This is a genomic window from Dyella sp. OK004 (genome assembly GCF_900114495.1).
In the GTDB taxonomy this organism is placed as follows: domain Bacteria; phylum Pseudomonadota; class Gammaproteobacteria; order Xanthomonadales; family Rhodanobacteraceae; genus Dyella_D.
In genome coordinates, this window is the sequence record NZ_FOZI01000006.1 from 54,514 (window position 1) to 110,260 (window position 55,747).

57 protein-coding genes and 1 riboswitch (2 of these 58 running past the window's edge) are annotated in these 55,747 nt (G+C 63.4%); of the genes, 18 read left to right on the top strand and 39 right to left on the bottom strand.

The window, feature by feature from the left end:
• The 13 genes from lpxB to rpsB all read right to left on the bottom strand — a co-directional run.
• Positions 1 to 573, bottom strand: the 5' end (the start) of a protein-coding gene (lpxB, locus tag BM338_RS20300; RefSeq protein WP_090454334.1) for a lipid-A-disaccharide synthase. It extends 639 nt beyond the left edge of the window; 573 of the gene's 1,212 nt are visible here — the first part of the coding sequence; the start codon lies at positions 571 to 573; its stop codon lies off the left edge, out of view.
• 58 nt (positions 574 to 631) lie between these two features.
• Positions 632 to 1,405: an acyl-ACP--UDP-N-acetylglucosamine O-acyltransferase gene (gene lpxA, locus BM338_RS20305; RefSeq protein WP_090454336.1), complete on the bottom strand. Its 774-nt coding sequence runs from the start codon at positions 1,403 to 1,405 to the stop codon at positions 632 to 634.
• Positions 1,402 to 1,875 (bottom strand): 3-hydroxyacyl-ACP dehydratase FabZ, encoded by a 474-nt coding sequence (fabZ, locus tag BM338_RS20310; protein ID WP_090454338.1) that lies wholly within the window; start codon positions 1,873 to 1,875, stop codon positions 1,402 to 1,404. The genes lpxA and fabZ overlap by 4 nt, the downstream gene beginning before the upstream one ends.
• Positions 1,868 to 2,896, bottom strand: coding sequence for a UDP-3-O-(3-hydroxymyristoyl)glucosamine N-acyltransferase (gene lpxD / locus BM338_RS20315; protein WP_090454340.1), 1,029 nt, complete (start codon positions 2,894 to 2,896; stop codon positions 1,868 to 1,870). The genes fabZ and lpxD overlap by 8 nt, the downstream gene beginning before the upstream one ends.
• A 122-nt stretch (positions 2,897 to 3,018) precedes the next feature.
• On the bottom strand, positions 3,019 to 5,466 hold the full coding sequence (bamA, locus tag BM338_RS20320; RefSeq protein WP_090454342.1) for an outer membrane protein assembly factor BamA: 2,448 nt from the start codon (positions 5,464 to 5,466) through the stop codon (positions 3,019 to 3,021).
• 219 nt (positions 5,467 to 5,685) lie between these two features.
• Positions 5,686 to 7,032 (bottom strand): RIP metalloprotease RseP, encoded by a 1,347-nt coding sequence (gene rseP / locus BM338_RS20325; RefSeq protein WP_090454344.1) that lies wholly within the window; start codon positions 7,030 to 7,032, stop codon positions 5,686 to 5,688.
• A gap of 13 nt (positions 7,033 to 7,045) precedes the next feature.
• Entirely contained in the window at positions 7,046 to 8,230 is a 1,185-nt protein-coding gene (locus BM338_RS20330; RefSeq protein ID WP_177229426.1) for a 1-deoxy-D-xylulose-5-phosphate reductoisomerase, read from the bottom strand.
• On the bottom strand, positions 8,227 to 9,045 hold the full coding sequence (locus BM338_RS20335) for a phosphatidate cytidylyltransferase (protein WP_090454347.1): 819 nt from the start codon (positions 9,043 to 9,045) through the stop codon (positions 8,227 to 8,229). The genes BM338_RS20330 and BM338_RS20335 overlap by 4 nt, the downstream gene beginning before the upstream one ends.
• A 13-nt stretch (positions 9,046 to 9,058) precedes the next feature.
• The gene (gene uppS / locus BM338_RS20340; protein ID WP_090454349.1) at positions 9,059 to 9,805 is read right to left on the bottom strand and encodes a polyprenyl diphosphate synthase; all 747 of its coding nucleotides are present in this window, start codon (positions 9,803 to 9,805) and stop codon (positions 9,059 to 9,061) included.
• 20 nt (positions 9,806 to 9,825) lie between these two features.
• Entirely contained in the window at positions 9,826 to 10,383 is a 558-nt protein-coding gene (gene frr, locus BM338_RS20345) for a ribosome recycling factor (RefSeq protein ID WP_090454351.1), read from the bottom strand.
• A gap of 110 nt (positions 10,384 to 10,493) precedes the next feature.
• Complete coding sequence (gene pyrH / locus BM338_RS20350) at positions 10,494 to 11,216, bottom strand: UMP kinase (RefSeq protein ID WP_090454353.1); 723 nt, start codon at positions 11,214 to 11,216, stop codon at positions 10,494 to 10,496.
• 249 nt (positions 11,217 to 11,465) lie between these two features.
• Positions 11,466 to 12,344 carry a translation elongation factor Ts gene (gene tsf, locus BM338_RS20355; protein ID WP_090454355.1) on the bottom strand — a complete coding sequence of 293 codons (879 nt, stop codon included), beginning with the start codon at positions 12,342 to 12,344 and terminating at the stop codon, positions 11,466 to 11,468.
• A 58-nt stretch (positions 12,345 to 12,402) separates the two neighbouring features.
• Positions 12,403 to 13,284 carry a 30S ribosomal protein S2 gene (gene rpsB, locus BM338_RS20360; RefSeq protein WP_090454359.1) on the bottom strand — a complete coding sequence of 294 codons (882 nt, stop codon included), beginning with the start codon at positions 13,282 to 13,284 and terminating at the stop codon, positions 12,403 to 12,405.
• A gap of 368 nt (positions 13,285 to 13,652) precedes the next feature.
• On the opposite strand from rpsB, the gene map reads away from it, so the two are divergent.
• From map to dapE, 6 genes are all read left to right on the top strand, one after another.
• Complete coding sequence (gene map, locus BM338_RS20365) at positions 13,653 to 14,417, top strand: type I methionyl aminopeptidase (RefSeq protein WP_090454361.1); 765 nt, start codon at positions 13,653 to 13,655, stop codon at positions 14,415 to 14,417.
• A 78-nt stretch (positions 14,418 to 14,495) separates the two neighbouring features.
• Positions 14,496 to 17,144, top strand: coding sequence for a [protein-PII] uridylyltransferase (gene glnD / locus BM338_RS20370; RefSeq protein WP_090454363.1), 2,649 nt, complete (start codon positions 14,496 to 14,498; stop codon positions 17,142 to 17,144).
• 134 nt (positions 17,145 to 17,278) lie between these two features.
• The gene (dapD, locus tag BM338_RS20375; protein WP_090454365.1) at positions 17,279 to 18,106 is read left to right on the top strand and encodes a 2,3,4,5-tetrahydropyridine-2,6-dicarboxylate N-succinyltransferase; all 828 of its coding nucleotides are present in this window, start codon (positions 17,279 to 17,281) and stop codon (positions 18,104 to 18,106) included.
• Positions 18,103 to 18,459 carry a Spx/MgsR family RNA polymerase-binding regulatory protein gene (locus tag BM338_RS20380; RefSeq protein WP_090454367.1) on the top strand — a complete coding sequence of 119 codons (357 nt, stop codon included), beginning with the start codon at positions 18,103 to 18,105 and terminating at the stop codon, positions 18,457 to 18,459. Before dapD ends, BM338_RS20380 begins: the two co-directional genes overlap by 4 nt.
• Positions 18,401 to 18,955 (top strand): DUF2165 family protein, encoded by a 555-nt coding sequence (locus BM338_RS20385; protein ID WP_255367399.1) that lies wholly within the window; start codon positions 18,401 to 18,403, stop codon positions 18,953 to 18,955. The genes BM338_RS20380 and BM338_RS20385 overlap by 59 nt, the downstream gene beginning before the upstream one ends.
• Positions 18,956 to 19,047: 92 nt before the next feature.
• Positions 19,048 to 20,181 (top strand): succinyl-diaminopimelate desuccinylase, encoded by a 1,134-nt coding sequence (gene dapE, locus BM338_RS20390; RefSeq protein ID WP_090454372.1) that lies wholly within the window; start codon positions 19,048 to 19,050, stop codon positions 20,179 to 20,181.
• Positions 20,182 to 20,230: 49 nt separating this feature from the next.
• Here dapE and BM338_RS20395 read toward each other — a convergent pair whose 3' ends face one another.
• From BM338_RS20395 to BM338_RS20405, 3 genes are all read right to left on the bottom strand, one after another.
• A complete protein-coding gene (locus tag BM338_RS20395) occupies positions 20,231 to 20,752 on the bottom strand; it encodes a DUF4019 domain-containing protein (RefSeq protein ID WP_090454374.1) in 522 nt (173 codons plus the stop codon).
• A gap of 202 nt (positions 20,753 to 20,954) precedes the next feature.
• On the bottom strand, positions 20,955 to 23,378 hold the full coding sequence (locus BM338_RS20400; protein ID WP_090454376.1) for a penicillin acylase family protein: 2,424 nt from the start codon (positions 23,376 to 23,378) through the stop codon (positions 20,955 to 20,957).
• Between the two features lie 174 nt (positions 23,379 to 23,552).
• A complete protein-coding gene (locus tag BM338_RS20405; protein ID WP_177229427.1) occupies positions 23,553 to 24,371 on the bottom strand; it encodes a phosphodiester glycosidase family protein in 819 nt (272 codons plus the stop codon).
• 100 nt (positions 24,372 to 24,471) lie between these two features.
• On the opposite strand from BM338_RS20405, the gene BM338_RS20410 reads away from it, so the two are divergent.
• Entirely contained in the window at positions 24,472 to 24,960 is a 489-nt protein-coding gene (locus BM338_RS20410; protein WP_090454542.1) for an NUDIX hydrolase, read from the top strand.
• Positions 24,957 to 25,367, top strand: coding sequence for an NUDIX hydrolase (locus tag BM338_RS20415; RefSeq protein WP_090454378.1), 411 nt, complete (start codon positions 24,957 to 24,959; stop codon positions 25,365 to 25,367). The genes BM338_RS20410 and BM338_RS20415 overlap by 4 nt, the downstream gene beginning before the upstream one ends.
• Positions 25,368 to 25,420: 53 nt before the next feature.
• Here BM338_RS20415 and BM338_RS20420 read toward each other — a convergent pair whose 3' ends face one another.
• On the bottom strand, positions 25,421 to 26,635 hold the full coding sequence (locus BM338_RS20420; RefSeq protein WP_090454381.1) for a beta-ketoacyl-[acyl-carrier-protein] synthase family protein: 1,215 nt from the start codon (positions 26,633 to 26,635) through the stop codon (positions 25,421 to 25,423).
• Positions 26,636 to 26,640: 5 nt separating this feature from the next.
• Positions 26,641 to 26,895, bottom strand: coding sequence for an acyl carrier protein (locus tag BM338_RS20425; RefSeq protein WP_090454383.1), 255 nt, complete (start codon positions 26,893 to 26,895; stop codon positions 26,641 to 26,643).
• A 330-nt stretch (positions 26,896 to 27,225) separates the two neighbouring features.
• Here BM338_RS20425 and BM338_RS20430 point away from each other — a divergent pair, with 330 nt between their 5' ends.
• Both BM338_RS20430 and BM338_RS20435 read left to right on the top strand, forming a co-directional pair.
• Positions 27,226 to 28,290 (top strand): GNAT family N-acetyltransferase, encoded by a 1,065-nt coding sequence (locus tag BM338_RS20430; RefSeq protein ID WP_090454545.1) that lies wholly within the window; start codon positions 27,226 to 27,228, stop codon positions 28,288 to 28,290.
• Entirely contained in the window at positions 28,277 to 29,152 is an 876-nt protein-coding gene (locus tag BM338_RS20435; RefSeq protein ID WP_090454385.1) for a hypothetical protein, read from the top strand. Before BM338_RS20430 ends, BM338_RS20435 begins: the two co-directional genes overlap by 14 nt.
• Positions 29,153 to 29,240: 88 nt before the next feature.
• Here the strand turns inward: BM338_RS20435 and BM338_RS20440 are convergent, their stop codons facing one another.
• The 14 genes from BM338_RS20440 to crcB all read right to left on the bottom strand — a co-directional run bounded on the left by BM338_RS20440 (position 29,241) and on the right by crcB (position 41,516).
• On the bottom strand, positions 29,241 to 30,446 hold the full coding sequence (locus BM338_RS20440) for a DegT/DnrJ/EryC1/StrS family aminotransferase (protein WP_090454387.1): 1,206 nt from the start codon (positions 30,444 to 30,446) through the stop codon (positions 29,241 to 29,243).
• Positions 30,447 to 30,450: 4 nt separating this feature from the next.
• A complete protein-coding gene (locus tag BM338_RS20445; RefSeq protein WP_090454389.1) occupies positions 30,451 to 30,882 on the bottom strand; it encodes a DMT family transporter in 432 nt (143 codons plus the stop codon).
• A 19-nt stretch (positions 30,883 to 30,901) separates the two neighbouring features.
• Positions 30,902 to 31,267 (bottom strand): EamA family transporter, encoded by a 366-nt coding sequence (locus BM338_RS20450; protein ID WP_090454391.1) that lies wholly within the window; start codon positions 31,265 to 31,267, stop codon positions 30,902 to 30,904.
• 9 nt (positions 31,268 to 31,276) lie between these two features.
• Positions 31,277 to 32,116 (bottom strand): alpha/beta hydrolase, encoded by an 840-nt coding sequence (locus tag BM338_RS20455; protein ID WP_090454394.1) that lies wholly within the window; start codon positions 32,114 to 32,116, stop codon positions 31,277 to 31,279.
• Between the two features lie 161 nt (positions 32,117 to 32,277).
• The gene (locus tag BM338_RS20460; protein WP_090454396.1) at positions 32,278 to 32,802 is read right to left on the bottom strand and encodes a hypothetical protein; all 525 of its coding nucleotides are present in this window, start codon (positions 32,800 to 32,802) and stop codon (positions 32,278 to 32,280) included.
• An 87-nt stretch (positions 32,803 to 32,889) separates the two neighbouring features.
• On the bottom strand, positions 32,890 to 33,666 hold the full coding sequence (locus BM338_RS20465; RefSeq protein WP_090454398.1) for a lipoate--protein ligase family protein: 777 nt from the start codon (positions 33,664 to 33,666) through the stop codon (positions 32,890 to 32,892).
• A complete protein-coding gene (locus BM338_RS20470; protein ID WP_090454400.1) occupies positions 33,663 to 33,953 on the bottom strand; it encodes a lipoate-protein ligase small subunit in 291 nt (96 codons plus the stop codon). Before BM338_RS20470 ends, BM338_RS20465 begins: the two co-directional genes overlap by 4 nt.
• Positions 33,954 to 34,101: 148 nt before the next feature.
• Complete coding sequence (parC, locus tag BM338_RS20475) at positions 34,102 to 36,342, bottom strand: DNA topoisomerase IV subunit A (protein ID WP_090454402.1); 2,241 nt, start codon at positions 36,340 to 36,342, stop codon at positions 34,102 to 34,104.
• 231 nt (positions 36,343 to 36,573) lie between these two features.
• Positions 36,574 to 37,371: a class I SAM-dependent methyltransferase gene (locus BM338_RS20480; RefSeq protein WP_177229428.1), complete on the bottom strand. Its 798-nt coding sequence runs from the start codon at positions 37,369 to 37,371 to the stop codon at positions 36,574 to 36,576.
• A 256-nt stretch (positions 37,372 to 37,627) separates the two neighbouring features.
• Entirely contained in the window at positions 37,628 to 38,497 is an 870-nt protein-coding gene (locus BM338_RS20485; RefSeq protein ID WP_090454406.1) for a TraB/GumN family protein, read from the bottom strand.
• Between the two features lie 24 nt (positions 38,498 to 38,521).
• Positions 38,522 to 39,565, bottom strand: coding sequence for a proline iminopeptidase-family hydrolase (locus BM338_RS20490; protein WP_177229429.1), 1,044 nt, complete (start codon positions 39,563 to 39,565; stop codon positions 38,522 to 38,524).
• A gap of 63 nt (positions 39,566 to 39,628) precedes the next feature.
• On the bottom strand, positions 39,629 to 40,747 hold the full coding sequence (gene cfa, locus BM338_RS20495; protein ID WP_090454408.1) for a cyclopropane fatty acyl phospholipid synthase: 1,119 nt from the start codon (positions 40,745 to 40,747) through the stop codon (positions 39,629 to 39,631).
• A 29-nt stretch (positions 40,748 to 40,776) separates the two neighbouring features.
• Positions 40,777 to 41,115, bottom strand: coding sequence for a DUF190 domain-containing protein (locus BM338_RS20500; RefSeq protein ID WP_090454410.1), 339 nt, complete (start codon positions 41,113 to 41,115; stop codon positions 40,777 to 40,779).
• A gap of 14 nt (positions 41,116 to 41,129) precedes the next feature.
• Complete coding sequence (crcB, locus tag BM338_RS20505; RefSeq protein WP_090454413.1) at positions 41,130 to 41,516, bottom strand: fluoride efflux transporter CrcB; 387 nt, start codon at positions 41,514 to 41,516, stop codon at positions 41,130 to 41,132.
• A gap of 71 nt (positions 41,517 to 41,587) precedes the next feature.
• Positions 41,588 to 41,668, bottom strand: a riboswitch (Fluoride riboswitch).
• Between the two features lie 98 nt (positions 41,669 to 41,766).
• Between crcB and BM338_RS20510 the strand changes: the two genes are divergently transcribed.
• The gene (locus BM338_RS20510; RefSeq protein ID WP_090454551.1) at positions 41,767 to 43,035 is read left to right on the top strand and encodes a multidrug effflux MFS transporter; all 1,269 of its coding nucleotides are present in this window, start codon (positions 41,767 to 41,769) and stop codon (positions 43,033 to 43,035) included.
• 22 nt (positions 43,036 to 43,057) lie between these two features.
• On the opposite strand, the gene BM338_RS20515 is transcribed toward BM338_RS20510, so the two are convergent.
• The 5 genes from BM338_RS20515 to BM338_RS20535 are packed head-to-tail and all read right to left on the bottom strand — an operon-like array spanning position 43,058 to position 46,181.
• Positions 43,058 to 43,561 carry a hypothetical protein gene (locus tag BM338_RS20515; protein WP_090454415.1) on the bottom strand — a complete coding sequence of 168 codons (504 nt, stop codon included), beginning with the start codon at positions 43,559 to 43,561 and terminating at the stop codon, positions 43,058 to 43,060.
• A gap of 42 nt (positions 43,562 to 43,603) precedes the next feature.
• Positions 43,604 to 43,888 carry a cell division topological specificity factor MinE gene (gene minE, locus BM338_RS20520; protein ID WP_090454417.1) on the bottom strand — a complete coding sequence of 95 codons (285 nt, stop codon included), beginning with the start codon at positions 43,886 to 43,888 and terminating at the stop codon, positions 43,604 to 43,606.
• A 5-nt stretch (positions 43,889 to 43,893) separates the two neighbouring features.
• Positions 43,894 to 44,709, bottom strand: coding sequence for a septum site-determining protein MinD (gene minD, locus BM338_RS20525; protein ID WP_090454419.1), 816 nt, complete (start codon positions 44,707 to 44,709; stop codon positions 43,894 to 43,896).
• Positions 44,710 to 44,763: 54 nt separating this feature from the next.
• Positions 44,764 to 45,564, bottom strand: a complete 801-nt coding sequence (minC, locus tag BM338_RS20530) for a septum site-determining protein MinC (protein ID WP_090454421.1) — start codon at positions 45,562 to 45,564, stop codon at positions 44,764 to 44,766.
• Complete coding sequence (locus tag BM338_RS20535; protein WP_090454424.1) at positions 45,561 to 46,181, bottom strand: GNAT family N-acetyltransferase; 621 nt, start codon at positions 46,179 to 46,181, stop codon at positions 45,561 to 45,563. Before BM338_RS20535 ends, minC begins: the two co-directional genes overlap by 4 nt.
• A 210-nt stretch (positions 46,182 to 46,391) precedes the next feature.
• On the opposite strand from BM338_RS20535, the gene BM338_RS20540 reads away from it, so the two are divergent.
• The 7 genes from BM338_RS20540 (at position 46,392) to BM338_RS20570 (ending at position 54,812) form a co-directional block, all read left to right on the top strand.
• On the top strand, positions 46,392 to 47,615 hold the full coding sequence (locus BM338_RS20540) for a sensor histidine kinase (protein ID WP_090454554.1): 1,224 nt from the start codon (positions 46,392 to 46,394) through the stop codon (positions 47,613 to 47,615).
• 127 nt (positions 47,616 to 47,742) lie between these two features.
• Positions 47,743 to 48,384, top strand: coding sequence for a response regulator (locus BM338_RS20545; protein WP_090454427.1), 642 nt, complete (start codon positions 47,743 to 47,745; stop codon positions 48,382 to 48,384).
• A 213-nt stretch (positions 48,385 to 48,597) separates the two neighbouring features.
• Positions 48,598 to 49,950 carry an SRPBCC family protein gene (locus BM338_RS20550; protein WP_090454429.1) on the top strand — a complete coding sequence of 451 codons (1,353 nt, stop codon included), beginning with the start codon at positions 48,598 to 48,600 and terminating at the stop codon, positions 49,948 to 49,950.
• A gap of 298 nt (positions 49,951 to 50,248) precedes the next feature.
• On the top strand, positions 50,249 to 51,181 hold the full coding sequence (locus tag BM338_RS20555) for an ABC transporter ATP-binding protein (protein ID WP_090454431.1): 933 nt from the start codon (positions 50,249 to 50,251) through the stop codon (positions 51,179 to 51,181).
• Positions 51,178 to 51,912, top strand: a complete 735-nt coding sequence (locus BM338_RS20560; protein ID WP_090454433.1) for an ABC transporter permease subunit — start codon at positions 51,178 to 51,180, stop codon at positions 51,910 to 51,912. The genes BM338_RS20555 and BM338_RS20560 overlap by 4 nt, the downstream gene beginning before the upstream one ends.
• Positions 51,913 to 51,915: 3 nt before the next feature.
• Positions 51,916 to 53,811, top strand: a complete 1,896-nt coding sequence (locus tag BM338_RS20565; RefSeq protein WP_090454435.1) for a GldG family protein — start codon at positions 51,916 to 51,918, stop codon at positions 53,809 to 53,811.
• Between the two features lie 98 nt (positions 53,812 to 53,909).
• On the top strand, positions 53,910 to 54,812 hold the full coding sequence (locus BM338_RS20570) for a cytochrome c oxidase assembly protein (protein WP_090454437.1): 903 nt from the start codon (positions 53,910 to 53,912) through the stop codon (positions 54,810 to 54,812).
• On the opposite strand, the gene BM338_RS20575 is transcribed toward BM338_RS20570, so the two are convergent.
• The gene (locus BM338_RS20575; RefSeq protein WP_090454439.1) at positions 54,809 to 55,306 is read right to left on the bottom strand and encodes a copper chaperone PCu(A)C; all 498 of its coding nucleotides are present in this window, start codon (positions 55,304 to 55,306) and stop codon (positions 54,809 to 54,811) included. The two genes, BM338_RS20570 and BM338_RS20575, sit on opposite strands and share 4 nt — an antisense overlap.
• A protein-coding gene (locus BM338_RS20580; RefSeq protein WP_090454441.1) for an SCO family protein crosses the window boundary here: on the bottom strand, positions 55,303 to 55,747 show its 3' portion. 170 nt of this gene lie beyond the right edge of the window; only the last 445 of its 615 coding nucleotides appear in the window; its start codon lies off the right edge, out of view; the stop codon is at positions 55,303 to 55,305. The genes BM338_RS20575 and BM338_RS20580 overlap by 4 nt, the downstream gene beginning before the upstream one ends.

Sequence of the window (55,747 nt, forward strand, 5' to 3'; positions counted from 1 at the left end):
CGGCAGCTGCAGAAAATCGCGGGCACCGACGCGGTCAGAGACCAGCGCGAAACGGTCGGCCAGCGGATGCCCGACGAAGCGCGCGTCCACGCCGTGCCGCGCGTAGATCTCCGGCTCCATCGGGAACAGGCACAGCACGCGGTCGGCGCTGCGGCCGATTTTCTCCGCCCGCTTCTCGCGCCACGCCCATACCGACGGGCTGACGTAGTGCACGGTGCGGATGCCCGCAGCACGCATGCGTTGCTCCACGCCGAGGTTGAAGTCGGGCGCATCGATGCCGACCACTATCGCCGGTTTGGCCGCGATGAGGCGTGCGACCAATGCCTTGCGCAGGCGCAGCAGGCGAGGCAGATGGCTGACTACTTCGGCGAAGCCGAATAGCGAAAGCTCGCGAATGTCGTACCAGGACTCGAAACCCTGCGCTTGCATGCGCGCGCCGCCGATGCCGATGAAGCGCGCCTGCGGATAGCGCTGACGCAATGCCGCGACGAGATCGGCGCCGAGCTGATCGCCGGAGTCTTCGCCGGCGAGGATGGCGATCAGTGGTGCGGGGGCGTGGAGTACATCGGACATCGCTTAACGGCCCAAGCCAGAGCGCATATGAGATTGGCTGGCATGCGCTGCGCGCATGTCAGCGCGCCAGCGCCCGTTCGCTGTGATCGAGGAAATCCAGCATGGAGCGCACGTCGTCGCTTTCTTCCGCCTGCGTAACGAGCTGTTCGCGCGCGTCGGACAGGGTGAGGCCGGCCATGTACAGCGTGCGGTAGGCACGCTTGATGGCGGCGATGCGCGGCGCTTCGAAGCCGCGACGCTTCAGGCCTTCGCTGTTGATGCCGCGCGGACGGCCACGCTGCTCGTTCGCCATCATCACAAACGGAGGCACGTCGGAGCCGACCAGGCAGCCCATGCCGATAAAGGCGTGGGCGCCAACTTTGCAGAACTGATGCACGCCGGAAAAGCCGGACATGATCACGAAATCGCCGATCTCTACATGCCCGGCCAGCGCCGAGTAGTTGGAGAACACGGTGTTGTTGCCGATCTGGCAATCGTGCGCCACATGCACGTAGGCGAGCAGCCAGTTGTCGTTGCCGATGCGGGTACTGCCACCGCCGTCACCGGTGCCGCGATTGATGGTGACAAATTCGCGGATCAGGTTGCGGTCGCCGATCACCAGCTCGGTGTGCTCGCCGGCAAACTTCTTGTCTTGCGGCGCGCCGCCGAGTGAGGCGAACTGGCAGATGCGGTTGTCACGGCCGATGCGGGTCGGACCTTCGATCACCACGTGGGGACCAATCACCGTGCCTTCGCCAATCTCCACCTCGGCGCCGATCACGCTATAGGCGCCGATGCTGACGTTGGCGCCAATTTTCGCGGTAGGGTCGATCTGCGCGGTGGGATGGATCATTTTTCGGACCTCGCCGCGCACATCAGCTCGCAGGAGGCGACCTCCTTGCCGTCTACCGTGGCACGCGCTTCGAATAGACCCATGCTGCGAAGCAAGCGCTTGAGGGTGACTTCCATACGCAGCTGGTCGCCCGGGGAGACGATGGCGCTGAAGCGGGCGTTGTCCACTTTGGCGAGGTAGAACAGCGGGCTGCCGGTGTTGCCTTTGAGACGGCTGCTGATCTGGGTGAGCAGGCCGGCGGTCTGCGCCATGGCTTCGACGATCAGTACGCCCGGCATCACCGGGTGACCGGGAAAGTGGCCCTGGAAGAACGGCTCATTGATAGTCACGTTCTTCAGTGCGACCACGCGCTTGTCCGGATCGAGCTCAATGACGCGGTCCACCAGCAGGAAGGGGTAGCGATGCGGCAGCAGATGCTGGATCTGCTCCACGTTCACAGGCAGGTGGAGGGGCACGGTCTGCTCACTCATTGTTACTGTCCTTCTCCAGCGCCGAGAGCCGGCGCACGTATTCATCCAGGTGCTTGAAACGGGCCGCATTGCGCCGCCACTGGCGGTTGTCCTGCAACGGTACCCCCGAGGAATATTCGCCAGGCTCGCGTATCGAGTGCGTGACCAAGCTCTTGGCTGTAATGGTAACCCGGTCGGCCAGTTCGAGATGGCCCAGCACGCCGGCGTTGCCGCCGATCATGCAATAGCGGCCTATTTTCGCGCTGCCGGCGACGGCGGCGCAGCCAGCCATGGCGGTATGTGCGCCCACATAGACGTTGTGGGCGATCTGGATCTGGTTATCCAGCCGCACGTCTTCTTCCAGCACGGTGTCATCCAGCGCACCGCGGTCGATGGTGGTATTGGCGCCGATCTCGCAGTCATCGCCGATGCGCACACCGCCGAGCTGCGGGAGCTTGATCCAGTGGTCGCGATCGAAAGCGAGGCCGAAGCCGTCGGAGCCGATGACCGCGCCGGGATGCACCAGCACGCGCTTGCCCAGCGTTACACGGGTCACCAGCGTGACGCGTGCCACCAGTCGCGACTGCGCACCGACAACACAGCCGGTACCGATGATGCAATGCGGACCGAGTACGGCACCGTCTTCGATGATGGCATCTTCTTCCACTACGCAGCAGGGACCGATGCTGGCCGTGGGCGACACCTGCGCGCTGGGCGCGACGACGGCGCTGACGTGGATACCGGGCGGGGCGGCAGGCAGTCGTTCAAACAGGGCGGCGATCTTTGCGTAGGCCACGTAGGGGTCGGTGGCGACCAGGGCGGCGGCAGGACAGTCGTCGATGTTCTCCTGACGCAGCACTACAACACCGGCCCTGCAATCGGCCAGTTGCGCGCTGTACTTGCTGTTGGAGAGGAAGCTCAGTTGACTCGGGCCGGCACCGGCCAGCGTGCCGACGCCATCGATGACGCGTGCGCCATCGCCCTTGAAGGTGAGGCCGAATCGGTCGGCCAGTTCGGCCACGGTGTATTGGATCGTGCTCATGCGGGCTCCGGGACGTTACGGGGCATTGTAGGGCGCAGGCCCCGGCCACGTCTGTGTTGCGTCAACGGACAAAAGAAAGCGCGGCCGGGCCGCGCTTTCTCGGGTGATGCCTTAGCGCAGGTTTAGAACTGGCTGCCGAAGGTGAACTGGATTCGCTCTTCGTAGTGGCGATCTTCTTCCTTGGTCCGGATCGGCACGGCAAAGTTGATGATCAGCGGACCGATGGGTGCCTGCCACTGCAGAGAGAGACCGGTGGACGCGCGCAGATCGCTGACCTTGAAGCTTGAATAGTCCTTGTAGACATTGCCTACGTCGACGAACCAGGACACGCGCGCGGTATTGACGTCCTTGAGGAACGGCAGCGGCAGGAACACCTGGGCCGTGCCCAGCACCTTGAACGCGCCACCGACCGGCTGGGCGTAACTGTAGACGCTGTTGTTGCACTGGCCCTTGCTGTCCGGCTGGATCGGCTTGCCGTTCGAGTCGGTGCCCACGCACAGGCGTGGACCCAGCGTGTTGTCCTGGAAGCCGCGCACGTCGCGCACGCCGCCAGCGTAGTAGTTCTCCCAGAACGGGAAGTCGACGCTTTGGCCCTTGGTGTAAGTGGTGCCGCCGTCGAAGTCGTACTTCTGACCGTAGGTCTTGCCGTAGCCGACCTGGCCATCCAGGTACAGCACGAAGCCGGCGCCGATCGGCCAGTAATGGTTGGCCTCACCGAACAGCTTGTAGTACTGCACGGTAGAGCCGGGCAGGGCGATGTCCGACGTCAGCGAGATCATGCCGCCACGGGTGGGTGCCCAGTAACCGTTGCGGGTGTCGTGGGTCCAGCCCAGCGTGCCGGTCCAGGAGTGGATCGTCTTGTGGCCGATCGCGTTCTGGTAGTCGATCAGCACCTGCGGCGACAGCGGCTGGGTGACGATCTGGCCGGTGCTCAGGTCCTGGGTCTGATAGGTCAGGTTGATCTTGTTGCTGCTCAGGCCCATGCCAACGCGCACGTTGTCGAAGTCGGTGATCGGCAGGCTGAGGAAGGTCGAGAACGACTTCGTGCTGCTTTCGTAGTTGACGAAGTTGTAGTTGGTGTCGCCGTAATTGCTCTTGGTATAACCGACGTTGTAACCGATACCCACGCCGTTGTCGGTGAGGTAGGGGTTGAAGTAGTTGGCGCTGATGCTGGTGGTGTAGTCGCTGCGCTGCGCCGCCACCGAGAAGCTGTCACCGGTGCCGAGGAAGTTGTTCTGCGACACCGAGGCTGACAGGATGATGCCCGAGTACTGCGAGTAGCCCACGCCGAACATCAGGCTGCCGGCGGACTGCTCTTCCACCTTCACCGTCAGGTCGACCTGATCCTCGGTGCCGGGTACCAGCTTCTTGTCGATGTCGACTTTCTTGAAGTAACCCAGCTGCTGCATGCGGATCTTCGAGCGATCGATGGCCGGCTGCGAGAACCAGCTGCCTTCCAGCTGGCGCATCTGGCGGCGCATCACATCGTCTTCAGTGCGGGTGTTGCCCTGGAACACCACACGGCGCACGTACACGCGCTTGCCCGGCTCGATGAAGAAGGTGAGGTCGACGGTGCGCTTGTCTTTGTCCAGCTTCGGTACCGGCGTGACCTTGGCGAAGGCGTAGCCGATGCTGGCCAGGATGCTCTTGATGGCATCGGAGCTGGCCTCGATCGCCTTGCGGTTGAAGGTCTGATCCTTCTTCTGGAACACCAGCTGGCGCAGCGTCTCTTCCGGCAGCACCAGCTCGCCGAGTAGGTGGATGTCGGAAACCGTGTAGATCTCGCCTTCCTTCACACTGGCAGCGATGTACATCGCGCGCTTGTCGGGAGCGATGGTGACCTGGGTGGAGTCCACACCGAAGTCGGCGTAGCCGCGGTCCATGTAGTACGACTGCAGCTTCTCCAAGTCACCGGAAAGCTTTTCGCGCGAGTACTGGTCGTCCTTGGAATACCAGGACATCCAGTTGGAGGTGTCGGACTCGAAGTCCTTGCGGATCTGCTTGTCGGTAAACGCCTTGTTGCCGACGATGTTGATCTCTTTGATCTTGGCGACCTTGCCTTCGCGGATCTCGATATCGATGGCCACGCGGTTGCGGTCAAGGTTGGTCACGTGCGGATCGACCGACACGTTGTACTTGCCGCGGTTGTAGTACTGACGGATCAGCTCCTGCTGCACGCGGTCGAGCGAGAGGCGGTCGAAGGTTTCGCCTTCGGACAGGCCGATCTCCTTCAGGCCCTTGCGCAGGTCGTCTTCCTTGATGTCCTTGTTGCCACGCAGGGCAAGCTTGGCGATCGACGGACGCTCGATCACCTTGATCACCATGATGTCGCCTTCGCGGTCGATCTCGACGTCGCTGAAGAACTTGGTCTGGTACAGCGCGCGGATGGCACGCTGGGCCGCATCATTGGTGAGGCGGTCGCCCTTGTTCACCGGAAGATAGTTGAGCACCGTACCCGCCGAGATGCGGCTGAGGCCGTCAATACGGATATCGGAAACGATGAAGGGCTCGAACGCGAGCGCTCTTGCGGAGAGTGAGGCGAGCAGGATCAATGCGGCGATACGCTTCATCGTCGATTCCGTTGTTTTATTCCGACAGGGCGGCCGTGGTGGCCACCCCAAGCAAAGAGTGAGGCTGGGAAATTCCCTGCCTCAAAGAAGTAACCGTACCCGCCAGGGGTGCAGCCGAAGACATTTCAACGCGCTGCACCGCGACCGGGGCGACAGCCTGTGTCACCACCGCATCACAGCGGATCCACCGTTCCCCGACGCTGGCGTTGGGCGCACACGTCACAAGGGCAGAGCGCGATGGATGTCGTTGTAGAACGCCAGACCCATCAGGGTGAACAGCAATGCCAGGCCGATGTATTGCCCGGCCATCATTGCGCGCTCACTCAACGGGCTGCCTTTGACCAACTCAATAAGGTAATACAGCAGGTGACCCCCGTCCAAGACGGGAATCGGCAGCAAGTTCAATACAGCCAGGCTGAGCGAGACCATGGCCAGGAAGTTGAGGAACCAGCCCAGTCCCATGTTTGCCGACGCGTTGGCGACCTGGGCGATGCCGATCACCCCGGACAGGTTCTTGGTTGAGGCCTGTCCGCTGAGCATCTTGCCGATCAGGTTGAACGTCTGGGCCGTGCCATTCCAGGTGGCCTGCAGCGAGGCGCCGATCGCCTTGAGCGGCCCGTACCGGAGCACCGCGGGCTCACGCTCGTAGGCGGCCACGCCGATAACCCAGTTGGTGGGCTGGCCTTCCAGGGATTCCATCCGCGCCGTGACCGTCAGCGGCAAGGTCTTGCCATCGCGGTTGACCACCATGCTCAGCGTGGGGGACTTGGCTGCTTCCTGGGGAATCAGTCGCTGGAAGTCGGGGTAATCCGCGACGTTCTGCCCGTTCACGCTAAGGATGCGGTCACCGCTCTTCATGCCGGCCGCTGCTGCTGGCTTGCCGGGCAAGACGGTCGCGGCAATCGCGGGCAGGGGAGCAAGTTTCAGGCCCAGCTTGTCCAGATACTGGCCGACGTCCTGGCCGGCAGGCAGCAGGTTGAGCGGAAGCACCACATTGCGCTCGGTGCCGTCGGTGCCGCGCACCTGCATGGCTAGCGGCTCGCGACCCAGCGTGGCATTGACCACGGCGTCCATCGAGTCGCTCCACGTGGTCATCGGCCTGCCGTCGATGCTGAGGATGCGGTCACCGGCGTGGATACCGGCTTCCGCCGCCAAGCTCTGCGGCGCGGCGGCGACGATCGGGGCCATGTCCGGACGGCCCACCACAAACATCAGCCAGAATGCGGCGATGGTGAAGATGAAATTGAAGCCGGGGCCGGCCGCGACGATGGCGATACGCTGCCATACCGGCTTGCCGGTGAATTCCTGACCGCGATCGGCCGGATCGACGTCGCCCTCGCGGGCATCCAGCATTTTTACGTAACCACCGAGCGGAATCGCAGCAATCTGGTACTCGGTGCCGTCGCGGCCCACACGCTTCCAGATCGCCTTGCCGAAGCCCACGGAGAAGCGCAGCACCTTCACACCACAGCGGCGGGCGACCCAGTAGTGGCCGAATTCGTGAAAGGTCACCAGCACGCCGAGCGTGACAAGTAACCAGAACACGGAGCCGAAGAAAGGATTCATCTGTAAGAGCTTATCAGCATGCGTTGCGTAGGATGCGCCGGGCGGCCTCGCGGGCTGTCCGGTCGCGTTCAGTCAGGGACTGGACATCGACCACGGCTTGCGGCGGCAGTTCCGTAAGTACGCTCTCGACGACGTCAGCGATCGACAGGAACGGCAGCGCGCCGGTCAGAAAGGCCTCCACCGCCACCTCGTTCGCCGCATTCAGGATCGCCGGGGCATCGCCACCCGCGCGCAGCGCCTGGAAGGCCAGCGCGAGGCAGCGGAAGGTGGACAGATCCGGCGCCTCGAAATGCAGCGCTGCGTGAGCGGCCAGGTCCAGCGGCGCGACGCCGGCATCGACGCGCTCCGGCCACGCCAGCGCATGGGCGATGGCGGTGCGCATGTCGGGGTTGCCGAGCTGGGCTAGCACCGAGCCATCGACGTATTCGACCAGCGAATGCACTAGGCTCTGTGGGTGCACCAGCACCTCGATCGTCTCGGCTGGGGCGTTGAACAAATGGTGCGCCTCGATGACCTCGAGACCCTTGTTCATCAGGGTGGCCGAGTCCACCGAAATTTTGCGGCCCATCACCCAGTTCGGGTGCTTGCAGGCCTGATCCGGGGTGATGGCTGACAGCTCGGCACGTGTGCGGCCACGAAACGGGCCGCCGGAGGCCGTAAGGATCAGCCGGCGCACACCGCTCTTGCCAAGATCCGGGCGACCGCCTGGCAGGCACTGGAAGATCGCGTTGTGCTCCGAGTCCACCGGAATCAGCTCGCCGCCGCCCTCCTGCAGTGCGGCCAGCAGCAACGGCCCGGCCATCACGATGGATTCCTTGTTGGCCAGCAGCAGTCGCTTGCCACTGCGCGCGGCGGCGAGGGTGGAATCCAGGCCGGCGGCGCCAACGATGGCGGCGACCACGGTGTCGCAAAGGTCTCCGGAGACAGCTGCGGTGATTGCGTCATGGCCGGCAGCCGCGTCGCAACGGACACCAGCGGCGGCCAGCTTCCGGCCCAGCTCGCCCTCCAGCGTCGAATCGCCGATCACGGCCAGGGCCGGGCGATGCTGCACGCACAGCGCCACGAGTGCATCGACCTGACGGTGCGCGGTAAGCACGCTAGCGCGGAAGCGCTCGGGATGCCTCGCAATCACGTTGAGCGTGTTGCCGCCGATGGAGCCGGTGGCACCGAGCACAGCGATGTGGCGGATCGAACTCATAGGCCGAGTAGCAGCTTGCCTGCGGCAAATACGGGCAGGGCGGCGAACACACTGTCGAGCCGGTCCATCAGGCCGCCGTGGCCGGGGAACAGATTGCCGGAATCCTTCACTGCGGCGTGGCGCTTCATCAGGCTTTCCAGCAGGTCGCCAATGATCGAGGCAACCACGGTAACGGCAGAAAGCAGGATCAGCCCCACCAACTGGCTGCCGTGAACATCAAGCAGCGAGCCGCCTACGCCGGCCACCAGTGCACCGCCGACGAAAGCGCCATAAACACCCGCCCAGGTCTTGCCCGGACTGATCGTAGGGGCGAGCTTGCGCTTGCCGAACAAGCGCCCGCTGAAATAAGCGCCGATGTCAGCTGCCCACACAATACCCAGCGCCAGGAACATCCACCAATGTCCGTGCGACTGTCCCTGGTGCAGGGTAATCGCGCCAACCCACGCCGGCACAATAACCAAGGCACCGGCCCCCAGCTTGAACAGCTGATTCTCACGTGTCGGTGCAGCACCAAAGGCGAAATGGCGCAGCCACTGGCAAACCGCGATCCACCATGCCACGCCGACACCCAGCAGTATCGGCCACAGCACGCTATCGCGGGTCCACCACAGCAGGGCGAACACCACCGCCGCCGCGACCAGCAGCGCCACGCGCACCGGGTAATTACTGATGCCGGACAGGCGCATCCATTCCCACAGTGCGGCCAGAAAGGCGATCGCCACGATCAGTGCGAACACAGTGGTCGGCGACCACAGGATCAGCAGGATCACAAGCGGCGCGAGCAGCAGTGCGGTGAGGGTGCGCTGGAGCAGCATGCGGGTCCTTGGGTTACGCCTTGACGTGGGCGACCTGGTCGCCGGTGCGTCCGAAGCGGCGCTCGCGGCGGGCGTATTCCTCGATCGCCTGCTGCAGGCAGCTCTGATCAAAGTCTGGCCACAGGGTGTCGGTAAAATAGAGTTCGGCGTAAGCAACCTGCCATAGCAGGAAATTGCTGATGCGCAACTCGCCGCCAGTGCGAATGAACAGATCCAGTGGCGGCAGCTCGGCCAGACTCATCCAGTGGCCAAGCAGTTTTTCGTCGATTTCGTCGGCGCGAAATTCGCCGCGCGCCACCGATTCCGCAGCCTTGCGCGTTGCCTGCACGATGTCCCAGCGGCCGCCGTAATTCACCGCCACGTTCAGATGTAGCTTGTCGTTGCCGGCGGTATGCGCCATGGCCTGGTTCATACGCTGGCGCAGCGGGCCATCAAAAGCGCTGAGGTCGCCGGCGAAGCGCATGCGCACACCATGGCCATGCAGCTCGTCGACCTCTTTATCCAGCGCGCGGATAAACAGCTCCATCAATGCGCCGACCTCGTCCTGTGGACGCTGCCAGTTCTCGCTGGAGAAGGCGAACACGGTCAATGCCTCTACGCCCTGGCGCAGGCAGCCTTCCACCACCTCGCGCAGGGCTTTGCGGCCGGCGTTGTGACCGAAACTGCGCGGGCGATGGCGTGCCTTGGCCCAGCGGCCGTTGCCATCCATCACGATGGCGATGTGGCGCGGAATCCGCGCAGCCGCCTCGGCGCCGGTCATAGGGCTAAGCGTGATGGCGCTCAGAGCGCCATCAGCTCCTCTTCCTTGGTCTTGACGACAGCGTCGACGTCCTTGACGAAACGATCGGTCAACTTCTGGATCTCGTCTTCGGTACGGCGCTCATCGTCCTCGGTGATCTGCTTGTCCTTGAGCAGGTCCTTGACCTTCTGCATCGCATCGCGGCGCACATTGCGGATGGCAATCTTGGCGTCCTCGCCTTCATGCGCCACGTGCTTGGCGAGTTCCTTGCGGCGCTCTTCGGTGAGCGGCGGCATGTTCAGGCGGATCACGGTGCCCGCCGTGGTCGGCGTGATGCCGATATCCGACGCCAGCAGGGCCTTCTCGACAGGGGCTACGAGGCTCTTGTCGAATGGCGTGATGATGATCGAGCGTGAGTCGCCCAGTGATACCGAGGCGACCTGATTGAGTGGCGTGTCCACCCCATAGGCGGGCACCTTGATGCCATCCACCAGTGCCGTGCTGGCGCGGCCGGTTCGTAGGCGGGTCAGGCTGTGCTTGAGCGAGTCGATGCTCTTTCCCATGCGGGTCTGGGCATCGGTCTTGATGTCGTTAAGCATGGGAAATCACCCTTGAGCGTGCTAGCCCGCAAGTATAGCAGGCGAGGGCCGGCGGTAAGCCCGCGGTACCGGCCCTTCAGAGACGACGCCGGCGGGCTCAGTGAGGCGGTTTATTGGTCTGAGACCAGGGTGCCGATCTGCTCGCCACGCATGATGCGCATGAGGTTGCCCGGCACCGTCATGTCGTAGATGCGTAGCGGCATGCCATGGTCCCGGCACAGGGCAATGGCGGCGGTGTCCATCACGGCCAGCTTGCGCTCGATCACCTTGTCATAGGTGAGGTGGTCGTAGCGGGTGGCATCGCTATGGCGAGCCGGATCGGCGGTATACACGCCGTCGACCTTGGTGGCCTTCATCAACAGGTCTGCGCCGACCTCCACGGCCCGCAACGCGGCGGCCGAGTCGGTGGTGAAGAACGGATTGCCGGTACCCGCGGCGAACAGCACGATTCGGCCTTTCTCGATATGGCGGATGGCGCGGCGGCGGATGTAGTCCTCGGCCACGTCGTGAATCTGGATGGCGCTCATCACCCGGGCGTAGCCGCCGCGACGCTCAATCGCGTCCTGCATGGCCAGTGCATTCATCACGGTAGCGAGCATGCCCATGTGATCGCCGGTGACGCGGTCCATGCCCGCGGCGGCGAGTCCGGCGCCGCGGAAGATATTGCCGCCGCCGATGACCAGGCCGATCTGTATGCCGGCCTTCTGAATCTCAATGATTTCGTCGGCCAGGCGGCCGATGACTTTGGGGTCGATGCCGTAGTCGGCTTCGCCCATCAGCGCTTCACCGGAGAGTTTGAGCAGGATACGGCGGTACTTAAGCTGGTCGCTCATGAGATCTCCGGATTGTGTGTGGCAAAACGCGCGTATTGTAGCGACAGCGCGAATCATGCGTAAGCTCAGACTGCTTGCCTGAGTTATCGCCAGACGCATCGTATTCATGCGCGACGTCATGGGCTGGGCCGTATATCAGTCCAAACCCGGTTTTTGCGTTCCGCATGAAAACATGCAGCGGAAAATATCGCGCAAAAGAAAAGCCGCGGTTGTCCGCGGCTTTTCTCGATGGCAGCAGTAGCACGAGGCTTAGAGCTGCATCGCCTTCTGCACTTCGGCCAGATAGTCTTCCTGCACCTTCTCGATGCCTTCGCCCACGGCCAGACGGACCACGGCGACAACATCGGCTCCTTCCTTTTTCAGCGCGTCGCCGACGGTGACGTTGGTGTCCAGCACATACGGCTGGCCGACCAGGGTCACTTCCGAGACGATCTTGTTGATCTTGCCGGAGATGATCTTGTCGAGGATGTCAGCAGGCTTGTTCTTTTCCTTCTCCGACATGGCGGCCAGCGCGATGTCCTTTTCCTTCGCTACGAAGTCGGCCGGGACGTCCTCAGCCTTGACGTAAGGCGGATTCATCGCAGCGACGTGCATGGCGATGCCCTTGGCCAGCTCTTCCGAGCCGCCCTTGAGCGCCACGATCACGCCGATCTTGCCGCCGTGCGAGTAAGTGGCCAGCGGGCCGTCGTTCTCGACGCGGGCCACACGGCGCACTTCGATCTTCTCGCCGATGGTCGCGGTCTTGGCCTTGGAGGCCTCCTCGATGCTGGTGTGGCCCGGGATGGCGGCAGCCTTCACGGCCTCGATCTCGGAGACACCGGCTTTCAGGATGGCTTCGGCGACGGCGTTGGTGAACTCGACAAATTCGCTGTTCTTGGCGGCGAAATCGGTCTCGCTGTTGACCTCGACCAGCACGGCTTTGCCGCCGGCCTGGGCGGTGGCCACACGGCCTTCGGCGGCTACGCGGTCGGCCTTCTTGTCAGCCTTGGCCAGGCCGGTCTTGCGCAGATGCTCGATGGCGGCTTCGATGTCGCCATTGGTCTCGGTGAGCGCCTTCTTGCAATCCATCATGCCGGCGCCCGAGCGCTCACGCAGCTCGCCAACCAGTTTTGCGGTAATAGCAGTCATCTGGGTTCCTCAAAATCTTTGAAACGCCCCGGCCGTTGCCGGCCGGGGCAGGGATGGCTTACTCGCTGTCCGGCTCGCCGTCCTGGCGGGCGCGGCCACCACGACCACCGTCACGGCGCGGAGCACCAGCACCCTTCTTGGCCGGGCCACGGTTGTCGCGGCGCGGCGGGGCGGCCTTGCGCTCGTCCTTGGCGACCGGGTTGCCTTCTTCGTCGAGTTCGACGAATTCGTTGGCATCACCCTGGGCGGCGGCGGGAGCGGCAGCCTTGCCTTCGAGGATCGAGTCGGCGGCAGCGCGGGCGTACAGCTGGATCGCGCGGATGGCGTCGTCGTTGCCCGGGATGGCGTAGTCCACCAGCTCCGGGTTGTAGTTGGTGTCGACAACCGCGATCACCGGAATGCCGAGCTTCTTGGCTTCCTGAACGGCGATGTCTTCGTGGCCGATGTCGATGATGAACAGCGCGTCGGGCAGACGGTTCATGTCCTTGATGCCGCCCAGCGAGTTCTCGAGCTTGTCGCGCTCACGACGGCGGGCCAGCACTTCGTGCTTGACCAGCTTGTCGAAGCTGCCGTCGGTCTCGGCGGCTTCCAGCTCCTTGAGGCGGGCCACGGACTGCTTGACGGTGCGGAAGTTGGTCAGCATGCCGCCGAGCCAGCGGGCGGTGACGAACGGCATGCCGGCGCGTGCGGCTTCCTCGGCCAGGGCCTCGCGGGCGGAGCGCTTGGTGCCGACGAACAGCACGGTGCCACGCTTCTGGGCCAGGCCCGACAGGAAATTCATCGCGTCGGTGAAGAGGGGGAGGGTCTTTTCCAGATTGATGATGTGGATCTTGCCGCGGGCGCCAAAGATGTACGGAGCCATCTTCGGATTCCAGTAGCGGGTCTGGTGACCGAAATGCACGCCAGCTTCGAGCATTTGGCGCATGGTGACTTGAGCCATGGTGTTACTCCTTCATTGGGCCTTGTGTAGGTGGCCCGGGGGGTTGGGACCTCCACGCATCCCCGGCTTCGACCGCGGGCGTTCCGTGCCCCCTTGGGGCGTAGTGGAAACGACTGCGGCACCCCGAAGGCGGTGTCGACGCGTGTGTGGCGTTGGTTTGTCCCTATTGGGTTGCCAATCAGGGACTTGGGTGATCATGCCGCAGCGCGGTTACAATCACTTTTCGCTTTGCGAAGGCCGTTGGGACTGTAAAAACAGTTACATGCGGTCAGCAAAACTCCGAAATTATAGCCGGCACCCCGGCTGAGCGGCAAGCAGCCGGCGGATCCGTTGAACCGCAGGGCTTGCGACGCCATTTGAGTGGAACTATGGCCGTTACCCTGAAATCACCCGCAGACATCGAAGGCATGCGCGTAGCCGGCAAGCTGGCTGCCGAAGTGCTGGCCATGCTCAAGGAGCATGTGAAGCCCGGCGTCACCACCGAGGACCTGGACCGCCTCGCCTACGAACACATCGTCAACGTGCAGAAGGCCACGCCGGCCAACGTCGGCTACAACGGCTTTCCCAAGACCTTGTGCACCTCGGTCAACCACGTGATCTGCCACGGCATTCCCAGCCCGGGCAAGGTGCTGAAGGAAGGCGACATCGTCAATCTCGACGTCACCGTCATCAAAGACGGCTGGCATGGCGACACCAGCCGCATGTACTTCGTCGGTACACCTTCGGTGCTGGCCAGGCGCCTGGTGGAGACCACCCACGAGGCGATGATGCTGGGCATCCAGGCCGTGCGCCCCGGTGCGACCCTGGGCGATATCGGCCACGCGATCCAGAAGCATGCCGAGGCGGCCGGTTTCTCGGTGGTACGCGAGTACTGCGGCCATGGCATCGGCAAGGTCTACCACGATGAACCGCAGATCCTGCATTACGGCAAGCCCAGTACCGGCCTGGAACTGAAGAAGGGCATGACCTTCACCGTCGAACCCATGGTCAATGCGGGCAAGCCGCAGACGCGTCAGTTGCCGGATGGCTGGACCGTTGTGACCAAAGACCATTCGCTGTCGGCTCAGTGGGAGCACACCATTGCGGTGACGGATGACGGCTTTGAAATCTTGACGCCCTGGCCGGATGCCTGAACCAAGGGAGTAGGCGCGTCGGGCGAAGGTGCGTGGCAGACTTGCGCTACGTCTTCACTCAGCCCTGACTGATTCGCCATGCCTCTCGCTATCGTGCTTCCGCCCTTGCCCCGCCTGCCTACGGCGGTGCCACGCTCGGGCGTGTCGACGGAGGCCCGCCGCGCGCTGCGGCAGTTGCTGGGCGATGTGGACCGCGCATTGGCCACGGCCTTTCGTGATGGAGCCGACGCCAGTGCGCTGGCGCGGCGTCGCGGCGATTCGGTCGCTCGCATCGTGGTGCATGTATGGACGGCCTGCCTGGGCGAAGTGAGCGGCGCCGCGTTGTTTGCGGTGGGCGGCTTCGGTCGCGGCCTGCTGTTTCCCTGTTCGGATGTGGATTTGCTGGCGCTGGTCGAGCAGGCCGAGCCAGCCCGTTTGCGCGCGCTGGAACAATGTTTCGCCACCTTGTGGGATATCGGCCTGAAAGTGGGGCACGCCGTCCGCGATCCAGCGCAATGCCGCGCGCTGGCCGAACACGACGCCAGTGTCTTCACCAGCCTGCTCGACGCACGGCGACTGGTCGGTGATGCGGCGCTTGAGGAAAGCCTCAAGGCGATTGTCGACGATCCTGCCCTGTGGCCGCCTGCCGCCTACCTCGCGGTGCGTCTGGCCGAGCGCGACGCGCGTCATGCGCGCTACAACGACACGGCGTACAACCTGGAGCCGAATCTGAAGGACGGCCCCGGCGGCCTGCGCACGCTCGATGCGTTGCGTTGGCTGGGACGTCGCCTGGCGCACGCAGACGACTTCGACGACATGGTCGACGAAGGTCTGCTCGATCCCGCCGAGCGCTCCACGCTGGAGGAGGCGGAAGCCACGCTGCGCCGTTATCGCTTTGCGCTGCATCTGGAAGCGGGGCGTGCCGAAGAGCGCCTTCTGTTTGACTACCAGCGCGCACTCGCTGCGCAGCTGGGCTTCGAGGACGAGCACGAAAAAAATCTCGGCGTCGAGCAATTCATGCAGGGCTACTACCGTGCGGCCAGCCAGGTCGAGCGCCTCGGCGTACAGATCGCCGAGCGCTTCGAGGAAATGCTGGAGCCGCCGGCCGAGCCGCAGCCGGTGGGTGAGGATTTCCTGCGTTACGGGTCGCGCATCGCCGTGCGCGATCCTGATCTGTTCGTGCGCCGCCCCGCAGCGCTGGTGGAGGTGTTCACCTTGCGCCTGGGTGAATCGGGCATCGTAGGTTTCACTGCCGAAACGATGCGGCGTATCCATCAGGCCACGGCGCACTTCGGTGTTTCGCTGGCGGATCATCCCGAAGTCATGGCTGCCTTCCTGAAGCTGCTGCGCATGGGCGCGCAGGCCGAGGAAGCGTTGTGGCGAATGAACCGGCACGGGTTGCTGGCTGCGATCCTGCCGGCTTTCGGCAAAGTGTTCGGGCGCATGCAGTACGACCTGTTCCACGTCTACACCGTGGACGAACACACGCTGCGCGTCTTGCGCAACGTGGCGCGCTTCGCCGACCCGGCGGCGCGTGGCGAATTCCCGATCGCCTGTGGCATCTGGCCCACCTTGGAAAAACCGGAATTGCTGCTGCTTGCGGCCTTGTTCCACGACATCGCCAAGGGCCGCGGTGGCGATCATTCCGTGCTCGGCGAGGAAGACGCGCGCGCGTTCTGCGCCAAGCTCGGGCTGCCGTTCGAAGACATTGAACTCGTCGCGTGGCTGGTGCGCTGGCATTTGCTGATGAGCGTAACCGCGCAGCGTCAGGACATTACCGACCCGGAAGTGGTGCAGCGTTTCGCCGAGGCGGTCGGCGACCGTGCGCGGCTGGATCTTCTTTACCTGCTGACCATCGCTGACATCATCGGTACCAGTCCCAGGTTGTGGAATGCCTGGAAGGATCGCCTGCTGGCGGACCTCTATACGGCTACCCGCTATGCGCTGGCCAGCGACGACGATCTGCCGCGCGATGCCGCGGACCGCGTGAAGGAATGCCGCGAAGCGGCGCTCGCGCTGCTGTTGACCGAGGGATTTCCCGAAACCGCCAGTCTGCGTGTATGGACGGATTTCCCCGAGCAAAGCTTCTTGCGTCATCGCCCCGAGCAGATTGCCTGGCAGACTGCGGCCATTTTGCGTTCGCACGGTGCTACACCGTTGATCGAAGTGCATCCGCTGTCAGTGCGCGGCACTACCGAGCTATTCGTTTACACGCCGGATCGCGACGGCCTGTTCGCCGCGGTAACGGCCATGCTCGATCGCCTGCATTTCTCGGTGATGGAAGCGCGCATTCTCAACAGCCGCAACGGCATGGCCCTGGATACGTTCCTGCTGCTGGAGGCCGACAGCCAGCAGCCTGCCAGCGCCGACCGCGCCGAAGAGCTCAGGCAGCGGCTGCATCGCGCACTGTCGCAACCCGGGCACACGCACCAGCCGTCCCGACGCAACATGTCGCGCCATCTTAAGCATTTTCAGGTGGTGCCCAAGATCGCCTTCAGCGCCGCGGGCGACCGTACGCGCCTCTCGCTGATCTGCAGCGATCGTCCGGGTCTGCTGGCGGCGGTGACCCAGGCCATGATGGAGGCCGAGGTACGTGTGCACGACGCGCGCATCGCAACGTTCGGCGAGCGCGTGGAAGATTTTTTTCTAATCAGCGACCGCCGCAATGCACCGTTGAGTCTGGCGCAGCAGGACCGCCTGCTGCACGCGTTGCTCGGGCGATTGGGGACGGCCAAACGCGCGGGGTAAGCGACGGGCGGCGAAGACGCCAGTTCGTGGGCTCATATCGTCATAGGGGCCTTGGCATTTGCTATCCGCCCCTCGTTCCTGGCGTCCAATCCCGTTAGCATGGCCGGGTTATTCGTCAGATATCCGAACCCACCATGCAAAGCATCGAATCCCTGATCAACGACGCCTTCGAGCGTCGCAACGACCTCACCCAGTCGGAAATCGACACCCATCTGCGTCCCGCCGTGGAGCAGGTGCTTGAACTGCTCGAATCCGGCGAGCGCCGCGTGGCCGAGCCGGATGGCAAGGGTGGCTGGACGGTGAATCAGTGGATCAAGAAAGCCGTGTTGCTGTACTTCCGCATCAACGGCAATCGCGTGGTCGATGGCGGTCCGGCGCTGGCTTTCGACAAAGTGCCGCTGCGCTTCGCGCACGGCAACGACTCAGAGTTGCAAGGCCTGGGCGCACGCGTTGTGCCTGGCGCGCTGGTAAGGCGCGGCGCGCACGTGGCGAAAGACGCAGTGCTGATGCCAAGCTACGTCAATATCGGCGCCTACGTGGGCGCCGGCACCATGGTCGATACCTGGGCCACGGTCGGTTCCTGCGCGCAGATCGGTGCAGGGGTGCATCTTTCCGGCGGCGTCGGCATCGGCGGTGTGCTGGAACCGCTGCAGGCCAATCCGACCATCATCGAAGACAACTGCTTCATCGGCGCGCGCTCCGAAGTGGTGGAGGGCGTGGTGGTAGAGAAGGGCAGTGTGATCGGCATGGGTGTGTTCCTCGGCCAGTCCACCCGCATCTACAACCGCGCCACCGGCGAAGTCAGCTACGGTCGCGTGCCTGCGGGCAGCGTAGTGGTGGCCGGCAGCCTGCCATCGAAGGATGGCTCGCATAGTCTCTACGCCGCCATCATCGTCAAGCAGGTGGACGAGAAGACGCGCGGTAAGACCGGCATCAATGAACTGCTGCGGAGTGCGGAATGAGCCTCACGCTCTACGGCCTGCCGAACTGCGATACCTGCAAAAAAGCGCGCAACTGGCTCAACCGTTTCGAGGTCGCGCATGCCTTTGTCGACTATCGCGCCAACCCGGTTCCCGCCGCCACGCTGAAAGACTGGGCGCAACAACTCGGCGGCTGGGAGAAGCTGGTCAACAAGGCCGGCACTACCTGGCGCAATCTGCTGCCACAGCGCAAGAATCCCGAAAGCGACCCTGAGTGGACGCTGCTGCTGAAGGAATATCCCGCGTTGGTCCGCCGCCCCGTTGTGGTGCAGGCCGATGGTTCGGTCAGCGTGGGCTTCAGCGATAACGGCTTCAAGAAACTGTTCGTGCGCTGACGTGCCGCTGCGTCTCTCGAAAATCGTGATGGTCGCAGCACTTGCTCTGCTGATCAGCCTGGTGGCTCTCGGCAATATCACCGACTACGGCACCAATTTCAGCTTTGTTCGGCACGTACTGGCGATGGATACGATTTTCCCGGACTCCGGCATTCACTATCGCGCGATCGCCTCGCCATTGCTGCAGCACAGCGCTTATGTGCTGATCATCGCCGTGCAGGTGATCACAGCGGCACTTTGCTGGGTTGGGATGTGGCGCATGTGGCGTCGCCGCCACGCGCCAGCGGCCCTGTTTCAGCGATCGAAGGGGCTGGCAGTGATGGGGCTGAGCTCAGGCGTGGCGCTGTGGTTGGTGGGCTTCATGGCGATCGGCGGCGAGTGGTTCGGCATGTGGATGTCTTCGCAGTGGAACGGCATCGAGACATCGTTCCGGCTAGTGGCATTGTTGCTTGGTGCGCTGATCTATCTTGGGCAACGCGAAGCCGAGCCGGAGTGAGCCGGCCGCACGCCGTGGCCATGGCATCGACAGCGCTCAGCGGCGGGGCCTAGCCTACGCGGGCCGCAAACGTTTCATCTTCAAGGAATGCCATGTCTGCCGTGTTCGATCTCACCGCTGAATTGATCCGTCGTCCTTCGGTCACGCCTGATGATGTGGGTTGTCAGGCGTTGTTGGCCGAGCGGCTCGCCCGGGTGGGCTTTACCGTGGAGCACTTGCGTTACGGCGAGGTCGACAATCTGTGGGCCACACATGGCGAAGGCGGCCCCTTGCTGATGTTTCTCGGTCATACCGACGTGGTTCCTACGGGACCCGTCGGTCAGTGGCAAAGCGACCCGTTCGAGCCGGTCGTGCGCGACGGTCACCTCTACGGCCGCGGTGCGGCTGACATGAAAGGTTCGGTCGCGGCTATGGCAGTGGCGTTGGAGCAGTTTGTAACGGCGCATCCGGATCATCGCGGGCGCGTAGGCTTTCTGATGACCAGCGACGAAGAGGGACCGACCAATCTCGATGGCGTACGCCGGGTTGCTGAGCATCTTCGTAGCACCGGGGAGCGCATCGACTGGTGCGTGGTGGGCGAGCCTTCATCGAAAACGACGCTGGGCGATCTGATTCGCGTAGGGCGGCGTGGTTCGCTTTCTGGCACCCTGACGGTGCACGGCGTGCAAGGCCACGTGGCCTATCCGGAGAAGGCGAAGAACCCTATTCATGCCTTTGCACCTGCGCTGGCCGAGCTGGCGGCGGAACGTTGGGACGAAGGCAATGCGGATTTCCCGTCGACGTCATTTCAGGTATCCAACCTCAATGCCGGCACCGGCGCCAGCAATGTGATTCCGGGCACGCTCACTGCGTTGATTAACTTCCGCTACAGCACGGCCAGCCGTGCCGAAGATCTGCGTGCGCGTACCGAGGCGATGCTAAGCAAGCACGGCCTGGATTATCGGATCGACTGGAATCTCTCAGGCGAGCCCTTTCTCAGCCCGGCGGGCGGCGCGCTGCGCGACACCGTGGTAGACGTGTGTCGCGAGCTGTGCGGCATCGAGCCGGAACAGAGTACTGGCGGTGGCACCTCGGATGGACGCTTTATCGCTCCGCTGGGCGCCGAAGTCGTGGAGTTGGGGCCGGTCAACGCAACCATCCACAAAGTGGATGAGTGCGTTTTGGTGAGCGATCTCGAAAAACTTCCTAGCTTGTATCAGGCCATCTGCGAGCGCCTGCTGGGGTAAGTGCCGCAGCAACGGCGCACTATGGGTGCACCGTTGCAAAGAGCCCACCTTATTTGGCGGGCTTGGCGCCAGCGGGAGCACCTGCCGGCGCAGCCGGTGGCGGAGTGGCAGGGATAGCGCGGACCACATAACCCACCGGCGACCAGCCGCTGGGAGTCTTCGCCAGCGAGACGGTTTCCAGCGTGGGCGCCGTGGCGTGCTTGGCGGCGAAGGCCACGTTCAAGTACTCGCCGGGCGGAAGGCCATTGGGATTCTCCACGCGGCCGATCTGCAGCCAGGTGCGGCTTTGGGTGGCACCGAACTGTTTTTTCAGGCCATCGACGTATTTGCTCCAGTCCGCCTTGCTCACGCTCTTTTGCATCGCCGGATTGCTGGCCTGCCACATGGCATCGGCCTGGTCGCGATCTGCCTGCGCCGCCCAGTTGGTGGCGGTGGTAACGGCGCTGTCCAGCGACGTTGATTGCTGCGCGTGGGCTTGGCCGACACTCAGTAGGGCGGCGAACGCACATGCGGGCGCGAGACGTTTGACGGCCGTTTGAATGGTGCGAGACCGTGTCTTGTTGATTTCCATGTCAATGCTCCTGAAGAAAGGTAGGCCATATTGATCGTGCAGCCCGATGGCCTGTCCGAGTTGCTGCACACCTATCCCATCATCTGGTGAAAATTTTGGATAGCCTTTTTGGACGTCCAAATGATTATTTGTGCCGCGAATACCGCTGAATTCAACGATTCCACATGGATGAGTCCGAGTTCGTCGCGTGATCGCGACAAGTTCAATGCGCCTTGCCTGGCTCCAGCATCAAACTGTGCTGACCGGGTCCGGGCAACAGCGGCGTAGGGCGTCCATTGACCCAGTCGTCGTTGCCTGCGCCGTAAAACGGCGATAGCGGGTTATCGCTCTGGCCACCCGGCATGTGCAGGATGCTTTGCGCCTCGTGCCCTGGCATCGCATCGATACGTTCGGAGGCGCCGAAGCCGGGCTTGGCGACGCGCGGCATGTTGTCGTCGCCGGCAACCGGTTCGTCCGGCATATCCAGCAGGCGGCCGACGAAGCCCGGCAGTGCGCGCGACAGGGGATGCCTGATGGAGGTGCGGTTCACCTCGCCCCAACTGCGTGCGGCGAGACCGCCAGGCTGCTGGCCGAGTTCGTCGACCACTTTATGCGCGGCATCGAGCAGCAGGACGTTCCAGTCGGCGTAACGGGAGTCCAGCAAATGCATAGGGCGCTCCCGCACCATGGCCCATACGGCTGCTTCCGGGTTACCGGGGTGAGGCCAGGTGAAATCGCTGTGCTGCTGCTTCACCTGCGCCACGAAGGGCGCAAGCACTGCTTCATGCACTTTGCTGCGGAAGGCGCGCACGAGGCGGTAGTCCACGCTGTCGATCGCCGCGCGTCCGCGCCACGATGCAGTGAGCTGGCGCAACTGTTCGAACGCGGGGTCGTGCGTGCCCTGCAGCGTGTCCTGCAGCAGGCGCTGCCAGCGCGTCAGCAGCACGGCGCGATGGTCGAGCTGGATGTCGAGCAGGTTGCCGGGTGCAAAGCTGTTGCGGGCACGCAAATCGTCACGGATCTGTTGAGCGCGGGCGCCGAGGTCATGTCCACCTTCGCCGAGCAATTCCAGATCGGCGCCATCGACGGTGCGGTTGTTGGCGGTCCATAGACGCCCGTCGGTGGGATGCTCGATCCGCGGATACTGCCCGGGTGCTGCCCAGCCCTGCCAGCCAGTGCCGGGTTGCGACCAGTCAGCGGGCAGTAGCGGATCGAAACCAGTGCGCAGCGGGATGCTATTGCCGGTAACGGTCCAGCCGATATTGCCGGCGCTATCGGCCGCGAGCAGGTTCTGCGGTGGCATACCCATGCGCGGTGCGAGGTCCAGCGCAGCCGTAACACTGGTGGCGTGTTCCAGCTGCATCATCTCCAGGTTGTAGGCGCGCGGCAGATCGGCGATCCATGCCAGCGCCAGCGGGGTGCCGTCGGCGTCCTTGGCCAGGATCGGTCCCCAGCGCGTGCTCTCGACCTTGAGCGTTCGCGATGGCTCGCCCTTGATGCGGATGATCTCATCGTGCGTTTCGATGGCCGCCCAGCCTTCGGGCACCTTGTAGCGCGTCGCGTTATCAGGATCGCGCAGTACGCGCACCCAATCCAGCCAGTCGCCATAGCTGTTGGTGAAACCCCAGGCGACCTGTCCGTTGGAGCCCGCGATCAGTGCGGGCGTGCCGGGCAGGGTGACGCCGACGGCATCGCGCTGCCCATTGGGCGCGGCGGAATCGGCATAACGCAAACGCGCGCGGAACCAGATGTTCGGCACGCGCAGACTTAGATGCATGTCGTTGGCGAGAATGGCCGCGCCGCTCTCAGTAAGGTTGCCAGCGACAGCAAAGTTGTTGCTGCCGGGGAGCGACTGATCCAACGCGGGCGCCAGTGCGGCGGCCAGCGCACGCGCATCTGCCTGCGATGCGGAGGGCAGGTCGCGTAGATTGAAAACATCCTCGCCCGGAATCACCGGTGGGCGTGACAGATCGCCTTTGAGCGGTGCCTCCCAGTCGGGGTCGGGCGAAAGCAGGAAATCGACCAGCAACTTGGGCAGCACGGAACGCATTTGCGCGAAACTGAGTTCGCGCTCATTGCGCCCATCGCCGTTCAAATCCAGATACATCGCCGCGATGACCAGAAAACTGTCCTGCGGATGCCACGGCTGTGGTTGCGTGCCGAGTAGAAAGTATTCCCAAGGCTTCACGTGCAGATCGGCCAGTCCTTTATTGACGCCGGCGGTGTAGCGGTCCAGTACGTTCTTCTGATCGGGCGGAAGTTGCGCATACGCCGCCTCGGCGGTGGCGCGCAGGCGATGGCGGCGATGGTTGAGGTCGGTGTCGACCGCGGCGGGACCGACCAGCTCGGCCAGTTCACCGGCGGGCAGGCGGCGCATCAGATCCATCGCAAAATAGCGTTCTTGCGCATGCACATAGCCCAGCGCGAAGCTCACATCGTCACGGTTCTTGCCCTGTATCGTCGCCGTGCCCAGCGCGTCGCGGCTGATGCTCACGCTGTCCTGCAATCCGGCGTCGGTCACCGCGCCATCCAGCTTCGCGCGGCTGCCGGCCAACAGATACCAGCCTGTCGCGAGTACGCCGATCAACAGGATCAGCAGGGTCAGGAACAGGAGGCGCAGCCAGCGGAAGCGTCGTGGGGTCGTCATCGAACCGGCAGCCTCTGGAGGGAGTGCAGCGAGTGTACCCGCGCTGCGGATCCGGTCCATGACGCAGGGCAATGCGATGGCTGTAGGAGCGCACCCTGTGCGCGAAAGCCCCGCGCAGCAGGGCCGGTTTTGCAAAGCGCGGCCCTCTCGGGCTGTTTCGCGCACAGGTAGGTGTCAGGGCTTCTCGCTGGTAAAGACGGCGAAGATGCCTGCGTAGGGCTTGACCATGAAGGTCGGCGCGCCGGCGTAGCCGTCGCCATCCACATAGAACTGCGAGATGGTGCCATCCAGATACAGCGCGTCGCGGCAGCCGAGTTCATCGCGGAACAGGCGGGCGAAGGTATGGAAATTCACTGGCGCCTCGCTCACCGCGAAGATCACTTTATGCGGTGTTTTGGCGCACACGCCGCTGCGCCATTTCAGGCTGGCGGAGTCGTCGACGAAGCGGTCGTTGACCTGGCCGTTGATTAACAGCATCGGCCCTGACTGGGTGGCCCATTGCGCAGCTTTTGCATCCGTCTTGAAGTCGGTGCTGGCGCGCACAGCCGCGGTGCCATCTGGATAAATCACGAAGACACCGTTGGGCTGGATCGAGAAATTACCCGCCGCCGGATTGCCACGCACCAGGTTCAGCGGCACCAGTGTCTTGCCGTGTTCCACATACAGGCCCAGCGGGGCGAACTGGCGGTCGTAGATACCCGCATTGGCGGCGAACAGCAGGCGCCGGTCGTGCGCAATGCCCCATTGGCGCAGGGTTTCAATGTCGCCATAGGGCTGGCCGCCCTCCGGGTCCTTCCAGTGCAGGCTCAGCGCCTCGCGGTCCAGGTCCACGCTGACCACCCGGAAAGTCTGGCTGTCGAACACCACATCATCGCTGTCCACCGCCTGCGCTTGGCGCGAGCAGCCGGCAAGGCCGCCCAGCAGGGCCAGGATTATGAGCCAGCACGGGAGCAGTCCGCGGCTAAGCGGGCGGTGGATGGCGAGGGCTGACATAAGCCGATGGTCGCCGGCCGGGTGCGATACGCGCAAGCCCGGTCGGCTGCGTCATTCAGTCCCAATGCGTAAACTGCTGTTTTTCGTTGCGCACCAGACCATGCCTTACACCCCCATTGTCGCCACGCTGGGCTATGTGCTCTCGCCAGATCGCCGCCAGGTACTGATGATCCACCGCAATGCGCGCCAGGACGATCTGCACCTTGGCAAATACAACGGTCTCGGCGGCAAGATGGAGCCGGGCGAGGACATCGCCGCTTGCATGCACCGCGAAATTCATGAAGAGGCGGGCATCCACTGCGAGTCCATGCAACTGCGCGGCACGCTCAACTGGCCCGGCTTTGGCAAGCACGGTGAGGATTGGCTCGGCTTCATCTTCATCATCGACCGCTATAGCGGCGAGCCGCACGCCGGCAACCACGAAGGCACGCTGGAATGGGTGGATGTGGATCGCCTGATGGAGCTGCCGATGTGGGAGGGCGATCGCCATTTCCTGCCTCTGGTATTCGATGGCGACCCGCGTCCGTTCCACGGCGTCATGCCTTACAAGGACGGCCGCATGCAGTCCTGGTCCTATACGCGGCTATGAGCGACGGTCTGGCGCTGCGGCGTATCGACATCGTCGCAGCGGTGATCCGCGACGACGAAGGCCGTGTGCTGTTGGTGCGCAAGCGCGGTGCGGCCGTATTCCAGCAGCCCGGTGGCAAGCGCGATGCGGGCGATCGCGACGATCTGCACACTCTGGCTCGTGAGCTGCAGGAAGAGCTGGGCTGCATCATGCAGCGCGACGGTGCCCGTTTGCTCGGCCGTTTCAGCGCGCCGGCAGCGAACGAGCCAGGCTGCACGGTCGAAGCGGTGATTTACGAAGTGAAAGCCGATGGCTCATTTGAAGCGCGGGCCGAGATCGAATCGCTGTGCTGGATCGATCCTGCGCAGCCGGGTGAACTGCCCATCGCACGGCTTAGCCGGGAGCAGCTATTGCCTTTGCTGGTTTGACTCGGCACCGACGGCGCTTGAGGTCGTAGTTGCCCACAGAGTGGGCTCCTGTATCAAGGGACCCGGCGTAGCGCTATGACAGCGTTAAGTCCACCGAAAGCAAACGAGTTGCTGATGGCCGCATGCACCGGCATCCGACGGGCTTCGTGAGGCACGTAGTCCAGATCGCAGGCCGGATCGGGGCCGAGATAGCCCAGCGTTGGCGGCACGATGCCGTCGCGCAGCGCGCCGATCACGGCAATCAATTCAAGAGCGCCGGCAGCGCCCAGGGCGTGACCGTGCATAGGCTTGGTGGAGGAGATCGCCAGTGCACGTGCATGCTCGCCGAACACCCGGTGGATCGCCCGCGTCTCGGTGCTGTCGTTGGCAATGGTGCCGGTGCCGTGCGCATTGATGTAGTCGACTTCGGAGGGCGACATCTCGCTGTCGCGCAACGCATTGACAATGGCGGTGGCCGCGCCCAGTTCGGACGGTGCAGCGATGTCGCCCGCGTCCGAACTCATGCCGGTACCGGTCAGCTCGGCCAGGATGTTGGCGCCGCGCGCCTGCGCCTGCTCCAGCGTTTCCAGCACGAACATGCCGGCGCCTTCGCCCAGCACGATGCCGCGGCGACCGCTGCTGAAGGGGCGGCAGGTATCCGGCGCCAGCACGCGCATAGCTTCCCACGCGCGCAAGGTGCCGAGCGTGATGCAGGCCTCGGTGCCGCCAACCACGGCCGCGTCCACCAGGCCGGCGCGGATCATCATCGCTGCCTGCGCGAACGCATGGTTGGATGAAGAGCAAGCGCTGGCCAGCGCGAAGGCCGGACCGGTGATGCCATGCACCATGCTGATCTGGCTCGCCGGCGCGTTCATCATCATGCGAATGATGCCGAGCGGATGGAAACGCCCGGAGTGCTCGCCATAAAGCTTCTCGTACTGGTCGTCGCGTGTCGTCTCGCCACCCACACCCGTACCCACCACCACCGCCGTGCGCGACGCGCGCTCACCCTCGAACGTCAGGCCGGATTGGCGGATCGCCTCGCGGGCCGCGACCAGCGCGTACTGACTCACCGGGTCGAGCTGGTTGAGCCGCGACTCGTCGAAGTAGTTGGACGGGTCGAAGTCGTTGACCTCGGCCGCGATACCGCCGTTGCGCAACTGGCCCGGCAGGATGTGATGGATCGGGCCGATACCGCTGCGGCCCTCGGTCATGGCCTTCCAGGTGGAGGGCGCATCGTGTCCGAGCGCGCAGATGGCGCCCATGCCGGTGATGACGAGACGGCGCATGTGACTTATTCGGTGCTCTTTTTCGTGGCGATCTGGCGCTCGACGGCGGCGACCAGCTGGCCCACGGTGCCGTTGTCGAAATCGGCATCTTCATTGGGCAGTTGGATGTCGAAGTGTTCCTCGATATCGAAGATCACCTCGATGGCGTCCAGCGAGGCGACACCCAGCTCCTTGAGCGTGGACTCGGGCTTGATGGTGTCGATGTCGATCTTCGCCTGTTTGGCGATGATCTCGAAGGTTTCCTGCTGTACGTTGCTCATGTTTGTTGTCCTGGATTCCATGGCGCCAAAAGTGAGGGTGCCGGCCCGGGGCCGATCATTTCAAGCCTGACGAAGTGTCGCCGCCTTGTCCAGAAATGCCGACGCTTGGGTGGGGTCCGGCGGGCATCCTGCATCGGTTGCCTTTCGTGAATCTTATGGGGGCGTTGCAGGGGGGGGGCGCCCTTCTGCCATGCGGGCTCATTCCTCCGGCCCGCATCGCCGCATAGAAACCCTGGCCCCCAAGGTCAAAAGCGAAGAAGCAGGAGCCGCCGGCACTGCTTTTACCCGTTGGGTCGTATGCTATGCGCTTACGCTTGGCGGAATCCCTTTGTGCGGTATCTCAATCAGCTCGAACCGGATGCGCTAGTCGCCGGGTTTGTCGAGCATCCCCCCATCGGTTTTCAAGTGCTGGAGGCGGCGGGGACGCCAGCCTTTGTGGCGTCGTTCGATCTGCTTACAACGGCGGATGCCGAGGTGCGGCAGCGGGTGATGCAGGCGCCGGGTTATCGATGGTGGGGGCGGCTGCTGCGCTGGCGCACCGCGTTTGTGGGAACCACGGTGTCGGAGTACGCGCTGTTTCCTCGCGCGGCCGACGCGACCGGTTTGCCGGGTCAGTTGCGTGCCCGCCTCGGCCGTGGGCAGCGCCTGATGATCGTAAAGGACATTCCGCAGGATTCGCCGCTGTGCGATGCCTCCAGTCGCGACTGGTCCGCACGTTTCGCTGCGGCCTGTCAGGCCGAAGGGTTTGTATTGCTGGAAGGGCAGGCGTTGGCATATGTGCCGATCGATTTCGCCAGCGAGGATGAATACCTCGCCCGGTTGTCATCGGGGCGGCGCAAGGATATTCGCCGCAAGTTGCGCAAGCGCGACGACGTAGAAGTGGAGGCCGTGGCCTGCGGCGACGCACGTTTCGCGAACGATGCGATGGTGGATACGTACTACCGTCTTTACGAGAACGTGTATGCGCAGAGCGAAATCCATTTCGACAAGCTCAGCCGCGATTTCTTTGCCGCGGTGCTTCGCGATGCCAGCCATGGAGGCGTCGCGTTCATCTATCACCACCAGGGTGAGATGATCGGCTGGAACCTGTGCTTCGTGGTTGATGGCAAGCTGATCGACAAATACGTGGGTTTTGTCTATCCGCAAGCACGCGAGCACAACCTGTATTTTACCAGCTGGTTCCATAATCTGGCCTGGGCACGCGACCAGGGGCTGACGCACTATGTGGCCGGTTGGACCGATCCCGAAATCAAGTCCTATCTCGGCGCGAGTTTTACCCTGACCCGGCACGCGATCTATTTGCGCAATCCGTTGTTGCGCATGTTGGCACGGCGGCTGGGGCGTTTCTTTGAAAGTGACAGTCAATGGGCGAAGCAGGGCAATGCGCAAACGTGATCCGCTGATTCTGGATTTCGACGGCTCGGTCGGCGAGATCCCCGGTGCCACGACCCTGCCGCTGGTCGACTGGCAGGAGGCGATCCGCTTTGGCTGCACCTTGCGCACCTTCGAACGCTTGCGTCGCCATCTCGACGCGAGTGCACCCGCTGACTACGGCACGGTGCTGATGGGGTCGGGCGACTATCACCACCTGACCTGGCCGTTGGTGGAGCGACAGCGTGCGCGTGGACCGTTCCAGCTGGTGGTGTTCGACAACCATCCGGACAACATGCGTTTCCCGTGGGGTATCCATTGCGGGTCATGGGTGCGCAAAGTGGCCATGCTGCCTTACGTCAGCCACGTGCATGTGGTTGGCATTACGTCGGGTGATATCGGTGCCAAGCACGCCTGGGAGAACTACCTGCAGCCATTGCGCGCGGGCAAGCTGAGCTACTGGTGCATGGACGTGGATGTTGGTTGGGCCGCGCGGCTGGGTCTGACGCATGCATTCCATCGTTTCGACGATCCCGATGCGCTGACCTGTGCCTTCATCCAGCAGTTGCGCCGTGCGCCGCAGGCTACGTATCTGTCGATCGACAAAGACGCTTTCAGCATCGACACCGCGCGTACCAACTGGGACCAGGGGCGCATCGAAGAGCATCACGCGATGACCATCATCGAGGCACTGCGCGGCCGCATTGTCGCCAGCGACATCAATGGCGAAGTCTCGGCTTACACCTATCGCACCTGGTGGAAGCGCCTGCTCAGCGGCATGGATGGCCAGGAGCCGATCCCGCAAAGCGAGCTGGATGCGTGGCAGATGCAGCAGCGTGCGTTGAATACGCGGCTGCTGGCTGCCATTGCGGAAAGCAGCGTTTGACGCATGGCGAGCGGCGTAGCCCGCCTGCGTTCAACAGTACGCGGAGAAAGCTGCGGTCTGCCGTTGCGTGAAGATCAAGCGCGGGAGGTCAGGTAGTCGTTAGTGCGCGTTCAAGCCTGCCGCAGATGGTCTCGAATTCGTCATCGCGCAACCACGGGCTGTTGGTGATGGTGAGCGAACGCGCGGCGAAGTCGCGGGCGTTGGGCAGGTCAGCGTCGGGCACGATGTCGCACAGATAGCCGTAGTCGGGCAGGGCGTGAATAAACAGGCGGCTGACGCCGAGGCCCGAAGTCCATAGCGTCTGTAGCGCCGCTTCGCGTGCTTTCTCGCTGGGCAAGGTAAGCAGCAGGAAGGGCCACACTCCCCGCGTGTTTTCGGCATCGCCGAACACCGTCACGCCCGGTAACTCACGCAGCTTTGCGATACGCCGTATGGCTTGCTGACGCGTGGTATCGATGAAGGCTGGCAAGCGCGCAAGGGCATGCGTGCCGACGGTCTGGCGCCAGCTGCCCAGTGGATGCAGCGGAATGTCTGGGCCGAAATCGTCGCCGACAGCCGCCACGGGGTCGCCTTCCGCCAGCGCTTTGCGCAGCGGATCCCCATAGGCCAGTGCAAGCAGGGACGGGCGATAGACCACGGCGTAGCCGATCAGCTCCAGCGCACGTTGCAGGCTCATGCGCCAACTGGGACGAATGACTTCCGCGCGGCTGCGTGCAAAAGCATCGCGCAGCACCGTATCGCGCGCGATCAGTACGCCGCCTTCATACAGGGTCAGCCCCTTGCCTACGGCCAGACTGAAGAAGCTGGCGTCACCGAGCAGGCCGACGCTGTGGCCGCCCTGTTGCGCACCCAGTGCTTGTGCGGCGTCTTCGAGCACATAAGCGCCGCAGCCATGGGCCAGATCCACAGCGAGTTGCACGTCGGCTACGCGGCCAGCGAGATGCGTCGGCACGATGGCCAGCGTGTCGTTGCCGCAGAGTGTGGCGAGCTGTGTGGCGTCCATGTCGAAATGATTGGGCGCGAGATCGCAGAGCCGTGGCTTGAGGCCTGCGCGATGGATCGCCCACGCCACCAGTGGGCAGGTCCAGGCGGGCACGATCACTTCGTGGCGGTCCGGCTGCAGCCTGTGCATGGCGGTCAATGCCACCACCATCGCGGCGGTGCCAGAGCATTCCAGTTGCACCTGTGCCACACCGAGCCACGACGCCATGCGTTCGGCGAATGACGTACCGCCTGGCAGCAGATCGCGGAAGCGCAGCGGCAGGCCGGCAGTGGGCGGCAGCTCGCGGCGCATGCGCTCAGTCTCCCGCGGCGACGCCCAACGCGCCCTTCGCTTCGGTAGGCGGATCGTTCTCGGGATGTGCGCCGGTTTCAGCGAACGCCAGACAGACGATGCCGGCGACGATCACCAGCGCGCCAATCACCCGCGACCAAGTCAGTGGCTCGTTGAACAGCCAGATCGAGAAGATCATCACGCTGACTACTTCCAGATGCGTCACCGCGAAAGCCGGACCGATCGGCGCGTGCTTGAGCAACGTCATCCAGGTGAAGAAGTTGCCGATGTAGCCGATCACCGCAAGGTAGATCCACGGATGGCCGAACACGCGCACGATCCACGCCCAGTTCGCTTCTGGCGGAAACGCGTGGTTGCCGGCGTATTTGAAGCTCAGCTGCACTACGGTGTCGAACGCCACCAGGATCAGGAAGCCGAAGAAATAGAAACGCCCCATACGAGCAGGCTTCGAGCGATCAGCCTCCACCGGCCACCCCCACAATGGCAACGCCGGCGGTGACCAGCAGAATGCCGGTGACGCGCAGCGGGGTGAGTTTTTCGCGGAACAGAATGCGTCCCGCGATCATGATCACCACGATATTGATCGAGCCGAGCAGCACGCCTTCCGACAGGTCGACCAGCGATAGAAAGGCGATCCACACCAGGAACTCGGCGACGTAGGAAACGATGCCCACCCACAACCACGGTCGCGACGCCATATAGCGCCAGCGCGCCAGGCCGTCACCCGCAGCCGGATCGCCGGCGGCAGCCTTGAAGGCGAGCTGGCCGACGGTATCGAGCGTGACGTTGAACAGCCACAGGAAGACAGCCAGGGGAGTCACGGAAACTCCTCAGGCCGCGGCGCGCGCGACGGGTTCGTAGGTGTCGGCGACCTTGCCGAAGAATTCGGCGGAACGGTCGATCAGGGTGCGACGCTCACGATCGATGGTGATCATGTGATAGCTGTCTTCCAGCAGCAGCATCTCCACCGGGCCCGACACCGAGCGCTCGACCAGGCGTGCATTGTCCACGCTCGCAATGTCATCTTCGGTGGCGTGCGCGATCAGGCAGGGCGCGGTCACCTTGGGCAGGTCGCGGCGAACCGCCGCGGCCATCTTGTACATCTCGGCCAGCGAAGGCCACGGATTGCCCGGCAGGCCGGCGGCCGCGCTGTCGCCACCCAGCATCAGCGAACTGATCTGCGCGCGGATGCGCTCGTCGCGCAGGCCGTAGGGTTCGGCTTCGTGCACCATCCACTTCTTGCCGATGCCGAGCTTGTTCGCCAGCGGCAGCAGGAACGAAAACTTGCCGTACCACGGCGTGGCCCAGCCGTCGTAGCGGAAGGTGGCGCCATATACGCCCACGCCCTTCACCCAGTCCGGATGATCGGCAGCGAGCTTGAGCGCGAGCACGGCGCCCATCGACAGGCCGGCAACGAACAGGTGGTCGACTTCCTTACGGTATTGCTCGGCGGCGGCTTCGACGCTGGCGTACCAGTCAAGCCAGTCAGTGGCGAGCAAGTCATCGGCGTCACCACAGTGGCCAGCCAGCTGCATGCCATACACGCTGAAACCGGCACGGTTCAGGCCCTTGCCGACCAGGCGCATTTCGGCCGGCGTACCGGTCAGGCCGTGGATCAACAGCACGCCGCTGCGGCCGCCCTCGAAGCGGAATTCGACATTCTGGATCACGGGCGGAAACTCAGCGGAGCGGCAACGGGCCGCAGGAAGGCAGGGTGGTTTATCAACATGGACGGCAGTCTGCCGGGCCACTCTTTCTAAGAACTTTCGAGGGTTACGTGCGGGACCGGCTTATGGCGGCGCCTGTCGAGAGATATTGCGTCGGGACTTGCTCAGCGCCCGTTGAAACGGCTGACACCGATGGAAAGACCGATGCCGCCGGTGGGATGGTCGCAGCTGCCGGTGCGCTGGGTGATGTTCACGGCGCCGGAGTTGTAGGTGCCCGAACCCCAGTGGTTTCCGGTCACCACGCCCATGCCGACGCTGCCGTGGACCTGGGGCTGGTTGTAGGTAGCGTCGTCGCAGCGCGGCCGCGCATCGGCTTCATCGTCGGCCGAGGTGCGGCCGCTGGTGTCGCCGTAATAGACGCCAGGAGCGGGGCGTGGCGGCGACTGGTTGCCGGAAGAAGCCACGCCTTTCGGCGGACTGGTTTTGGCCTGGGTGTCGCTGGCTTGAGACGTGTCATCGCTCTTGCTGTTGCTGTTGCTGTTGCTGTCGCTGGCGGTAGCGGCACTGCTGCTCGATGCCGGCACGCTGCCGGGCGGCAGCTTGAGGTTCAACGGAGCGGCAGTCTGCGCCTGGGCAGTAGCCATCAGCAAGCCGAGGGCGAGCGTGGCGAGAGTGAGCTTGGTGTTCATATGGACTCCGGGGACGCCTCCGGTAACGAGTGACCGGGGCTGGCGTGCACACCAGCTTCGATGTCGACTGGTAAAGCTAAGTTCCCTCTAGGGTACCTCGGCCGTCCACGCCTGATGGGCGAACTTGCGCTTTACCAGTGCTTCGGCCTGTTCCATTTCGTTCGAGCGGATTAGGTCAAGGTGCAGGCCGTGTCGGCTCCGAAAGGTTTCGATCATGCGTGCGATCACCGCTTCGCGCGGCAGGCCGGTCTGGCTGCGCAGGGGGTCGACCCGTTTGGCTGCGCTGGCCGTACCTTTGTCGGAGAGTTTTTCGCGGCCGATGCGCAACACCTCCAGCATCTTGGCCGCGTCGATGTCGTAGGCCATGGTGACGTGATGCAACACTGCGTTGCCGCGACGTGCCTGTGCGGCACCGGCGATCTTGCCAGCCTCCGAAGCGATGTCGTTGAGCGGCTGATACCACGCCTTGATGCCAAGATCGGCCAACGCTTCAATGACCCAGGCATCCATCAGGGCGTAGGCCTCCTGGAAGGACAGGTCTTCGACCAGGCTCAGTGGCGCGTAGATCGAATAGGTGATGGTGTTACCTGGTTCGATGAACATGGCGCCGCCACCGCTGATACGCCGTACCACCTCAATGCCGTGGCGCCGCGCCGCCACGCTGTCCACTTCGTTGCGCAGCGACTGGAAACGACCGATCACGATCGCAGGTGCTGCCCATTCCCATACGCGCAGCGTCGGCATGCGGTGGCCAGCGGCGACTTCGTCAGTCAGCACTTCGTCCAGCGCCATGTGCAAAGCCGGTGACTGCGGCGCGGTATGGATGAGCTGCCAGGAGTGGTCGCTCCATGCGCTGCGGCTCATGCATCCGCTCCCTCGTGCAGGGCGCGGCGTACGGCCACGGCGATGGCCTCGGGAGAGATGCCGTACATCAGCACGTCGGCAGCCAGCGAAGCCTGGATCGCGTTGGCGAGCGCAGCTTCGTTGGCGGTGGCGGGCTGGCCTTCGAGGGCGGCATTGATCGTATGCAGCGCGCTGTCCGGTTCCAGGAAAAAATCGCCGCTGAGCTGAACCTGTTGCAGGCGGCCGGCGTGGATTTCCAGATCGATCACCACCAGCTTGCCGCCGGGCATTTTGTATTCACCGTGCATGCGCACCTCGCCCGGCTTTCGCCGCGTTCGGGAGAGAGGCCAGAGCGTAGTCCTTCGCGCGTCTTGGCGGAGTGTTTTTGCAAGGCTCAAACGAAAACGGCGCCCCGGCTGAGCCAGGGCGCCGTTCATCGCAAGCAGCGACGTTCGCTTAACGGGTGGTTTCGATCCGCTCCACACGGCGCAGGCCGCGCGGCAGTACGCCGCCGCGCGTGGCGCGATTGCCGCCGAACTCCACCAGGTCGAACCAGCGTAGGGTGAGCTTGCGCTGCCCCGCATACAGCGTGACCTCGCCTTTGCCCTCGGTCACCACGGCCACGCCCGCGACGCGCTCGTCGCCGGAGCTGAGCTTGGCCTTGGGAATCTCGATCAACTTGTTGCCCTTGCCCTTGTCGAGTTCAGGCAGCTCGGCCACCGAGAACATCAACAGATGGCCTTCGGTGGTGACCACCACGATACGATCGCGCGCCGGATCGGCGCTGATCTGCGGTGCCAGCACCTTGGCGCCGTCGGTCAGGCTGATGATCTGCTTGCCGGCCTTGTTACGGCCGGTGAGCGACTCAAAACGAGTGACGAAGCCGTAGCCGAAATCCGTGGCAAGGATCAGGCGCGTGTCGTTGTCGCCCGCGGTCACCGCATCGAAGCTGGCGCCCGCCGGTGGGCTGAAGCGGCTGGTGAGCGGTTCGCCGTTGCCGCGCGCGGAGGGCAGCGTGTGCGCAGGCGTCGAATAGCTGCGGCCGGTGGAGTCGATCACTGCGACTTGTTGCGTGGTGCGCGCGTTCACCGCGGCAAGCAGGCTGTCGCCTTCGCGGTAGTTCAGGCCCTCGGCGTCGATGTCATGACCCTTGGCGGCGCGGATCCAGCCCTTCTGGCTGAGCACCACCGTCACCGGTTCGCTGGCGACCAGCGCGCTTTCGTCCAGCGCCTGTGCGACTTCGCGCTGCACCAGCGGCGAACGGCGGTCGTCGCCGTATTTGATGGCGTCGGCGCGCAACTCTTCCTTGATCAGGCCTTTGAGCTTTGCCGGCGACTTGAGCAGCACGTTGATGCGAGCGCGCTCTTCTTCCAATTGGTCGCGTTCGGCATTGATCTTCATCTCCTCGAGGCGCGCCAGTTGGCGCAGCTTGGTTTCGAGGATGTAGTCGGTCTGCTCTTCGCTCAGTTTGAAGCGCGCCATCAGCACCGGCTTGGGTTCGTCCTCGGTGCGGACGATACGAATCACCTCATCGAGGTTGAGGTAGGCGATGCGCAAACCTTCCAACAGGTGCAGGCGGCGCTCGACCTTGGCAAGACGGTGTTCCAGGCGGCGCGTGACCGTGGTGATGCGGAAGCTCAGCCATTCCGAGAGGATGCGCTTGAGGTCCTTCACCTGCGGACGGCCATCCAGGCCGATCATGTTGAGATTGACGCGGAAGCTCTTCTCAAGATCGGTGGTGGCGAACAGGTGCTGCATCATCTCGTCGGCGTCGACGCGATTGGAGCGCGGCACGATGACCAGGCGGATCGGATTTTCGTGATCCGACTCGTCGCGCAGGTCCTCGATCATCGGCAGTTTCTTCGCGCGCATCTGTGCGGCGATCTGTTCGAGGATCTTGGACGGGCTGACCTGATGCGGCAGCGCCGTGATAACGGTGTTGCCGTCCTCACGCTGATACACCGCGCGGGCGCGCAACGAACCGACGCCCGTTTTGTAGATGGAGAGCAATTCATTGCGTGGAGTGATGATCTCCGCCTCGGTCGGGTAGTCCGGGCCGAGAATGTGTTCGCACAGATCGGCGACAGTGGCATCCGGATCGTCGAGCAGACGGATACATGCGCTGGTCACTTCGCGCAGGTTATGCGGCGGAATGTCGGTGGCCATGCCCACGGCGATGCCCATCGAGCCATTCAGCAGCACATGAGGTACGCGCGCCGGCAGCCAGCTGGGTTCTTCCAGAGTACCGTCGAAGTTCGGTACCCAATCCACCGTGCCATGGGCCAGCTCGCCCAACAGCGCTTCGGCGATGGGGCTGAGCTTGGACTCGGTGTAACGCATCGCCGCGAAGCTCTTCGGGTCGTCCGGCGAACCGAAGTTGCCCTGGCCGTCGACCAGCGGGTAGCGATACGAGAACGGCTGCGCCATCAGCACCATCGCTTCGTAGCACGAGGAGTCACCGTGCGGATGGAACTTGCCGATGACGTCACCGATAGTACGCGCGGATTTTTTGGGCTTGGCGGTGGAGGCCAGGCTCAGCTCGCTCATCGCGTAGATGATGCGGCGCTGCACCGGTTTGAGGCCGTCGCCCACGAAGGGCAGGGCGCGGTCCAGCACCACGTACATCGAATAATCGAGGTAGGCGCGCTCGGCGTATTCCTTGAGCGGGATCTGTTCGTAATTGGCTTGCAGATTCATGCGGTTACGTCGGTAGGATGCGCGCGCGGGGCGCGGTTAGCCGGGGGATGGTGCCAGAACGGAGGGGCTGGGGACAGCTTGCGGAGGAAGGAGGCAGCTGTTGTGTTGGTGCAGCCAGCCATCATTGGCGGATGAGAGTAGGTTGCGCGCTTGCTATATCGCTGACATCGGTCCATTCCGGCTCACTCCGGACCGGGTCCAGGAGCAAGCAACCCCTTTCGAAACATTTGGCTACCAACTGGCTTTGGCAGTCACGCCGTGCGTCTTCGCAGGCAACGAAATTTCCACGTGTAGGTTCGGCCGGAGCAGTGGAACCGTGTCCAGCGTGGCCTGGATCGCACTTTTCCATGGCGCCACGGAACGCTTGTAGGTCGGAAGGATCTTCGCCTTCGTTGCTACAAAATCAGGAGACAGGGTGCGAAAGTAGTTGACGACCTCGCGCAGGCTGAATTCGCGCCAGTGGTGTGCGTAAGTATGCGTGCCGATGATTTCGTCGACGGATATGCCCCCTCCTCGGCCTAGTAAAAAGCGAAGAGGCTGCCAGGCCCGGCCGCGCCACGAATAGTAGTTGGGAGTGGTCACCAGAATCTTTCCGCCAGGGGCAAGGATGCGATGGACCTCGCTCCATAGCGGAATTGGGTTGAACGTGATGTGTTCCAGAATTTCAGCGAACAGCACTACGTCGGCTGAGTCATCGGGGATCGACTGCAGATCCTTCGCTGAACCAAGATCGCTACACTCATGAAGTTGTATGTTCATGATATGGGCGATACGGCGGATCGGTTCTTGCTGAAACACGACTGGCAACTCCACCGCCATCACCTCAAATCCACCCTGCCTCCACATCACTGCCTGGTGGAGCCAGTGCGCACCAATATCCAGAACGCGCTTGCCACCGACCCAGGAGGTGTTGAACTCGTCGAGCGTTTTCCTGAAACGTTCGAAGTGATCTTTCAAGTAGTCTTCGGACGTACCGCCGTGCTGACGGAAGAGAGACAGGTAGTCATCGAAAGGGGTGGGGCGTTTCACTTGGTATCCCATTGATACCCGCTTCATATCAAGACGGGCGTGACATGCCGGGGTGCATCCGTGCCGCATTCTATCCTTCGGGACTGTTTGCAAAGTCTACTTTAACGGACCACGGACCATCGACTGCCCGATGCTGACCGTTGGTCCTCTGCAATGCGGTGCTGCGTCGAGCCGAGAGTCACCGGGAGCGCTCTGGATTCGAAGCCAGGCAGGCATGCTTCGCGGCGAATTTTATCGCGCCGGGTGTTTGCGCGGCTTACTTGCGTTGCACGGTGATACCCAACTGTTCCAGCTGCTTCTGCACGCTATCCGGGCCGGCCAGGTGTCCGGCGCCGACGGCGACGAAGCTCACGCCGGGTTGTTGCATGCGTTCGGCGATGGTTTTGGCCCAGGCTTTGTTGCGTTTGACGATCATGCGTTGATACAGCTCCGGGCTGACCTGGCGCAGGTCTTCGTCTTCGATGTGGGCGATGGTGTCGGTGTCGCCGTTGCGCCAGGCGTCGATGAGGTCGCGCAGTTTGGCGGGGCCTTCGGCGATGTCGTCGAAGGTCTGGCGCAGGAAGTCGATCTGCATGGGCTCGGGCATGTCGGCGAGCATGCGCAGTTGCTGCTCTGCGGTTTCCAGGCCGTCGACGGGTTTGCCTGCTTTCTGCATCCGCGCGCGCAGTAGTTTGTCGACGCCGAGGTTGGGGTCCATGCCGGCCTGCACCAGCGGGGTGACGGCCAGGGTGATGGCGGCCAGCCAGGGGCGCATGGGTTGCAGGGTTGCCATGCCGCCCGGGAGGTTGGCCGCAGTCGCGGCGCGTTCGAGGCGGTCGCGGTCGTGCTGGGTGAGTTTGTCGGAGAGCGGGTGGGCCATGTCCAGGCCGTATTTGAGGACCAGCGCCTGCATGTTGGCGGAGTCGTCGTCGATCAGCTCGACGCTCAGACGCTGGCTGGCGTCGAGGGCCTTGTCCAGTTCGGGGGACGACCAATTCGTATCGCTGGGCAGCAGGTGGACGGTGCCGAGCAGATAAACCGTGGCGTGTTCATTCTTGGCGACCCACAGGCCAGGACGTGCGCTGACCGGTGCGGCGAGCAGCAGGCTTAGCGCGAACAGAGCGCAGATACGGCGGAACAGCTTCAACGCAAAACTCCCTGGGGTAGGGGATCAGTGGGCGGCGGTGCGTCCTGCCTCGACATCGAGCAGGAAGCGGGTGAGACCGTCGAAGTACGTGCGTTGGTCATCGTACATCGCCATGTGGCTGCCTTTGGGGCACAGCAGGAAACGGCCTTGGGGCAATTTTTTGGCCATGGCGGCCATATAGGTCGGGTCCATGGTGTCGTACTGCGCGCCGATGACCAGGGTGGGCACGGTGATGCGATGCAGGTCCTTGCTGCGGTCCCAGTGCTCCAGGCGGCCGCTGGCACCGAGTTCGCTTGGGCCCTGCATCAAGGTGTAGACCTGCTCGTTGATATGGCCGAAGGCGCGTTGCACTGGATCCGGCCACTGTGCCTGGGGCATGCGCAGCACGTGTTTTTCATAGTGCATCGGCGTGAGGATCTGCATATATCGCGGATCGCTGGTATGTCCGCTGACTTCCAGTTGCTGCACTTCGGCGAGCAATTTGGGGTCCATGGCCGGCATCAGCACTTTATGTGCGTAGTCGTTGTAAGCCGGAATCGAGTCGACCATGTTGGAGATCACCAGGCACTTGAGGTGCTGCTGGTATTTCAGCGCGTACTCCATGGCGAGGATGCCGCCCCAGGAGTGGCCGAGCAGGCAGAAGTTGTCCTTGTCCAGATGCAGCGCCTGCCGCACCTGCTCCACTTCTTCCACGAAACGCTGGGTGGTCCAGAGCGAGTCGTCCTTGGGCTGGTCGCTATAGGCCGAGCCGAGTTGATCGTAGTAGTAGTACTCGATACCCGCGGCGGGCAGGTAGCTGTCGAAGGCTTCGAAGTATTCGTGGGTGGCGCCGGGGCCCCCATGCAGCAACAGCAGTTTGAGCTTGGGGTTGTTGCCGACGCGTTTGGTCCAGACGCGGAACTTGCCCTTGGGTGTGTCGATGTCGATCAGCTTTACGCCGCCGCTAAGTACGTCGTCGCGGCCTTGGTTGTCGAAGTAGCTGGGGCCGCGAGTAGTGTTGTCCGCGTGGGCGGATAGCGCCATGCAGAGACCTCCTGCGGCGAACAGCATGGCGAGCTGGCGTTTCATCGCGATCCCCTCGAATGGCCCGGCCGCACTATCCCGCGCAAAGCCGGTGGCGGCAAGCCATGGTCAGCGCGGCACGCGGTAACCGCCTGGGACGCCGTATGGGCTCAGCGTGATTTGCCATAGCTGGTCGCGGCGGCTGCGGAATACTGCGGCGGACACGCCGAGATAGAAATGCCACATACGCTGGAACCGGTTGTCGTAGCACTCCGACAGCGCCGGCCAGCCCGCGTCGAAGTTGGCGCGCCAGGCCATCAGGGTGCAGTCGTAGTCCGCGCCGAAGTTGTGCCAGTCCTCCACCACGAACAAATCCTGCAGGGCTTCGGCGACTTGCTGCGCCGAAGGGATCATCGAGTTGGGGAAAATGTATTTCTCGATCCACGGATCGGGCCGCGACGGCGTGCTGTTGCTGCCGATGCTATGCAGCACGAACAGGCCATCTTCCTTTAGGCACCGGCGCGCCACTTCAAAGTAGCGGCGATAATTGAGTGCGCCGACGTGTTCGAACATACCGATGGAGAAGATCGCGTCGAATGGTTCGTCCAGCTCGCGGTAATCCTGCAGGCGGATATCGATCGGCAGGCTGGTGCAGAGCTCACGCGCGAACTCGGCCTGTTCCTGCGACACGGTGACGCCCACGCCTTCGATGCCATAACGCTCGGCGGCGAACTTGAGTGCTTCGCCCCAGCCGCAGCCGATGTCGAGCACACGCTGTCCTGGTCGCAGGCGCAGCTTGCGGCAGATCAGGTCGAGCTTGGCGACCTGGGCGTCATCGAGACTCTTGACTTCCGCCCAGTAACCGCAGGAATAGACCAGCCGCTTGCCCAGCATGGCCTGGAACAGGTCGTTGCCGAGGTCGTAGTGCGCGCGGCCGATCTCGAAGGCGTGCTCGCCGCGCTGCAGATTGACGAAGCGGGCTTTGAGATGGGTCAGCAGGGTATCGAGGGTTTTCAGTTCCTGGTCGATATGCGACGACAGCAGGCGGGTGAACAGGCCGGGCAGGTCGTCGGCGTCCCACCAGCCGTCCATGTAGGCCTCGCCGAGGCCGAGCGAGCCGTGGGCGAAAACACGGGCATAAAGGCGATCGTCGTGCACGCGCAAATCGGTGGGAGCGTCGCCGTCGATATGGATGCCGGCGAGTTCAAGCAGGGCGGTGGCGCGTTGCTTCAGTGAATCCCGATTCATGCGTACCTCTTGTAGCGGCTTGAAACGACTCAGCGGTTGCCGAGCACCTCAAAGCTTGCCGGCGCGGATGCATAGACCGTGTCGACGCCGGCGGTGCGCATGGTCTCCACCAGTTGCGCGGCCTGCGCCTCGCTGAGCAGAAATTCCACCTTGACCGGCAGGTCGTCGGCTAGCTCGAAGAATTGTTCTTCGTGCAGTACGCCGTGCCTGCCATAGCCGGCGATGGCACGGAATACCGAGCCGCCGCCAATGCCGTGTTTCTTGGCGTGCTCCAGCAGCCATTCGGAAACCAGCATGCCGTCATGCCGGGCGCGCAAGTGGCAGTAGAAGCTCAGCAAACGGCCCTGTTGGATGGTGTCCTGGGTCATGGCGTTTCCTTAGTTCAACTGCGCAGCAGGACGCGAGTGATCGCGATGCCGACTACCGTCATGGCGATGGAGCCGGCCAGATGCAAGGTCACGTGGCCGGCAAACCACAGGTACTGCTGGCGCAGTAACAGGGTGGTCGATTCGGCCGAGAAGGTGGAGAACGTAGTGAGGCCGCCGAGAAAGCCGGTGGCCACGAACAAGCGCAGCTCGGGTGGCAGCGTCTGGAAATGATCGAACACGCCCAGGACGCCGCCCATCAGAAAGCCGCCGAGCAGGTTGGCGGCGAGCGTGCCTAGGGGCAGGGTGGGGAACAGGGGGTTGAGCAGCAAGCCGAGCAGCCAGCGCAGCCAGCAGCCAAGCGCGCCGCCAATGCCGACGACCAGGAATCCGGTATAGCCCACGAGCAAGGTCTCCTTTCAGGGGGATCCGGGCCCCGTGGGAAACAGGCACGTGCCTGCGCCCCGGCGAGACCGGTGGTGCAGGCATCATCAACCCGAAGGTGGTTTGTTCCAGTGGTGCCAGGAACGGGAGGCATGCCATCTCCCTGCCGGGCCATGCTAGCCGATGCATGTGTGGACACGCCAACTGGCACAGAGCTGCGCCACAGAAGCGCTCTATACTCGCGGCTCCGCGCCGCTCCGTTGCCCCGCCATGACGCCCTCTTTTCGCCCCGTGCGGCGCAGCTTGCCCTGGCTGCTCGCCGGTCTGTCAATGATCGGCCCGTTCTCGATCGACGCGGTGTTTCCCGCCTTCCCGTTGATCGGCAGCGACTTCCGCGTGGACAGCGCCGAATTGCAGCAGTTGATCAGCGTGTACCTGCTGACCTATGCGGTGATGAGCCTGTTCCATGGCGCCATTTCGGACGCGATAGGCCGCAAGCCGGTGATCGTGACCGGCATCCTGGTCTATGCGCTGGCATCGGCGGGCGCGGCGTTGTCCACCTCCTACACCATGTTGCTCGCCTGCCGCGCCTTGCAGGGTGCCTGCGCCGGCGCCGGCTTGGTAGTGGGGCGTGCGATCGTGCGCGACAGTCTGGAGGGCGCGGCGGCCCAGCAGATGATGTCGCGCGTGATGATGATCTTCAGCATCGCGCCGGTGATCGCGCCGATGATGGGCGCGCAGATGCTGTTTCTGGATGGCTGGCACGGCATCTTCTGGGTGTTGATGGGCTTCACGCTGATGCTCGGCGGCGCGCTGATCCTGTATCTCGATGAGACCCATCCGCCTGCGCAGCGCACGGTGTTCGCGCCGCGCAGTCTGCTGGCGGGCTATGTGAGTTTTGGTCGCGACAAGCCGTTCTGGCCGCTGCTGATTTCTGTTTCGGTAAATTTCGCGGGGCTGTTCCTGTACATCTCCTCGGCGCCGCACATCATCCGCGAGTTGCTGCATTTGTCCGCGCAGGGATTTCCCTGGCTGTTCATGCCTGTGGTGATCGGTCTGGTGGTGGGGGCGTGGCTTTCGGGCCGACTGGCCAGCCGACGCAGCGTGGCCTTCACGGTGAATCTGGGTTACGCCTCGTTGCTCTCTGCCTGCGCATTGCATCTGTTGCTGGCGCTGGTCTTGCCGCGGCCCATGCTGCCCTGGTCGATGCTGCCGCTGGTGCTGCATGGTGTTGGTGTGCAGCTGGCGTTTCCCACCTTGACGCTGCTGTTGCTGGATCGCTTTCCGCACCAGCGTGGTGGCGCTTCATCGGTGCAGGCTTTCTGTAGCCTGATGTTGTGCAGCGTTGTGGCGGGCGTGCTATCGCCCATGCTGTCGGGCCACATGCTTTACCTCGCGCTGGGGGCGACGATGCTGACGGTGATCGGCTGGCTGGCCTGGCGCTGGTATCAACGCACTACACAGCGCCCGCTGGCGCGTGAACGAGAAGTGCCGGGCGTAGAGGAAGCATTCGAGACGGAGCTTGCCGAGCCGCGCTAACGCGGCGAAAGCGAGTGCAGGTTCAAGCGAAGATCGGCCGACCTTGCTCGTCCAGCATTTGCCGTGCGATGAGCCAGTGTCGGGCGTTCTCCGCGTCCTCGTCGAACCAGGCGCGGGTGGAGCCTAGGCGGAAGGAATAGCCCCAGGCATCCATATCGGCCATCAGGCGCTCGCGGCCGACACCGGACAGTTCGTCGGCGAGCACGATCTGCAGATAGCAGGTGGCGTCTTCTTCGTCGACGGAATCGGTGGCATCGGTGTGCACCTCCGCGCGGCGTTCCGGAGGCAGCACGATCAGATGGCCGGCTTCGTGCAGCAGGGAATGCACGGGAGTATCGCTGCGCGCGTACACGGTGCTGCCGATGATGCCGGCTTCCTCGTCACCCCAGAAACTGCCAGGGATCGACTGGCCATCGGGCACGCACTGCAGGCTCAGGCCGTAGCGGGCGAGCAGGGTACGTGCAGCGTCTTCGTCGATATCGGCCAGCCGCGTGACGTGCGGGATGTCGGGGCTTGGTGCTTGCATGGGTCAACAAACAGACGGCGGGCTTTGGGCCCGCCGTCGGCGTCAGCTGGTGGCGGGCGCCGCCGAGCCGGGCTTGTTGCCCTCCGGCAGCGCGACCGAGAGTTCAAGCACTTCATGTCCACTGTCGCGTTCGAGATTGATGCTGATGGCATCGAGGTCGACGTGGACGTATTTCTTGATGACTTCGAGCAGCTCATTGCGCAGTAGCGGGAGGTAATCCGGCGCACCACGGGTGGAGCGTTCCTGCGCCACGATGATGCGCAGGCGTTCCTTGGCGACCGTGGCGGTGGGTTCCGGCCTGCGCTTCAGGAAATCAAGAATACCCATCGCGATCAACCTCCGAATACGCGCTGGAAGAAGCCCTTTTTCTGCACATCAAGGAAGCGCAGGGCACGTTCTTCACCGAGGATGCGGGCTACGGTGTCGCTGTAGGCCTGACCGGCGAAGGAATTCTCGTCAAGGATCACCGGCACGCCGGAGTTGGATGCGGCCAACACGTTTTCCGATTCCGGAATGACGCCGACCACATTGATGCCGAGGATTTCTTCCACGTCCTTCACGCTGAGCATTTCGCCCACGGCGACGCGGGCCGGGTTGTAGCGGGTCAGCAGCAGGTGCTGCTTGATCGCGCCGTCACCGCGCTCGGCGCGACGGGTTTTGCTGGCGAGCAGGCCGAGGATGCGGTCGGAGTCGCGCACGGAGGAAACCTCCGGGTTGACCACCACCACGGCGTGGTCGGCGAAGTACATCGCCAGGTGCGCACCCTTCTCGATGCCGGCGGGCGAATCGCACACGACGTAGTCGAAGCCCTCATCCGACAGGCCGTCGAGCACTTTCTCCACGCCTTCCTGGGTCAGCGCGTCCTTGTCGCGGGTCTGGCTGGCCGCCAGCACATAAAGGGTTTCGTAGCGCTTGTCCTTGATCAGCGCCTGCTTGAGCGTGGCTTCGCTGTGCACGACGTTGACGAAGTCGTACACCACGCGGCGTTCGCAACCCATGATCAGGTCGAGGTTGCGCAGGCCCACGTCGAAGTCGATCACGGCGACTTTCTTGCCAGCCATGGCCAGGCCGGTGGCGAGGGAAGCACTAGTTGTGGTTTTGCCCACGCCACCTTTGCCCGAGGTGACAACGATGATCTCAGCAGTCAAGGGCTCATCTCCGCATATGTTCTTGTAGTAGTGATCGTTCAGAGCTCTGAGAAATCAGAGCTTGGCAATAAGCAATTTCTCACCTTCGAGCCAGCATTGCACAGACTGGCCCTCAAGGTCCTTTGGTATTTGTTCAAACACGCGGTAATGGCCGGCGATGGCCACCAGCTCCGCGCGAAAATCGGATACGTAAATGCGTGCCTTGGTATCGCCCTGCGCGCCAGCCATGGCGCGACCGCGCAGGCCGCCATAGATATGGATGCTGCCGTCGGCGATTACTTCCGCACCATTGGCCACGGCGCCGGTGATCACCAGATCGCGATCACGCGCATAGATCTGCTGACCGGAGCGCACGGTGCCGTCGTGGTACTGCGCGCCGAGCAGGTTGCCGGGCGCGGTGTCGGCAAGCACCGGCTCACGCACGATCGGCTCCGCACGCTTTGCGGGCTCGGCTGCCGGGGCGGGAGCAGGCGTCGCCGCTGGCGCCGGCGGCGCGATGCTGCCGCCATCGGCGGGCTCGTAGGCCGCGCGGAACTTGGCGATCAGCGGCAGACCCATCCGGCGCGACAGTGCTTCAGTCTCGCTGGTGCCGTAGGCCAGCCCTACGGGCAGCATGCCGGCGCTGCGTATGGCTTCCAGCAGGGCGTCGACCGTGCCGTCGTCCGGCAGATCGAGCAAATGACTCAGGTCCAGCACCACGGCGGCGCGGGAAAACAGTTGCGGCGCGGCGCGGACGCGACGTTCTAGCTCTTCGGCCAGCGCGGCGGCGTCGACACGGCGCACGCGCACGCAGGCAATTCCGACCTGGCCAAAGCGCAGGTCGCAGGCATCAGTAGTATCCATTCGGGCATTCACGAGTGCCGTTCTCCGGCGAGACGGCGCTGGGGGGAGTCATCATTGAAAGGGCGTGGGCGCTCGGCCAGCCACGGCACATCGGGCAGGCCGCCGCGGTCGAGGTAGGTTTCGCGCACATAAGCGTAGCTAGGCAGGTCCTTGGCCAACAGACTCACCTGCGGACCGCTTTCACCCATGCGCTGCTGGCCGACTTCCTGGAAGCCGTAGGTGCCGTGGAACAGCACCACCACGTCGTCGCGCGGTTCCAGGAACACCTCGCAGGTGAGCAGCGGCACGCGTACTTCGGCGTAACTGTTCACATCGCAATAGAAGATGCGGCCCAGGCCATGGCGGCGATAGGCATTCGCGATCACGATGCGGTCGATGTAGACGAACTGCGGATAGTGAGCGCTGAACCAGCAGTAGTTGGGGCTTTCGTAATTGCTGCCTTCGCGCATGGCGATCAGGAAACCGGCGAGGTGACCGTCGATTTCGGCGACGCGAAAGTAGTCGGCGTGCTCGTAGAAGTAGCGCAGCTGCGCGGCGTCCAGGGCGAGGATGGTGCGGCCGGCGGCGTTGTTGAGCGCCAGTACGGCATCCAGGTCGTGCTCGCGCACGTCGCGGATGGCAAGGGCCATTCGTTGCTCCGCAGTAGTGTTTCGAAGGAATAAGACCGACTGACGGCCCCGCGTTATGGAATGCATTATGACATGTGGCCGGGGCGCGCACATCACACGGCGCACCATGTAAAAGCTTTGTAAAGCGCCAGGTGGCATGGCTTTCGGCAGGGGTAGGGCAATGACTTCTCACGCATTGCACCACGCTGGCGGGAGCCTATGATGCCCTTCATGCGATGGTCCAATTTCAACCACATCCGGCTGCTACGGCTCACCGGGTTCTTTGCGTACCTGTGTTCGGGTACGCCCTTGATCACGAACTGGGCGGTAGAGCGCCTGGATCAGCTGCATCGTCCCAATTTTGCGTTGTTGCTCTGGACTTTGTTCTACCTGCTGTTCGGCGTGCTGTACCTGCTGCTGACCAGCAATCTCGGTTCCCGGCGCAACCTGGGTGCGCGCTTGGTCGGGTTGGCCCTGATCACGGCATCGGCGCTGGCCGTGGGCTGGTACAGCCATAGCGGCCTGTCGGCGATCCTGATGGTGGTGTCGTCGGTGGTGCTGCCCTGGCTGGTGCCGTTCTGGCTGGGGGTAATCTGGATCGTGCTGCAGAACCTGGGTCTGGCGGTGATCTTCTCCACCTTCCCCGAACTGCACTACAGCCTGCTGCTGGCGCTGTTGCAGGCCAGCATCTATATGGGCTTCTCAGCGGTGGGCTTCGTCGCCTCGATGATCGCGAGCCAGCAGGCGGAAGAGCGCGAGGTGCAGCGGCGGCTCAATTCCGAGTTGCGCGCCACCCGAGCCCTGCTGGCCGAATCCACCCGTATCGCCGAACGCATGCGCATTGCGCGCGATCTGCATGACCTGATCGGCCACCACCTCACAGCGCTCAGCCTGAATCTGGAGGTGGCGAGCCATCTCTCGAATCCCGCGGCGGCCGATCATGTGCGCAAGGCGCAGGCCACTGCCAAGCATTTGCTGTCGGACGTGCGCGAGGTGGTCAGTGAGCTGCGCCAGGACGATGCGATCGACCTGACCCAGGCCTTGCGCAGCCTGATCGAGGGCGTGCCCGGCCTGAATGTGCAGGTGGCGACCCCGCCGCGCTTCAGCGTGGAGGATCCGCGCCGCGCCCAGGTCCTATTGCGCTGTGCGCAGGAGATCATCACTAATACGGCGCGCCATGCGGGTGCGCGCAACCTGTGGCTGACCTTCGCCTACGATGAGGTCGGCGTGCTGCAGCTGCATGCGCGCGACGACGGGCGGGGTGCCGACCAGTTCAAGCCGGGCAACGGTCTGTCGGGTATGCGCGAGCGGCTGGCAGAGTTCGGCGGCACCGTGAACGTGGATACGGCGTCGGGGCAGGGGTTTGCGCTCAACGTGAGCCTGCCTTTGGGTGAAGCGACGGCATTGGCGCATGCGCCGTCGCGCTTCGAGCCCCCCGCGTTGAGCCTCTCGTGAGCGGATGCCCCTTGCCTACGCTGCACGCCGCCACCATGCCAGAATGCGCAGGCTTGGATAGCCGCATCGTTTCCCCTGTAGCCCCTGGCCGTCGCGCCGGGGACCACAAACGTTTCGAGGATCCGCGATGATTTCCGTCTGTCTTGTCGACGACCAGAACCTGGTACGCCAGGGTGTTCGCTCTCTGTTGGATCTGGCCGAAGACATTCGTGTAGTGGCCGAGTGCGCGGATGGCGCGCAAGCGGTGCAGGACATTCCCCGGGTCAAGCCGGATGTGGTGCTGCTGGACCTGCGCATGCCCAACATGAGCGGGCTGGAGGTGCTGCAGGCGCTGTCGGCGCGCAATGAGTTGCCGCCCACCATCATCCTCACCACCTTCGATGACGACCAGCTGGTGCTGCAGGGGCTGAAGGCCGGTGCCCGCGGCTATCTCCTTAAAGATGTGTCGCTGGAACAGCTGGTCGAAGCTGTGCGCACCGTTTCCGCAGGCGGCTCGCTGGTGGCGCCGATGGTCACCCAGCGCCTTCTGGCTGGGGTGGGGCGTATGCAGAATCAGTTCACCAGTCTGGAACAACCGGACCCGCTGACCGAGCGCGAGACGGAGATCCTGCGGCTGTTGTCCGGTGGCTACAGCAACAAGGAAATCGCCAATTCCTTGAAGGTGGCCGAGGGCACGGTGAAGAACCACGTGTCCAATATTCTCTCCAAGCTCGGCGTGCGCGATCGTACCCGGGCCGTGCTCAAGGCATTAGAACTGGGCATCGTTTAAGCCCTTCGCGGCAGGGGCGAAAGCCCCTGCCACAAGGGTTTTCGGACGTCTTCACGGCCCGATAGCGTTCCAGCCCGTGAACCGGTACCATCGGTGGCTTCGGCGTTGGCCGACCCCCTGTCACGACGCGATTCCTTCGGGCGTTTTTCTGTGGCGGACTGGTCTCCGGCGACGCCTTTGTGCCGCCTAGAGAGATGTTCGGAGAACCCTGGAATGATGCGTGTTCTTGAATTCATTGTTGCCCTGGTCATCGTCGCCGTAGTCGGCGTCGTGGTGGGCGTGATCATGCCTGGCAGTGGCCATGTGGAGAGGTCGCTGGTAGTCGGCAAGGACATGCGTCAGGTGTACGACGTACTCGCCAATTTCCGTCGCTTCCCCGATTACACGGTGCAGCGCAAGTACGACCGCAATACCCAGTTCGCCTTCGCCGGCAAGGCCTATGGCCCTGGCGCCGAAGTGAGCTGGAGCAGCAACGACGAGAAAGTGGGCAAGGGCAAGCTGACCCTCGCCACTGCTACCCCCGAATTCGACAAGGTCGATTCCACCGCCAAGAGCGCCCAGATCGTCTGGAACGTGGACAACGACTGGCGCGGTCAGGACAAGCATTTCACGCTCGACCTCGACCGCCAGGGCAGCCGCGGTCAGCTGACCAAGATCACCTGGTCATATGACGTCGCCTACGGCTTCAACCTGATCGATCGTTATTCCAACCTGTATATCCATGGCGATCCGGATGCCTTCATCCAGTTCAGCCTGACCGACCTGCAGAACGTGCTGGCCTCGGTGCAGAACATCGATTACAGCAAGATGATTCCGTATATCGAGCAGACCCCGCAGACGCCGGTGCTGCTGGTGTCGACGTCGATCGAGCGCAAGGGCGGCCTCGAGGCCCTGAATGACGCCACGGCCAAGGCCGAGGGCGAAATCCAGGCCGCAGCCAAGAAGCTCGGTGTGAACGTGGTGGGTCCGCGCATCATCTACACCACCAACTACGGCGACCAGACCTACAGCTTTGACGTGGCCCTGCCGATCAGCGCGACCAGCCTGAACATTGGTGGCCAGAGCCATGATCTGGCCGCTGCCAAGGCTCCGGATCTGAATGCGCCGGCCAGCAGCAGCTCCTCTGCCGATGTCGCCAGCGCAAGCGACAGCACCAGCCCGGGCAGCACCGATCGCTTTGGCCGCCTGATCGTCGACAACAACGTGCGCGGCGTGCTGGCCTTCGGTGGTGCAGCGCTCAAGGGCATCTGGAACGGCACCGCTGCCGGCGTGCCGCAGACCCGCGACATGCTCAAGGCTTACGCCCAGACTCACGGCTACAAGTTCGACGAAGTCGTGAACCGTCCGTACGACATCCTGGTCAAGCCGGAAGTGAAGCAGGGCGACAACGTCACCAGCTACGCGCAATTCGCGGTATACCTGCCGATCACCGACGCGCCGGAGAAGACCCCGGAGCAGGAAGCCGGTCTGCAGCCGCCGACTCTGGATGACGGTACCCAGCAGCAGGCTCCGGCCGCCGCTGGTACCGCCGCCGCGCCGGCCTCTGCGGCAAGCACCGCGCAGTAAGCCAGCAGCTTCGGCAGACAGAAAGGCCCTTCCATCGCGAAGGGCCTTTTCATTTGGCGCCTCTGTAGGGCGCACTTTGTGCGCGAAGCGGCCCGCAGGGTCGCGCTTTGTCTTCAACATCGGCCCTACTGGTGCAGGGCTTTCACTCGGGCATCCATGGCCCTCGCTCTTCGGGCGGCTTCGCCGTGTAAATCGGCAATCCTGCCGATTTGTCACGCACAAGGTGCGCTTCTACAAGGAAGTCTTGGGGTACATTGCTGCGAGGCTGTTGCCGCGAGCCCACCATTCACGACCGGACATGATCGAAACCGAACAGCTCACCCGCCGCTATGGCACGCTCACCGCAGTGGATGCCCTCAGCTTTCGCGCCGAACCCGGTCAGGTACTAGGCCTGCTGGGTCCCAACGGCGCCGGCAAATCCACCGCCATGCGCATGATCGCCGGCTTCCTCGCACCGACATCGGGCACAGCGCGCGTATGCGGGCACGATGTGCGCAAGGAGCCGACCAAAGCCAAGCGTGCACTGGGTTATCTGCCAGAAGGCGCGCCCAGTTACGGCGAGTTGACGGTGCGTGAGTTCCTGACCTTTATCGCACGCATGCGTGGGTTGCCACGCGAGCGCGCCTTCTTGCGATTCGACGAAGTGGTAGGCCGCCTGCAGTTGGAGGAAGTCCTCGACATCTGCATCGACACGCTTTCCAAGGGTCTGCGTCGCCGTGTGGGTCTGGCCCAGGCGATCCTGCATGACCCACCGGTACTGATGCTCGACGAACCGACCGATGGCCTCGATCCCAACCAGAAACACACCGTGCGCCAGCTGATCGATGCGATGGCGCGCGAACGCACCATCCTGATCTCCACGCATTTGCTGGAAGAAGTACACGCGCTGTGCAACCGCGTGGTGATCATCGCCAATGGCCGCCTACTCGCGGATGCGACACCGGCCGAGCTGGAAGGGCGTTCGCGCTATCACGGCGCAGTGTCCTTCAGCGCGCCGGGTAGCGGCGTATCGCAGGAGATGCTCGGGCGCCTGCCGCAGGTCGCTTCGATCGAAGTCGATCCGCTGGATGGGCGCATCACCGTATTTCCACGTCCCGGCGAGCGCATTCTCGAGCCGGTGGAAACACTGCTGCGTCAGCAAGGCCTCGAAGTCTCCGAGATCCAACTCGAGCGTGGCCGTCTCGACGAGGTGTTCCGTCAAATCACCATAGGTTCGGAGGGCAGGGCGTGAATCCGGTGATGGCGGTGACGCGGCGCGAGCTGCGCAGTTACTTTGTGACGCCGGTGGCCTATGTGTTCCTGGTGATCTTCCTGGTGCTCTCCGGCATCCTCACTTTCTATGCCGGCGATTTTTACGGCCGCAATCAGGCCGACCTGCAACCGTTTTTTGTGATGCATCCCTGGCTGTATCTGCTGCTGGCGCCGGCGGTATCGATGCGCATATGGGCGGAAGAGTCCAAGGGAGGCACGCTGGAGCTGCTGCTGAGTCTGCCGCTGACGCTGGCGCAGGCGATGTTGGGCAAATTCTTCGCAGCCTGGCTGTTCATGGGTTTTGGCCTGCTGCTGACCTTTCCGATCTGGATCACCGTGAACTATCTCGGCTCGCCGGACAACGGCGTGATCCTCGCCGGCTATCTTGGTAGCTGGCTGATGGCTGGTTCCTTCCTTGCTATTGGCGCCTGCCTGTCGGCAGTGACGCAGAGTCAGGTGGTGGCTTTTATTTTGACCATGGTGGTGTGCTTTCTGCTGATCCTCGCCGGCCAGCCGCAGGTGATGGACTTCCTGCAAGGCTCGATGCCGCGCCGGCTGTTGAACGCGCTGGCGCATCTGAGCATGCTGCGTCACTTCGAGGCGATCGCGCGCGGCGTGCTCGATCTGCGTGATCTGTTGTATTTCGTGCTGAGCATCGCCACCTGGCTGATCGCGGGTGTGCTCGTGCTTGACCTGAAGCGGACGCCCTGAGCTATGGCCCGTCTGCATATCACCCGTCGTACCCGTCTGATCGCCACCTTGATCCTGTTGATGGTCGCCTTTGTGGCGGTCACTTTGGCCACTAGCCGCTGGATGCGTGTGGCGCGTTTCGACCTCACCGCCGACCGGATCTACACGCTGACACCCGGCACCGTGCACATCGTGGAGAAGCTGCACGCACCGCTGAAGCTCACCCTGTATTTCTCCGAACACTCCACCCGCGATCTGCCGCAGCTGCGCAGTTATGAGCAGCGTGTGCGTGAAATGCTGCAGGAACTAGTGGCGCGCTCGCATGGGCGGCTGCGCCTGCAGGTAGTCGATCCGGTACCGTACTCGGACGATGAGGCCGCAGCGGAAGGCAATGGCCTCACTCCGATCAGCGGCGGTACCAACGGCGAGCGCGTGTTCTTCGGGCTTGTCGGCAGCACCTTGTCGACCAACCCTGATGTGGAAGCCGACAACGATCTTCATCCGACGGGCAAGACGTTAGCGATTCCGCTGTTCGATCCAGGCCGCGAGACCTTCCTCGAATACGACATCGCCAAGCTGCTTTACGAGTTGAACGAACCCGCCAAACCGCATATCGGCCTGATCAGCAGCCTGCCGGTGCAAGGCAATCCGGTGCTTGGCGAGGAGCCGTGGACGGTGATCCGCCAGCTCGGCCAGCTGTTCGAGGTAAAGGCGCTCGATGCGACCAAGCTTGAGCGCATTGGCGACGATATCCAGGTGTTGCTGCTGATCCATCCCAAGCAGCTGCCGGAGGCGGCGCAGTACGCCATCGATCAGTACGTGCTGCGCGGCGGGCATACGGTGGTGTTCGTGGATCCCGATTCGGAGCTGGACACCACACCGTTCGTCGACAGCAACGGCGTGATGGACGATCACAACTCCGACCTGCATCGCCTGTTCGAGACCTGGGGTGTGCAGTACGACCCGCAGAAAGTGGTGCTGGACCGCTCGCGCGCGTTGCGCATCGAGCTGGCCGACAACAGCGCCACCAATCATCCGGCCATGCTCGGCCTGACCGGGCAGGAGCTCAACCACAACGATGTGGTCACGGCCAGTCTGCAGCGCATCAACCTGTCCAGTGTGGGTTATTTCGACCTGGCACAGAAAACCACTTCACGCCTGATGCCGCTGCTGCAGAGCACGACCGATGCTGAAGTGGTTTCGGCGCAGCGCGTGCGCGAAGCCACTGCTGATCCCAACGTATTGCTGGACACCTACCGGCCCGACAACAACCGCTACGTGATCGCGGCGCGGGTACGCGGTGCATTCCCTTCGGCCTTCCCGGAGAAAGCCAGGCAGCCCGGCCATCTGGCGCAGGCGGCCGATAATGCCGAAGTGATCCTGATCGCGGATACCGATCTGCTGTCGGATCGCTTGTGGGTGTCGTACTCGCAAAGCCTGCTGGGGCCGTTGCAGCTCAGCGCATTGGCCAATAACGGCGACTTCATCACCAATCTCGCGGATAACCTCAGTGGTTCCTCGGCGCTATTGTCGATCCACGGGCGCACTACCTCGCAGCGGCCGTTCACTCGCGTGCTGGCGCTGCAAAGCGCGGCTGACCAGAAATTCCTGGCCAAAAAGCAGGAGCTGCAACGCGAACTGGCAGTGACCCGTAGCCGCCTGTCCGAACTGCAGCCGGGCAAGGCAGCGCGCGGCGATACGGTCAGCGCCGAACAAAAGACCGAAATCGAACAGTTTCTGCAGCGCCAGCTGGCGATCAACAAAGAGCTGCGCGACGTGCAGCATCAGTTGAACGCGGAAATCGATGCCCTCGGCATGCGCCTGAAGTTCATCAATATCGTGTTGGTGCCGGCGCTGATTACCTTGTTCGGGCTGGTCTACGGCTGGCGTCGTTCGCAGCGCAACCGCCGGCGCCCGTGAGCGTGGCGGCAATCTGCCGCAAGGAATGCGGTCGGGCGGCGGGATGTGAACGGGCTATGCTTGGCGACTGCCGGCGTTGCCCGGCCCGGAACTGACCGATGTTGCCGAGCTTGCTCAAATGGATCGTGCCCTGGGAGTTCTCCTGGGTCTTCCTGCTGACCTTCGTCGCTGTCGCCGTGCTTTATGTGCGCGGCTGCCAGCGTGTGCGGGTGAGTATGGCGCGGCAGCTGGCGTTCTGGGTCGGCATGGCGATCGTCTATCTGTCGCTGCACACTTATTTCGATTACTACGCCGAGCATGAGTTCTTCATGCATCGCATCCAGCAGGTGCTGCTGCATCATCTGGCGCCGTTGCTGATCATTGCCTCGTATCCGGGCGTGGTCTTGCGGGCGGGTCTGCCGTTGTCCTGGCGTATCCATGCGCTGCGTCCGTTGCTGTGTTCCTGGCCGTGGCGTGTGGTGAGCGCGGTGCTGCTCAATCCGGCGCTGGCGACGATCCTGTTCGTCGCCTTCATCATCATCTGGCTGATCCCGTCGATGCAGACGCTGGCGATGCTGGACTGGCGCATCTACCGCTTCATGAACTGGTCGATGATGCTCAGTGGTCTGATCTATTGGTGGCTGGTGCTCGACCACCGGCCGCGTCCGCCAGGCCGCATGACGCCGGGCCTGCGTGTGCTGTCGCCGGGTATCACCATGACGCCGCAGATTCTGGCCGGCGCCATCGTGACCTTCTCCAAGACTGACCTGTATCCGATCTTCGAAATCTGCGGCCGCGCCTTCACCTTCAACGTGCTCACCGGACAGTTGGTGGGCGGCGTGATCATGTGGGTGCCGGCGGCGATCATCGAATCCATCGGCGGTTTGTTGGCCATGCGGCAATGGCTGCGGCTGTCGCGCAGCGGGCGCATCAAGTCCAAGCGTTGGGAGGCGCAACGGCGCGCCGCCAGGCTGGCCGCTTCCGATGCGAACGCCACCAGGGATGAAGCCTCGGGGGCTTAGTGGCTGTGATGGTCCATGCCGGCCATGCCGGCCATGCCGGAGTCGCTGTCCATGGCATTGGCTGGGCGTGCGTCGAAATCGGTATCCAGCGTGCTGCCATCAGTGAATTGCAGGCTGAGCTTCACCTTGTCACCGACCTTCACCGGCTTGCTCGCCTTCATCAGCATCAGGTGATAGCCGCCCGGCGATAACGCGGCTGTGCCGTGGGCGGGGATCGGCAGACTATCCACTTTCTCCATGCGGCCCATACCGCCTTCGGTGCTGCTCTTGTGCAGCATCACTTCGCCATACGTTTCGCTGCGCACGCCGCGCAGATTGACGGTCTGTTCGCCACGATTTTCTAGCACCACGTAACCGCCGGATGGCAGACCGCCCGGCATCACGCGAATCCATGCCTGCGAAGCTTTCACGTTGTCGGCATCGCTGGCGGAGGCAGTGAAGGCGATCAGTAGGCCGCAGATCAACAAGGGAAGACGAGCTGCGCGCAGATTCATGACTTGGCTCCCGGGCTGAGCAGCAGGTGCAGATCGTGGACCAGATCATCCTGCGGATTGGCGGGCGTCGATAGCAGACGGGCCTTACCCTCGCGGTCGAATACATAGATCGCGGAGCTGTGGCTGACTTCGTATTGACCGTCGCCCTTGTCCGGTTCGCGAGTGAAGGCGGAGCGATAGCGTTTGCTCAGCGCTTCGATCGCGCGCGGCTCGCCGGATAGACCCACGGCACGCGGATCGAAGGCGTTGACGTAGGCATGCATCACGTCGGGTGTGTCGCGTGCCGGGTCGACGCTGACAAACAGAATGCGCGCGTCGTCAGCCAACGGCCCCAGCCGCTGCATCACCACATGCAGCTGGGCGAGGGTGAGCGGACATACGTCCGGGCAATGGGTGTAGCCGAAATACAGCAGCACCACTTTGCCTTTGTAGTCGGCCCCC

Coding starts and splice junctions, on each gene's coding strand:
- rseP (WP_090454344.1), bottom strand. CDS start 7,032: ATGAATCCTTTCTTCGGCTCCGTGTTCTGGTTACTTGTCACGCTCGGC.
- BM338_RS20415 (WP_090454378.1), top strand. CDS start 24,957: ATGAGCGACGGTCTGGCGCTGCGGCGTATCGACATCGTCGCAGCGGTG.
- dapD (WP_090454365.1), top strand. CDS start 17,279: ATGCAAAGCATCGAATCCCTGATCAACGACGCCTTCGAGCGTCGCAAC.
- BM338_RS20570 (WP_090454437.1), top strand. CDS start 53,910: ATGTTGCCGAGCTTGCTCAAATGGATCGTGCCCTGGGAGTTCTCCTGG.
- BM338_RS20330 (WP_177229426.1), bottom strand. CDS start 8,230: ATGAGTTCGATCCGCCACATCGCTGTGCTCGGTGCCACCGGCTCCATC.
- map (WP_090454361.1), top strand. CDS start 13,653: ATGGCCGTTACCCTGAAATCACCCGCAGACATCGAAGGCATGCGCGTA.
- rpsB (WP_090454359.1), bottom strand. CDS start 13,284: ATGGCTCAAGTCACCATGCGCCAAATGCTCGAAGCTGGCGTGCATTTC.
- BM338_RS20445 (WP_090454389.1), bottom strand. CDS start 30,882: ATGGGGCGTTTCTATTTCTTCGGCTTCCTGATCCTGGTGGCGTTCGAC.
- lpxD (WP_090454340.1), bottom strand. CDS start 2,896: ATGAGCACGATCCAATACACCGTGGCCGAACTGGCCGACCGATTCGGC.
- frr (WP_090454351.1), bottom strand. CDS start 10,383: ATGCTTAACGACATCAAGACCGATGCCCAGACCCGCATGGGAAAGAGC.
- BM338_RS20515 (WP_090454415.1), bottom strand. CDS start 43,561: ATGCAAGCACCAAGCCCCGACATCCCGCACGTCACGCGGCTGGCCGAT.
- BM338_RS20500 (WP_090454410.1), bottom strand. CDS start 41,115: ATGACCCAGGACACCATCCAACAGGGCCGTTTGCTGAGCTTCTACTGC.
- BM338_RS20400 (WP_090454376.1), bottom strand. CDS start 23,378: ATGACGACCCCACGACGCTTCCGCTGGCTGCGCCTCCTGTTCCTGACC.
- BM338_RS20395 (WP_090454374.1), bottom strand. CDS start 20,752: ATGGAAATCAACAAGACACGGTCTCGCACCATTCAAACGGCCGTCAAA.
- minE (WP_090454417.1), bottom strand. CDS start 43,888: ATGGGTATTCTTGATTTCCTGAAGCGCAGGCCGGAACCCACCGCCACG.
- BM338_RS20535 (WP_090454424.1), bottom strand. CDS start 46,181: ATGGCCCTTGCCATCCGCGACGTGCGCGAGCACGACCTGGATGCCGTA.
- lpxA (WP_090454336.1), bottom strand. CDS start 1,405: ATGATCCATCCCACCGCGCAGATCGACCCTACCGCGAAAATTGGCGCC.
- bamA (WP_090454342.1), bottom strand. CDS start 5,466: ATGAAGCGTATCGCCGCATTGATCCTGCTCGCCTCACTCTCCGCAAGA.
- BM338_RS20435 (WP_090454385.1), top strand. CDS start 28,277: ATGCGCAAACGTGATCCGCTGATTCTGGATTTCGACGGCTCGGTCGGC.
- BM338_RS20440 (WP_090454387.1), bottom strand. CDS start 30,446: ATGCGCCGCGAGCTGCCGCCCACTGCCGGCCTGCCGCTGCGCTTCCGC.
- BM338_RS20335 (WP_090454347.1), bottom strand. CDS start 9,045: ATGCTGCTCCAGCGCACCCTCACCGCACTGCTGCTCGCGCCGCTTGTG.
- BM338_RS20380 (WP_090454367.1), top strand. CDS start 18,103: ATGAGCCTCACGCTCTACGGCCTGCCGAACTGCGATACCTGCAAAAAA.
- BM338_RS20405 (WP_177229427.1), bottom strand. CDS start 24,371: ATGTCAGCCCTCGCCATCCACCGCCCGCTTAGCCGCGGACTGCTCCCG.
- BM338_RS20510 (WP_090454551.1), top strand. CDS start 41,767: ATGACGCCCTCTTTTCGCCCCGTGCGGCGCAGCTTGCCCTGGCTGCTC.
- BM338_RS20465 (WP_090454398.1), bottom strand. CDS start 33,666: ATGAGCCGCAGCGCATGGAGCGACCACTCCTGGCAGCTCATCCATACC.
- dapE (WP_090454372.1), top strand. CDS start 19,048: ATGTCTGCCGTGTTCGATCTCACCGCTGAATTGATCCGTCGTCCTTCG.
- tsf (WP_090454355.1), bottom strand. CDS start 12,344: ATGACTGCTATTACCGCAAAACTGGTTGGCGAGCTGCGTGAGCGCTCG.
- cfa (WP_090454408.1), bottom strand. CDS start 40,747: ATGAATCGGGATTCACTGAAGCAACGCGCCACCGCCCTGCTTGAACTC.
- BM338_RS20410 (WP_090454542.1), top strand. CDS start 24,472: ATGCCTTACACCCCCATTGTCGCCACGCTGGGCTATGTGCTCTCGCCA.
- fabZ (WP_090454338.1), bottom strand. CDS start 1,875: ATGAGTGAGCAGACCGTGCCCCTCCACCTGCCTGTGAACGTGGAGCAG.
- BM338_RS20565 (WP_090454435.1), top strand. CDS start 51,916: ATGGCCCGTCTGCATATCACCCGTCGTACCCGTCTGATCGCCACCTTG.
- BM338_RS20550 (WP_090454429.1), top strand. CDS start 48,598: ATGATGCGTGTTCTTGAATTCATTGTTGCCCTGGTCATCGTCGCCGTA.
- glnD (WP_090454363.1), top strand. CDS start 14,496: ATGCCTCTCGCTATCGTGCTTCCGCCCTTGCCCCGCCTGCCTACGGCG.
- parC (WP_090454402.1), bottom strand. CDS start 36,342: ATGAATCTGCAAGCCAATTACGAACAGATCCCGCTCAAGGAATACGCC.
- BM338_RS20540 (WP_090454554.1), top strand. CDS start 46,392: ATGCGATGGTCCAATTTCAACCACATCCGGCTGCTACGGCTCACCGGG.
- BM338_RS20425 (WP_090454383.1), bottom strand. CDS start 26,895: ATGAGCAACGTACAGCAGGAAACCTTCGAGATCATCGCCAAACAGGCG.
- pyrH (WP_090454353.1), bottom strand. CDS start 11,216: ATGAGCGACCAGCTTAAGTACCGCCGTATCCTGCTCAAACTCTCCGGT.
- BM338_RS20490 (WP_177229429.1), bottom strand. CDS start 39,565: ATGAAACGCCAGCTCGCCATGCTGTTCGCCGCAGGAGGTCTCTGCATG.
- uppS (WP_090454349.1), bottom strand. CDS start 9,805: ATGACCGGCGCCGAGGCGGCTGCGCGGATTCCGCGCCACATCGCCATC.
- BM338_RS20575 (WP_090454439.1), bottom strand. CDS start 55,306: ATGAATCTGCGCGCAGCTCGTCTTCCCTTGTTGATCTGCGGCCTACTG.
- BM338_RS20420 (WP_090454381.1), bottom strand. CDS start 26,635: ATGCGCCGTCTCGTCATCACCGGCATGGGCGCCATCTGCGCGCTCGGA.
- BM338_RS20555 (WP_090454431.1), top strand. CDS start 50,249: ATGATCGAAACCGAACAGCTCACCCGCCGCTATGGCACGCTCACCGCA.
- BM338_RS20470 (WP_090454400.1), bottom strand. CDS start 33,953: ATGCACGGTGAATACAAAATGCCCGGCGGCAAGCTGGTGGTGATCGAT.
- BM338_RS20460 (WP_090454396.1), bottom strand. CDS start 32,802: ATGAACACCAAGCTCACTCTCGCCACGCTCGCCCTCGGCTTGCTGATG.
- BM338_RS20545 (WP_090454427.1), top strand. CDS start 47,743: ATGATTTCCGTCTGTCTTGTCGACGACCAGAACCTGGTACGCCAGGGT.
- BM338_RS20385 (WP_255367399.1), top strand. CDS start 18,401: ATGGTTCGGTCAGCGTGGGCTTCAGCGATAACGGCTTCAAGAAACTGT.